Annotated in this window: 45 protein-coding genes and 3 tRNA genes; 21 read left to right on the top strand and 27 right to left on the bottom strand. The window is 63.7% G+C overall.

What is annotated here, in order from left to right; genetic code table 11:
- Nucleotides 1–70 precede the first annotated feature (70 nt).
- Nucleotides 71–760 carry a hypothetical protein gene (locus AC6UAL_RS04755; RefSeq protein ID WP_500682221.1) on the bottom strand — a complete coding sequence of 230 codons (690 nt, stop codon included), beginning with the start codon at nt 758–760 and terminating at the stop codon, nt 71–73.
- Nucleotides 761–930: 170 nt separating this feature from the next.
- Between AC6UAL_RS04755 and AC6UAL_RS04750 the strand changes: the two genes are divergently transcribed.
- The gene (locus tag AC6UAL_RS04750) at nt 931–1,983 is read left to right on the top strand and encodes an ankyrin repeat domain-containing protein (RefSeq protein ID WP_500682220.1); all 1,053 of its coding nucleotides are present in this window, start codon (nt 931–933) and stop codon (nt 1,981–1,983) included.
- 247 nt (nt 1,984–2,230) lie between these two features.
- Here AC6UAL_RS04750 and AC6UAL_RS04745 read toward each other — a convergent pair whose 3' ends face one another.
- Both AC6UAL_RS04745 and AC6UAL_RS04740 read right to left on the bottom strand, forming a co-directional pair.
- Nucleotides 2,231–3,709, bottom strand: coding sequence for a hypothetical protein (locus tag AC6UAL_RS04745; protein ID WP_500682219.1), 1,479 nt, complete (start codon nt 3,707–3,709; stop codon nt 2,231–2,233).
- Nucleotides 3,696–4,763, bottom strand: a complete 1,068-nt coding sequence (locus AC6UAL_RS04740; protein WP_500682218.1) for an ABC transporter ATP-binding protein — start codon at nt 4,761–4,763, stop codon at nt 3,696–3,698. The genes AC6UAL_RS04745 and AC6UAL_RS04740 overlap by 14 nt, the downstream gene beginning before the upstream one ends.
- Nucleotides 4,764–5,117: 354 nt before the next feature.
- Here AC6UAL_RS04740 and AC6UAL_RS04735 point away from each other — a divergent pair, with 354 nt between their 5' ends.
- From AC6UAL_RS04735 to AC6UAL_RS04715, 5 genes are all read left to right on the top strand, one after another.
- Nucleotides 5,118–5,843, top strand: coding sequence for an acyl-[acyl-carrier-protein] thioesterase (locus tag AC6UAL_RS04735; protein WP_500682217.1), 726 nt, complete (start codon nt 5,118–5,120; stop codon nt 5,841–5,843).
- Nucleotides 5,844–5,894: 51 nt separating this feature from the next.
- A complete protein-coding gene (locus AC6UAL_RS04730) occupies nt 5,895–6,947 on the top strand; it encodes a chorismate-binding protein (RefSeq protein ID WP_500682216.1) in 1,053 nt (350 codons plus the stop codon).
- 302 nt (nt 6,948–7,249) lie between these two features.
- Nucleotides 7,250–7,813, top strand: a complete 564-nt coding sequence (locus AC6UAL_RS04725) for a TlpA family protein disulfide reductase (protein ID WP_500682215.1) — start codon at nt 7,250–7,252, stop codon at nt 7,811–7,813.
- Between the two features lie 156 nt (nt 7,814–7,969).
- Nucleotides 7,970–8,473 carry a TlpA disulfide reductase family protein gene (locus tag AC6UAL_RS04720; RefSeq protein ID WP_500682214.1) on the top strand — a complete coding sequence of 168 codons (504 nt, stop codon included), beginning with the start codon at nt 7,970–7,972 and terminating at the stop codon, nt 8,471–8,473.
- A gap of 207 nt (nt 8,474–8,680) precedes the next feature.
- Nucleotides 8,681–9,202, top strand: coding sequence for a nitroreductase (locus AC6UAL_RS04715; protein WP_500682213.1), 522 nt, complete (start codon nt 8,681–8,683; stop codon nt 9,200–9,202).
- Between the two features lie 154 nt (nt 9,203–9,356).
- Here the strand turns inward: AC6UAL_RS04715 and AC6UAL_RS04710 are convergent, their stop codons facing one another.
- The 3 genes from AC6UAL_RS04710 to panC form a co-directional block, all read right to left on the bottom strand.
- Nucleotides 9,357–11,114: a chloride channel protein gene (locus AC6UAL_RS04710; RefSeq protein ID WP_500682212.1), complete on the bottom strand. Its 1,758-nt coding sequence runs from the start codon at nt 11,112–11,114 to the stop codon at nt 9,357–9,359.
- Between the two features lie 146 nt (nt 11,115–11,260).
- A complete protein-coding gene (locus AC6UAL_RS04705; protein ID WP_500682211.1) occupies nt 11,261–11,920 on the bottom strand; it encodes an ABC transporter ATP-binding protein in 660 nt (219 codons plus the stop codon).
- Nucleotides 11,917–12,765, bottom strand: coding sequence for a pantoate--beta-alanine ligase (gene panC / locus AC6UAL_RS04700; RefSeq protein WP_500682210.1), 849 nt, complete (start codon nt 12,763–12,765; stop codon nt 11,917–11,919). Before panC ends, AC6UAL_RS04705 begins: the two co-directional genes overlap by 4 nt.
- 245 nt (nt 12,766–13,010) lie before the next feature.
- Between panC and AC6UAL_RS04695 the strand changes: the two genes are divergently transcribed.
- From AC6UAL_RS04695 to AC6UAL_RS04665, 7 genes are all read left to right on the top strand, one after another.
- On the top strand, nt 13,011–14,753 hold the full coding sequence (locus tag AC6UAL_RS04695) for a hypothetical protein (protein WP_500682209.1): 1,743 nt from the start codon (nt 13,011–13,013) through the stop codon (nt 14,751–14,753).
- 10 nt (nt 14,754–14,763) lie between these two features.
- The gene (locus AC6UAL_RS04690; RefSeq protein ID WP_500682208.1) at nt 14,764–16,839 is read left to right on the top strand and encodes a GAP1-N2 domain-containing protein; all 2,076 of its coding nucleotides are present in this window, start codon (nt 14,764–14,766) and stop codon (nt 16,837–16,839) included.
- A complete protein-coding gene (locus tag AC6UAL_RS04685; protein ID WP_500682207.1) occupies nt 16,839–19,028 on the top strand; it encodes a hypothetical protein in 2,190 nt (729 codons plus the stop codon). The genes AC6UAL_RS04690 and AC6UAL_RS04685 overlap by 1 nt, the downstream gene beginning before the upstream one ends.
- Before the next feature lie 385 nt (nt 19,029–19,413).
- Nucleotides 19,414–19,905, top strand: a complete 492-nt coding sequence (locus AC6UAL_RS04680; RefSeq protein ID WP_500682206.1) for a metallophosphoesterase family protein — start codon at nt 19,414–19,416, stop codon at nt 19,903–19,905.
- A gap of 89 nt (nt 19,906–19,994) precedes the next feature.
- The gene (locus AC6UAL_RS04675; protein WP_500682205.1) at nt 19,995–20,597 is read left to right on the top strand and encodes a 4'-phosphopantetheinyl transferase family protein; all 603 of its coding nucleotides are present in this window, start codon (nt 19,995–19,997) and stop codon (nt 20,595–20,597) included.
- Nucleotides 20,598–20,782: 185 nt separating this feature from the next.
- The gene (locus AC6UAL_RS04670) at nt 20,783–22,024 is read left to right on the top strand and encodes a DUF1015 domain-containing protein (RefSeq protein WP_500682204.1); all 1,242 of its coding nucleotides are present in this window, start codon (nt 20,783–20,785) and stop codon (nt 22,022–22,024) included.
- 39 nt (nt 22,025–22,063) lie between these two features.
- The gene (locus AC6UAL_RS04665) at nt 22,064–23,632 is read left to right on the top strand and encodes a 3-phosphoglycerate dehydrogenase family protein (RefSeq protein ID WP_500682203.1); all 1,569 of its coding nucleotides are present in this window, start codon (nt 22,064–22,066) and stop codon (nt 23,630–23,632) included.
- Between the two features lie 252 nt (nt 23,633–23,884).
- Here the strand turns inward: AC6UAL_RS04665 and AC6UAL_RS04660 are convergent, their stop codons facing one another.
- Nucleotides 23,885–25,198 (bottom strand): malic enzyme-like NAD(P)-binding protein, encoded by a 1,314-nt coding sequence (locus AC6UAL_RS04660; RefSeq protein WP_500682202.1) that lies wholly within the window; start codon nt 25,196–25,198, stop codon nt 23,885–23,887.
- A gap of 230 nt (nt 25,199–25,428) precedes the next feature.
- Here AC6UAL_RS04660 and AC6UAL_RS04655 point away from each other — a divergent pair, with 230 nt between their 5' ends.
- Nucleotides 25,429–25,887, top strand: coding sequence for a putative sulfate exporter family transporter (locus AC6UAL_RS04655; RefSeq protein ID WP_500682201.1), 459 nt, complete (start codon nt 25,429–25,431; stop codon nt 25,885–25,887).
- A 230-nt stretch (nt 25,888–26,117) separates the two neighbouring features.
- Here AC6UAL_RS04655 and AC6UAL_RS04650 read toward each other — a convergent pair whose 3' ends face one another.
- Nucleotides 26,118–26,837, bottom strand: a complete 720-nt coding sequence (locus AC6UAL_RS04650) for an SWIM zinc finger family protein (protein ID WP_500682200.1) — start codon at nt 26,835–26,837, stop codon at nt 26,118–26,120.
- A gap of 132 nt (nt 26,838–26,969) precedes the next feature.
- Nucleotides 26,970–27,893 carry an NAD-dependent epimerase/dehydratase family protein gene (locus AC6UAL_RS04645; RefSeq protein ID WP_500682199.1) on the bottom strand — a complete coding sequence of 308 codons (924 nt, stop codon included), beginning with the start codon at nt 27,891–27,893 and terminating at the stop codon, nt 26,970–26,972.
- Between the two features lie 170 nt (nt 27,894–28,063).
- Between AC6UAL_RS04645 and AC6UAL_RS04640 the strand changes: the two genes are divergently transcribed.
- Nucleotides 28,064–31,336, top strand: coding sequence for a DUF3427 domain-containing protein (locus AC6UAL_RS04640; protein WP_500682198.1), 3,273 nt, complete (start codon nt 28,064–28,066; stop codon nt 31,334–31,336).
- Between the two features lie 240 nt (nt 31,337–31,576).
- Here the strand turns inward: AC6UAL_RS04640 and AC6UAL_RS04635 are convergent, their stop codons facing one another.
- Nucleotides 31,577–32,968: a tetratricopeptide repeat protein gene (locus tag AC6UAL_RS04635; RefSeq protein ID WP_500682197.1), complete on the bottom strand. Its 1,392-nt coding sequence runs from the start codon at nt 32,966–32,968 to the stop codon at nt 31,577–31,579.
- Between the two features lie 178 nt (nt 32,969–33,146).
- Between AC6UAL_RS04635 and AC6UAL_RS04630 the strand changes: the two genes are divergently transcribed.
- Nucleotides 33,147–34,703 carry an MATE family efflux transporter gene (locus AC6UAL_RS04630; protein ID WP_500682196.1) on the top strand — a complete coding sequence of 519 codons (1,557 nt, stop codon included), beginning with the start codon at nt 33,147–33,149 and terminating at the stop codon, nt 34,701–34,703.
- 242 nt (nt 34,704–34,945) lie between these two features.
- On the opposite strand, the gene AC6UAL_RS04625 is transcribed toward AC6UAL_RS04630, so the two are convergent.
- The 3 genes from AC6UAL_RS04625 to AC6UAL_RS04615 form a co-directional block, all read right to left on the bottom strand.
- Nucleotides 34,946–37,048, bottom strand: a complete 2,103-nt coding sequence (locus tag AC6UAL_RS04625; RefSeq protein WP_500682195.1) for an acyltransferase family protein — start codon at nt 37,046–37,048, stop codon at nt 34,946–34,948.
- An 85-nt stretch (nt 37,049–37,133) separates the two neighbouring features.
- Entirely contained in the window at nt 37,134–38,288 is a 1,155-nt protein-coding gene (locus AC6UAL_RS04620) for a UDP-galactopyranose/dTDP-fucopyranose mutase family protein (protein WP_500682194.1), read from the bottom strand.
- 142 nt (nt 38,289–38,430) lie between these two features.
- Nucleotides 38,431–38,964, bottom strand: coding sequence for a gamma carbonic anhydrase family protein (locus AC6UAL_RS04615; RefSeq protein ID WP_500682193.1), 534 nt, complete (start codon nt 38,962–38,964; stop codon nt 38,431–38,433).
- A gap of 136 nt (nt 38,965–39,100) precedes the next feature.
- On the opposite strand from AC6UAL_RS04615, the gene AC6UAL_RS04610 reads away from it, so the two are divergent.
- Together AC6UAL_RS04610 and AC6UAL_RS04605 are read left to right on the top strand one after the other, a co-directional pair.
- Nucleotides 39,101–41,317, top strand: a complete 2,217-nt coding sequence (locus AC6UAL_RS04610) for an inorganic phosphate transporter (RefSeq protein WP_500682192.1) — start codon at nt 39,101–39,103, stop codon at nt 41,315–41,317.
- A gap of 295 nt (nt 41,318–41,612) precedes the next feature.
- Nucleotides 41,613–42,818 carry a sensor histidine kinase gene (locus AC6UAL_RS04605; RefSeq protein ID WP_500682191.1) on the top strand — a complete coding sequence of 402 codons (1,206 nt, stop codon included), beginning with the start codon at nt 41,613–41,615 and terminating at the stop codon, nt 42,816–42,818.
- Between the two features lie 118 nt (nt 42,819–42,936).
- Here AC6UAL_RS04605 and AC6UAL_RS04600 read toward each other — a convergent pair whose 3' ends face one another.
- The 6 genes from AC6UAL_RS04600 to AC6UAL_RS04575 form a co-directional block, all read right to left on the bottom strand.
- On the bottom strand, nt 42,937–44,175 hold the full coding sequence (locus tag AC6UAL_RS04600) for an acetylornithine transaminase (protein WP_500682190.1): 1,239 nt from the start codon (nt 44,173–44,175) through the stop codon (nt 42,937–42,939).
- Nucleotides 44,176–44,565: 390 nt separating this feature from the next.
- Nucleotides 44,566–46,452, bottom strand: a complete 1,887-nt coding sequence (gene murJ / locus AC6UAL_RS04595) for a murein biosynthesis integral membrane protein MurJ (protein ID WP_500682189.1) — start codon at nt 46,450–46,452, stop codon at nt 44,566–44,568.
- Between the two features lie 229 nt (nt 46,453–46,681).
- Nucleotides 46,682–48,328 carry a hypothetical protein gene (locus AC6UAL_RS04590; protein WP_500682188.1) on the bottom strand — a complete coding sequence of 549 codons (1,647 nt, stop codon included), beginning with the start codon at nt 48,326–48,328 and terminating at the stop codon, nt 46,682–46,684.
- Nucleotides 48,329–48,406: 78 nt separating this feature from the next.
- Nucleotides 48,407–50,101 carry a tetratricopeptide repeat protein gene (locus AC6UAL_RS04585; protein WP_500682187.1) on the bottom strand — a complete coding sequence of 565 codons (1,695 nt, stop codon included), beginning with the start codon at nt 50,099–50,101 and terminating at the stop codon, nt 48,407–48,409.
- 40 nt (nt 50,102–50,141) lie between these two features.
- On the bottom strand, nt 50,142–51,371 hold the full coding sequence (locus tag AC6UAL_RS04580; protein WP_500682186.1) for an aspartate kinase: 1,230 nt from the start codon (nt 51,369–51,371) through the stop codon (nt 50,142–50,144).
- Nucleotides 51,372–51,389: 18 nt separating this feature from the next.
- Nucleotides 51,390–52,709, bottom strand: a complete 1,320-nt coding sequence (locus tag AC6UAL_RS04575) for a homoserine dehydrogenase (protein ID WP_500682185.1) — start codon at nt 52,707–52,709, stop codon at nt 51,390–51,392.
- Nucleotides 52,710–53,054: 345 nt separating this feature from the next.
- Here AC6UAL_RS04575 and AC6UAL_RS04570 point away from each other — a divergent pair.
- The 3 genes from AC6UAL_RS04570 (at nt 53,055) to AC6UAL_RS04560 (ending at nt 53,347) form a co-directional block, all read left to right on the top strand.
- Nucleotides 53,055–53,126: transfer RNA gene (locus tag AC6UAL_RS04570), tRNA-Gly, on the top strand.
- A 39-nt stretch (nt 53,127–53,165) separates the two neighbouring features.
- Nucleotides 53,166–53,237 (top strand) — tRNA-Gly (locus AC6UAL_RS04565).
- A gap of 38 nt (nt 53,238–53,275) precedes the next feature.
- Nucleotides 53,276–53,347 (top strand) — tRNA-Gly (locus AC6UAL_RS04560).
- A 205-nt stretch (nt 53,348–53,552) separates the two neighbouring features.
- Here AC6UAL_RS04560 and AC6UAL_RS04555 read toward each other — a convergent pair.
- From AC6UAL_RS04555 to AC6UAL_RS04520, 8 genes are all read right to left on the bottom strand, one after another.
- On the bottom strand, nt 53,553–53,975 hold the full coding sequence (locus AC6UAL_RS04555; protein WP_500682184.1) for an ExbD/TolR family protein: 423 nt from the start codon (nt 53,973–53,975) through the stop codon (nt 53,553–53,555).
- 5 nt (nt 53,976–53,980) lie between these two features.
- Nucleotides 53,981–54,580 (bottom strand): MotA/TolQ/ExbB proton channel family protein, encoded by a 600-nt coding sequence (locus AC6UAL_RS04550; protein WP_500682183.1) that lies wholly within the window; start codon nt 54,578–54,580, stop codon nt 53,981–53,983.
- A 62-nt stretch (nt 54,581–54,642) separates the two neighbouring features.
- Complete coding sequence (locus tag AC6UAL_RS04545; RefSeq protein ID WP_500682182.1) at nt 54,643–55,920, bottom strand: hypothetical protein; 1,278 nt, start codon at nt 55,918–55,920, stop codon at nt 54,643–54,645.
- Between the two features lie 143 nt (nt 55,921–56,063).
- Entirely contained in the window at nt 56,064–56,657 is a 594-nt protein-coding gene (locus AC6UAL_RS04540; RefSeq protein WP_500682181.1) for a M15 family metallopeptidase domain-containing protein, read from the bottom strand.
- Entirely contained in the window at nt 56,650–56,940 is a 291-nt protein-coding gene (locus AC6UAL_RS04535) for a hypothetical protein (protein WP_500682180.1), read from the bottom strand. The genes AC6UAL_RS04540 and AC6UAL_RS04535 overlap by 8 nt, the downstream gene beginning before the upstream one ends.
- Nucleotides 56,937–57,185, bottom strand: a complete 249-nt coding sequence (locus AC6UAL_RS04530) for a hypothetical protein (protein ID WP_500682179.1) — start codon at nt 57,183–57,185, stop codon at nt 56,937–56,939. Before AC6UAL_RS04530 ends, AC6UAL_RS04535 begins: the two co-directional genes overlap by 4 nt.
- Before the next feature lie 14 nt (nt 57,186–57,199).
- Nucleotides 57,200–57,487: a hypothetical protein gene (locus AC6UAL_RS04525; RefSeq protein WP_500682178.1), complete on the bottom strand. Its 288-nt coding sequence runs from the start codon at nt 57,485–57,487 to the stop codon at nt 57,200–57,202.
- 2 nt (nt 57,488–57,489) lie between these two features.
- Nucleotides 57,490–57,671, bottom strand: a 182-nt coding sequence (locus tag AC6UAL_RS04520; RefSeq protein ID WP_500682177.1) for a hypothetical protein, incomplete at its 5' end; no start/stop codon positions are given.

The raw sequence follows: 57,671 nt of genomic DNA, 5'->3' as shown, positions 1-57,671 counted from the left end.
AGGGTGCACAAGGGCCGAACGACGGCGCGATTCGGTGCGACACGGCACCTGCGTTTCTCCCGCGAGCTTCTCAGCGCACCCACTGCCCCGCGCCTTCAGGCATCTTGCCCTGCGTGATGGGGTAGTAGAGGGTGGATTCGGTGTTCCCCATGAGCGGGATACCGAAGGCGGCCTTCCATTTCCGGCTCATGCTCTTGCCGGTGTAGCAGCCGTAGCTGCGGCAGTCGGCGTTGGGGGCGAAGATGTCCCGACGCACGGATTTGGCGAGGTCGTCTTCGTGAATCCACTGTTTCGAGGCGGCCATGATCGAGTTGCTGTAGTCGAGCATGAAGGCAAAACGGTTAGAGTGGCCGAAGTAGGTGAAGCTGGTGACTTTATCCCGCCCCTGCGGCGCGGCGTTGAGGGCTTTAATTGCCTGAGCGGCGGTATCGACCCACACGATGCGAACGCTGCGCTTAGAGGCTTCGGCGCTGATTTGGGATACGTAGTCCTGTCCGTCCTCGCGGCCGCGTGCGATGTAGGCGGGGCGGTAGACGATCCAGATGATGCGTGCGCGGGGGTTGGCGGCTTTGAGGTCGTCGATGCGGTTGGTGGCGGAGCGGATAAAGTTGGCCCACCATTTGTCGTGCTGAGAGGAGCCGCGAAGGTGTTCCCACGAGGTCAGAGCCACTCCTCCCGAGAGGACGACGTCCACGGCCTCTGCCAGCGAGCTGCAGAGTACCGCCATGCCACAGATCCATGCACAAAGCCGGCGTTTCATCGCGGCGCATTGTAACACAGGCATTCTGAGGCTGTCAAGCGCCGATCCGCGGGGCTAGAATGCGCTCCGGCGCCGCCCGTGGCGCCAAAAGGAGTCTCTTGTCTCACGGGCGGCTTGACGCGGGCGGCTTTTTCGTATAGTTTACCAAGCGAGTGTTACCCTTCTGCACGATGTCGATTTCTCCCTCTCTCCGCTCTGTCGTTCTTTCGCTATCGCTTTGTGGCCCGATTGTTTGTCCTGCGGATATTGCTGCCGCGACGGGCCCTACCCCTTTCCCTACCCCTTCCACGGCACTTTCTCCTGCCGCCGAGGCGCCTGCTTCGGCAAGGTCACTGGCGGAGGCTGCGGCGAGGGGTGATCTCGCCGAGCTGGAAGCTTGTCTCGCCGCAGGGGCCGACGCGAATGCGACGGATGACGACGGGTTCCGAGCCCTGCACCGCGCAGCCAATGCGGGGCAGAGGCAGGCGATGGCGCTTCTGCTGAAGGCGGGGGCAGACCCGAATCCGCGGGCGGACGACGGGACGACGCCGCTGCTGATGGCGGCTTTCCGCAACGATCTGCCGAGTGTCGAGCTTTTGCTGGCAGCGGGAGCGGATGCCCGACTCGCCAACCAACTCGGCAGCACGCCTCTGCATCAGGCCGCCGTGAAGGGCGATACGGCGATGATAGCGGCTTTGCTGGCGCGGGGTGCCGATCCGAAGGCTCGCGATGCGACGCGGCGCACGCCCCTGCACTTTGCCTGCACGTGGAATCACCCCGAGGCGGTCGATGCGCTGCTGGCGGCGGGAGCTGATCTCGATGCGGCGGGAGCCGACGGGAGCACGCCGCTGCACGAGGCGATTGTCTGGGGGCACAAGGAGCTGGCTCTGCATCTGCTGGACGGCGGTGCACCTGTGTCGAATGAGCGCTCGGCGGCGGGGACGCCGCTTCACCTCGCGACGTCCTGTATGTGGCCCGAGGTCGTTGAGCGTTTGATATGCCGAGGGGCTGATGTGAACGCGCGCGATGCCTACGGCCACACGCCGCTGCATATGGCGGCGGCGCTCGGCAGTGTCGAGATGGTCAAGCTGCTGCTTGAAAAGGGGGCTGATGCGAGTATCCGCGATGACAAGGGGGTCGGGGTGTCGGACGCGGCCGGCAGCCGCTGCCCCCTACCCGATGAGGAGAAGCAGCGGCGCGTGCGCGAGATTCGTCGGCTCATTCGCGAGGCTGAGGCGCGCTGAAGCGCACGGAGGGCGCTCTCGGGCAAGGTTGCGGCCGGGGCAACAGCCTCGGAGCTTGCCCCCGCAGCTCATGCACTCGGCACGCCTCTCTGCAGAAGCCCCGGGCTCCGGCATCGGCGGGCGTTTCCCGTCCTCCTGCATCGGCGGGCGCTCGGCTCAAGGCCGAGGGCGATTTGTGCGCCGCGGCTTGCGAGCTTCCGGCCCGGCGCCGATACGCGCTTCTCTGCCGCCCGCGCGGCGCGGCAGCTCAGTTGCGCGAGTGGGGCGGGCGGGCGTATGCCGCAACGAGGGCTAAGGCGGAAACCACGGCGCCGATGAGGATGAACTGCAGGTTTCGCGACTGACAGGCATCGAGCGCACGCGATAGCTCCGCATTCTGTGCGACTTCGGCTCCGCTTGCGCCCATGCTTAAATGCAAGGCAAGGAGGTACTGAGTATCATAGGAGTGCGGCCCAAAGGCGGATTCGAGGAAGAAGCCGTAGGGCAGTCCGGGTGCGTCGCTGACGACGGCGAACAGGAAGAGGCCCAACGCCGCGATGGCGAAAGCGACGGGTCTGTTGGGGTTGCCGCGGCGCACGAAGAGGTCGACCAACAAGACGGTCACCAGCAGCGAGTAGAGAGTCAGCAGACCGAAACGCAGCAAAATCAGCAGGGGCAGGTGCCAGTCGTCGAGGATGGCGATTTGAGCTCGGAGCGTGTCGCAATAACCGCCTTCGAGCGGGTGCCGGACGTAGAGCCACGTGACGGCGATTCCCAGGGCTGCGACGAGCACCATGTAAAGGCAGGAGGGGAAAAGCCCGGGCAGCTGGATGATTTTCGGCAGCAGCGGCAGGCAGCGCTTCTTGTGCACGGGCAGGCTCCAGCAGGGCAGCATGGCGTCGGCTACAGCCGCCAGCACCATGAAGCCGAGGGCCATGAGAAGCTGATTCTCGGTCAGCGACACATCGACGCCCAGTCCCCACATGGCCAGAAAGATGAGCAGGGGCAGCAGGCCGATGAGGCGCACGGATACGGAGCAATTTTCGGCAGGCGGGGCATAGCTGCGGCGAGCCAGTTCAAGGAAGAGGACGACGAGCAGGATAGCCCAGCTGCCCTGAAGTATCAGGGTGCCCGCCGAAGCCAGTTCATAACTGCCGTTCATGCCCGCGAAGGCGGTGAAGGACATGCTGCCGAAAGCGGCAAGCAAGCATCCGCCGTAGAGGCAGTAGCGGAAGACCGGGGCCAAGCCGGAGCAGAACATAAAAAAGGCGCTCAGCACGAGTCCGGCCTCCGCGGTGTGCAAGAGTGTCTGCAGGTGCCATCCCCGTGCATTGACGGCAACGGTGACGATCTTGTCGCCGTCGACGTAGCTCTCATAAACGACGGCGCCGCTCTCGGGCATGACGAGCAAGGAGAGGATGGCGGTCGTCAGGGCAATTTGCAGGAAGACGGAAAGCCAGATGCCCCAGACGATGCGGCGGGAGCTCAGGGGGGTGAGGCGCATGAAGTTGGTCCCTCGGATGCGCGTGTCGGCGCTGACGGCCTGTGCCGCGCGCAGGGGGATGACGATCATGAGCAGGAGCGGAGCCAGGCTGCTGACGGAGTCCAGGCCTCCGTCCATCGAGCGCAGCCAGATGTAGAGAAGGATCAGCGCGTAGCTGATGAGGAAGAAAGGGCTGCGGTAGGTTTGCCGCAGGTCTCTGATCAGAGCGGCGGGCAGGTAATCCGAGAAGTTACGCTGATTCATGGCGGCGGGCAAGGATGTTAACGAAGGTTTCTTCGAGGGTGTGCTGATGGGGTCTGAAGGAGATCAGGCTGTAGCTTGCGGCGAGGCGCCGGAGTTCGGCAGAGAGCTGAACTTCCGAGGAGGCCGGCGCGGCTTCGCCTTCGCGGGCGGGCGCCGGCACGAAGAGGGCCGTGACGCAGCTGAGGCTCGAGCCCGGGCGCGGCGGCAGGGCGGCGGCGGACTTCCAGAGGGGGGAGGCGCTGAGGTCGGCGACGAGGGCAGCGGGGTCGTCGAGCAGTTCGATGTGTATCTGCTGCCCGACGGTCTCGCTCGCGGCGGCGTTTTCGAGCTCTTGCCGGGAGCCGCGCCCGATGATGCGGCCTTCGTCCATGAAGATCATGCTGTCGCACATCTCGGAGAGTTCCGAGAGGATGTGGGAGCTGATGAGGAGAGTCTTGCCCTGTGATTTGAGCTGCTGCACCAGCTGTTTGAACTCGATGCGCGCCTGCGGGTCGAGGCCGGCGGCGGGCTCGTCCATGACCAGCAGGTCGGGGTTGCCGATGAGGGTTCGCGCGAGGCAGAGCCGCTGCTTCTGCCCCTTGGAGAGGCGGTTGATGCGCCGGTCCTCCAAGTCGCTGAGCCCGCAGAAGGCGATGACGCGATCCACTTCGCTGATGCGCTGCCGGCCGACGAGTCCGTAGCTGCGGGCGTAGTAGTCGATGAAGTCGCGGATGGTCGTGTGGGGGACGGTCTCAAAGTCATCGGGCATCCAGCCGATGCGCGCGATGACTTTTTCGGGTTCGGACAAGAGGTCGATGCCGTCGATCTCGACCGAGCCGGAGTCGGGGAGGTCTTGCGTGGTGATGATGCGCATGGCCGTGGTCTTGCCGGCGCCGTTGGCGCCGATGAGGCCGACGGAGCAAGCGCGAGGCAGTTCGAAGCTGATGTCGTCCACGGCCTTTACGGCGTCGAAGTGGCGCACGAGGTGGCTGACGCGAAGCAGGGGCGGCTGTTGCGGAGGGGCCGAGAGCGGGGCGCCTGGGCTCGCCGAAGGGGGTGTGTCGGGGCTCGTCATGATGGTGTCGCTGGTGGTGTCGCCGGAAAAGGGGGCTGTCTGTCAGGGCTTATGATAGGGAGAACCGCGCGGGCTTGTCAAGCCTTATGCGTGACTTCACAAGGCGGTGCGCGAGAAAGTGCGGCATCGCTTGCGGGCCCGCTCCGGCAACGTGTACAGGCTTGCTCCGGCAACGGGCCCGGCGTTCGGTCATGCGGGCGCGGCGGGATCCGCGAATGCCCTGCCTCGGCGCGGCGGAGGGGCGCGGGGAAGCGGGCGCGAATCGGTGAAATTCGGGCTCGGCGGTATTCGCGTCGCGCTGCGGGTGCATCCCGGCCTTGACTTTGAGGGCGCGGGGTGGTAGAAACTGAGGCTATGGACGATCTTATTCTCGATCACCGCATCGCCAGCTACGAGTGCGGTGCCGATATGCTGCTGAAGCCCTCCGGCTTTCTGCATTTCTGCCAAGAGGTGGCTGAGATGCACGCGGATCGCCATGGTCTCGGCTTTGAGTGGGGCTTGTCACACGGGCTCATCTGGGTGGAGGTTCAGGGCGATTTCGAGTTTCTGCGCCGCCCGCGCTGGAAGGAGCGCGTGACGCTGCGCACGAACACGGGCAAGGCGTCCCCCCTTCAGGCGCGGCGCTTCGTCGAGATGTGCGATGAGGCGGGGCAGACGCTGGCGCGGGCGGATCTCATGTGGGTGCTCATTGATGTGAAGTCTCGCCGCCCGACGCCCTTCCGCAAAGCTGAGCTTGAGCTGCCCGACTCCCCGGCACCGATTTGTTCGCCGCCGGATGCGGAAGCGGCGGCTCTTGCCGCAGCGGCCAAGCCGCAGTGTTGTTCGCTGGTGGCTACGCAGAGGGATGTCGATTTCAACGGGCATATTAACAACGCCTCTTACCTCATCTGGGTGCTCGATACGCTGCCGGGCGACCTGCGGCCGGACGGCGAGCTGCGGCGCGTGCACGTTGCGTTCCGCCACGAGACGATGGCGGGCACGCCTCTCGATATCACCCACCGCGTTGCGGGCAAGGCCGGGCATCACGAGATCAGCGGCGAGGGCCGCTTGCGTGCCGCGCTCGACTTGCTGTGGCTCTGAGTCTCGCAGTGCGGCTTGCGGAAGGGGACGAAGTATGATATCCTTGCGGAGATGAAGGATTTGAGTTTCGACGAACGTATCGACGCGCTTTGCGAGCGGCAGTGCGCCTTCGCTCTCTACCGCCTGCCGGGCGGGCAGCACGATCATTTCTGCATGCAGGAGGACGGGCGCTGCGGCGACGCGCGCGCGACGCTCGATTGCCTGAGCGGGGAGACGGGGCCGGCCTTCGTCATCAGCCCCTTTGTCGGCGAGCCGCTCTGCCTGCGCTGCGAGCTCTCTGAGCCCCCGCGCACCGGGCGCTTCCGCCGCTCGGAGCTGCGCGAGCTGCCGCCGCCCACGACGCGCGAGGCCTACCGCGAGCTGTTTGAGGCCTGCCGTCGGCAGCTGCACCGCGAGGGCGAGTCGGGGCTTCGCAAGTTGGTGCTGGCGCGCTGCTGCGATGAGCCGAGGCCGGAGGGCTTCAGCCCCGCCGCGGCTTTCCGCCGTCTCTGCGAGGAGGCGCCCCGCAGCTTCCGCGCGCTGATGCACACGCCGCAGACGGGCACGTGGCTCTGCGCGACGCCGGAGCTGCTGCTCAGCGGCAGTGCCGACAGCTGGGAGACGATGGCGCTGGCGGGGACGCGCCGATGCAGCGCGGAGCCGTGGGATGCGAAGAATGCCGAGGAGCAGGCTCTCGTCGCGCTTCATGTGCGCGCCGCCGTCGCAGGCGTCACGGAGCGCCTTGAGGAGCAGCCGGCCGAGTCGCTGCCGGCCGGGGAGATTGAGCATCTCTGCTCGCGCATGACTTTCCGCATGAGTCGCCGCTACCTGCCGCAGTTGATTGACGAGCTGCAACCCACGCCGGCGGTCAGCGGGTACCCCGTGCGGCTCGCTATGGAGTATCTGCGCCGGCATCCCGATACGGAGCGCGGCTGCTACGCCGGCTTCCTCGGCCCGGTCGATGCCTGCAGTGCGCGTTTCTTTGTGATGCTCCGCTGTATGCAGGTCTTGCCCGATCGCTGCCGTCTCTACGCCGGGGGCGGCATCATGCCGGATTCGTGCGAGGAGGACGAGTGGCTTGAGACGGAGGCGAAGATGGAGCCGATGCGCCGCCTGCTGCGCTGAGGCCTCCCCCGCTCGGGGTTTCCCCTGCCCCTCGGTGTTTCCCCTGCCCCTCGGTGTTTCCCCCTGCCCCTCGGTGTTTTCCCCCTCCCCCTCTGTGTTTTCCCCCCTGCCGCAGGTGTTGCCCGTGCCGCGGCATCGGTGGCGGCGCGTCGCCGTCGGGCAGCGGGCGGCGGGGCGAGACCGGATGAGCTGCGTCATTTTGGGGATGCGGGCGCGTTTTTTGATTGACGAGCCATGAGGCGCCGAGTAGTATGAGGACAGTGAGAGCGTTCGGCTCCCCCTTCTTCATGTTCCCTTGCACGATGAAACGAATCGTCCTCTACGCCTGCCTGACCGGCATGGTCTCCGCCGCGGCTCTCGCCGATGAGGCGGGCTCCGTCCAAGCGCCTGCAAACGCTCCGTCTCCCGAGGCTCGGGAGGTATCGAAGGAGCTGCTCTCGCCCGTCGCGAGTGCGCTCTCGAAGCTGACCTACGTCAGCGAGGCCAAGCCCCGCCTCGATGCGAAGTATTATGTCTTTCTGCACACGGCCAGCTGGTGTGCGTCCTGCCGCGTTTCGATGCCCAAGGTGATTCAGGCCATCGAGGAGATGGAGGCGGAGAAGGCGCCGATCGAGGTGGTGCTCGTCAGCTACGACCACACGGCGACCGAGGGGCTGCGCTACGCGCAGTCTTCCGGCCATGACTTTCCCGTCGTGATGGACGGCGCACAGGGCATCTACAGCGTTCCCGGCAACAAGAGAGCCGGGGGGATTCCGGACATTCGCATTGTCACGGCGGACGGCGAGCTCGTGTACTCGGGTCTCGCGAAGTATCTGCTGGACTGGAAGGAGCATATCAGCAAGTTTGAACGGGAACGGAGCCGATAATCCCCGCTTTCCCCCCTTTCCCCGCCTTCCCCCGCCTTCCCCGCTTTCTGCCCGCGCCTTGCGTACGATTTCACGCCATTTTTCCCAACTCACCCGCCCATTCTCGGCTCTGACGAGCCGGAAACACCCCACCCGCAACCACACCATACGAAACACATGAATATCAAAAAGCTGTTTGCCTGCACGCTCGTGCTGGCTGCCGTCGCCGCAACCCCGCTGAGCTTCGCCGATGGCGAAGCCGCCGAGACGCCGACCGTTCGCTCTGCCGTCAAGTCCGTCAAGAGCTTCAACGGCAAAATCAACAAGAAGGCCAAGTATTACATCTACCTGCAGTCCGCCAGCTGGTGCGGCCCCTGCAATGCCGAGATGCCCGAGCTGGCCAAGATGTATCCCAAGATGAAGAGGGCGGGTGTGGAGCTCATTCTCGTGAGCGCCGACCGCGATGAAGAGACTGCCAAGGCCTTCCTCAAGAAGTACAAGGCGGGGTTCCCCGGCGTGATGCCCGCTGAGGCGGCGGATTTCCCGGGCTTCCAGCCGGCTTCCGGCATTCCGAATGCGATTATCGTCGACTACAAGGGCAATGTGCTGAAGTCCGGCCACGGCAGCATCATCAAGCAGTGGAAGGAAATCTGCAAGCCTGACAAGAAGGACGACAAGTAAGACGCCCGCTGCGCGCAGCGGCACGAGCTGCGGCACGCGCCGCTGCCGCCGTTACACCTCCGTCTTCGCAGCCCCGCCCGTCGGTCACAACCGGCGAGCGGGGCTGTTGTGCAGGGGGCGCGGCGAGGGCATCGGCGAAAAAAGCCGGGAGGGGCAGGCAAAATCCGATTGACGAAGGGCGGCGCTTCGCGCTACAATGAGGCCGCTATGAAAGAAACACTCGAGGATCTCAAGTCCCGCCGCAGCTGCCGCAAGTACAAGCCGCAGCAGATCAGCCAGGAGGAGCTCAACACCGTGCTGGAGGTCGGCCGCTTCGCTCCCACGGGGCACGGCCAGCAGTCGCCGCAGATGGTTGTGGTGCAGGATCCTGAGCTTGTCAGCAAGCTTTCCCGCCTGAATGCGGAGGTGATGGGCACGACGCGCGACCCGTTCTACGGGGCGCCCACGCTCGTAATTGTGTTCGCGGATGCGACTTCTCGCACGGGTATTCAGGACGCCTGCTGCGTGATGGTCACGCTGCTCAATGCTGCGCACGCCGTCGGTCTGGGCTCCTGCTGGATCAATAGAGCCAAGGAGATGTTTGAGCTGCCCGAGGGTTTTGAGCTCATGCAGCAGTGGGGCATCAAAGACAATTACGAAGGGCTGACCATCTGCATTCTCGGCTACGAGGATGAGGGGGGAGTCATGCCGCCCAAGCCTCGCCGCGAGGGCTATGTCATGTACGTGTGAGGGCTGAGCCCCATCCCGATTTCTCACGCTTTCGATGTAACGAGACCCCGGCGAAGTCGCTTCGCCGGGGTCTTTTCGTAGCGGGTGTGTGCCGCAGAGCCGCAGAGCCGCAGAGCCGCAGGGTCACAGAGCCGCATCGAGCGGGGCGGACGCGTCATTCGCGCATGGCCAGCTCGCGGCGCATCATGAGAGCAACGGTCGAATAGAGTTCACGGCGGGAGAGGGAACCGACCAAGCGCCGCTCGGCGCCCTCGGTGACGGGCAGGGCGCGGCAGTCGCTGTGTTGAAAAATCTCGAGCGCCGTCGGCAGGCTCAGATCAGCATCGAGCAAGGGGACGCTTGCATCAATCAGGTCTCCGGCGCAAGACGAGGGCGGCAGCGGGCGGTCGAGCACGGCGGCGCGGCGCACGACGCCGAGGCAGCAGCCTTGGGCATCCTGAACGGGGACGTTCGCCCCGGGGTGCCGCAGCATGAGGCGCATCACGCGCTCGAGAGGCGTTCGGGGTCCGACGCGCAGGGGGAGCGGGCGGCAGAGGTCGCGGACGCGCAGGTCTCGCAGGGGGGCGTCGAAGGCAGAGGGAGGCCCGGATCGCACGGAGGCATCGTAGAGCGAGCGACCGGGCAGCAGGCGGCCCAGCGAGTAGGCAAAGCCCACCGCGAGCATGAGGGGGAAAATGAGCCGGGCGCTCATCGACAGCTCGATGACGAGCAGCAGAGCCGTCACGGGGGTGCGACCGGCGACGGCGAAAAAGCCCGCCATGCCGATGAAGGCGTAGGCGAGGGCATGCCCCGGCCGGGCGATGCCTGCGGCCTCAGCCCCGCAGCCGAAGAGGTAGCCGACAAAGGCGCCGAGCATGAGCGTAGGCGTCAGCACTCCGCCCATCGTGCCGACGCCGAAGACGACGGCCACCATGAGAGCCTTGAGCAGCAGCAGGGAGGCTGCTTGCTCAAGACTGAATTCGCCGAAGCGAAGGGCGCTTATTGCCTCATAACCGTTGCCGACGATGTAAGGCTCGCTCATCGCGATGCAACCTACGGCCAGTCCCGCCAACATCATGCGAGGCACCAGCCAGAGTAAAGAGCCCGATAGCAGTCGGCGCATCAGGTTGAGCCAAGCGACCCAGAGCTTGCCGAGCACCGCTGCCGCCAAGCCCAACACGAGGCAACCGCCGAGCTCGGCTGAGGTGCCGAAGGAGGCCGGCAGTTCAAAAAGGGCCCCTGCCCCGCCCATCATCCACAGCAAGGAACAGGCCGCGCAGGAAGCGAGCAGGAGGGGAGCGAGCGTGCCGATGCTGAAGGTGCCGACGACGACTTCGCAGACAAACAGGCAGGCGGACAGAGGGGTGTGAAAGGCAACCGTCATGCCCGCCGCAGCGCCGCAGCCCGTCATGAGCCGCAGCCGCGACGGTGAGACATACAGCCGGCGCCCGATGCCCGAGGCCGCCACGGCGGATATCTGGATGAGGGCGCCTTCTTTGCCGATGGCGGCCCCGGTTCCCAAGCTCAGCACGGCGGAGAGGCTCCGCAGCAGCCCGCGGCGACAAGGCAGGCGCCCGTTGCCCAGCGAAAAGGCCTCCATGTATTCGGGCTGGGGATGCTTGGCGTTTCGCAGGGCGCAGAGAAGCACGAGCCCCGCGGGCAAAGCCCCGAGCGCGGGCAATACCAAGCGCATGGCGCCGGGCAGAGACGCAAAGCAGGCGACGCGATCAAGCTCGAGTTGCCCGGTGAAGAGGTACTGCACCAGCCGTGTCGCCTCCTCAAACAGAAGGGCGGCCGCGGCGCCCGCCAATCCCATCAGCAGAGCCTGCACAACGATGGCCTGCCACTCGCCGATGTGCAGCAGACGCATGAGGCGCAGCAGGCGGAGCAGGCCGGAGTAGCGCCGGTGCAGCGATCCGTGGTGAACAGGCATGGCGGCAAATCAGCAGAAACGGGCGGCGCGGGGAGGAGGGGACGGCGGGCTTTGCGGAGCCCCCCGCGTCGCAGCGCCTCAGGCAGCCGAGCCGACGTGGGGGAAGGCGGTGCGGGAGGGCGCGTGCACGCCGCGAGCGGGAGCGGTCAGGCGTCGGTGGCCACGCCGTCGCGAATCATCAGAACGCGGTCGCCGCGCGAGGCAATCTGGCGGTCGTGGGTGACGATCACCAGCGTTTTGTTGCCCTCTTCCGCCAGCCCGAAGAGCAGGTCGAGAATCTGGGCACCGATGCGGGAGTCGAGGTTGCCGGTGGGTTCGTCGGCAAAAATGATGTCGGGATCGTTGGCGAGGGCGCGGGCGATGGCCACGCGCTGCTGCTCACCGCCGGAGAGCTCGTTGGGGAGGTGATCCATGCGGTCGGAGAGCCCGACGCGCTCGAGCAGCATGCGCACGCGCTCCGTTGCTTCGCGCCCCGCGACGGCCGTCGCCAGCGATGCGTTTTCGATGGCCGTCAGCTCGGGCATGAGCATGTAGTTCTGGAAGATGAAGCCCATCATGCGGTTGCGGAAGAGGGCGCGCTTGCGCAGCGAGAGCGCGTATATGTTTTGCCCGTCCACGATCACCTCGCCCTGCTGCGGAGGCTCGAGCCCGGCCAGCGTGTACATCAGGGTCGTTTTGCCCGCGCCGCTCGGGCCGCAGAGGAAGACGCGCTCGCCGCGCTTCACATGCAGCGACAGCCCGTGGAGCACCTCAACCTGCTTTTTGCCGATGCTGTAACTGCGGTGCAGATCCGTTCCGCGTATCATGAGCGTGCCAGTTCGATGTTGTCAATCAGGCGCACATCGCCGAACCAAGCGGCCACCGCCAGCAGGGCCGGGCGGCTCTCGTCCGTCAGTTCGTGAAGTGTCTCGGCATCCGTCAGTTCGACGTAATCGGCGCGGACGCCCGGCAGAGCCTCGAGTTCTGCCCGCACGCGGTTGCAAATCGCCGTCGGGGATTCTCCGGCCGAGTAGGCCTCGCGGGCTTTCAGCAGGCTGCGGCGTATCGTCGGAGCCGCAGCCCGGTGCTCGGGCGTGAGGCGCACGTTGCGGCTGGAAAGAGCCAAGCCGTCCGGCTCGCGCACGATCTCGGCACCGTGCAGCGTCACGGGAATGTCGAGGTCGCGCACCATGCGGCGCAGGATCGCCAGCTGCTGGTAGTCCTTCTTGCCGAAGACGGCATCCGTCGGCTGCACCAAGTTGAAAAGCTTGTTGACCACGAGGCAGACGCCGGCGAAATGGCCGGGGCGCTTCGCGCCGCAGAGGACGGTTGACAGGTGAGTCTCCTCCAGACGAATCGAGCGATCCGGGCAATACATGATCTCCGGCGTCGGCATAAAGACCAGATCAACCCCGCAGGACTCACAGACGGCCAGATCATCCGCGGGAGTCTGCGGATAGGTGGCCAGATCCGAGGCGTTGTCAAACTGAACGGGGTTGAGAAACACGCTGGCCACCACGAAGCCGTCGCAGCCGGCGAGCTCGCGGGCCATGCGCAGCAGCGAGGCATGCCCCTCATGCAGGGCTCCCATGGTGGGCACCAGCACCACGCGACGCCCGCGCACCGGTGCGAGTGCAGCGCGCAGCTCCTCTTTGGTTCGTGAAATCTGCATGGGGGGATTGTATCACTGATCCGCCCCGCGTTCAAGGCCGATCTCCGTCCTCCCCTCTTTCCCCGCCGTCCTCTCATGGCCCGCCGTCCGCTCATGCCCCACCTTCCCCCGACGCGACCCGACGCAAGCTGCCGAAACGACGCTTCGCCGAAGAGGGGGAATAACTGCAAATCCCTGACACCGCAGCACCGATCGCAGCTTGACTCGCCACCGTCGCCATGCTATATTCTGCCCAAGCTTACGCAATGAATAACCAGCTCTACATCTACGATTGCCTCACCGGAAAACTGCGTGTTTCAGACGGCAGCATGATGCCCGTCGGCGCAGGGAAACGCAACACCTTCCGCGTCGAAATGGATCGCGAAAACGGCGGCTCCTTCGTGCAGCGCGACGAGGTTTGCCGCTTCTTTCCGCACGGCAACATCGAGAGCTACTCGCTCAACGGCATCAGACTGAAAGGCGATTGCGTCATCAAGCCCAACAACCTCTACCTCATGGTGCTCGCCGGCGGCTGCATCATCTGCTGGTACGGAGACCCGGCCAAACGGCCGAACTTCAGCGGCTACGACCCCGGGACCTGGTACGTCTACGATCGCGAGGCCAGCAGCTGGCACGGTCCGTATGCCCTGCCCGAGCTCAAGGCCATTGCCGCCAAACTGCCGGAGAGCGCCTTGGCCACCTTCAGGGGCCTCGAGCACTGCGCCTTTTACCTCAGAGATCTGACGGAGGTCATCCGGCATCTCGAACGCGGCTCGGCGGTTCCCGCCACCGAGGCTCAGGTCGAGCAGGCCGAGTTGCCGACGGAGCTGCGCTGCCCGTCCTGCTGGGAAAGCTTCAAACGCCGCGAAGCTCTGGCCATTGCGACGCACCCCGACCTGACCTCCGACTCCATTCTCGGCGAGGATGCCATGCAGCGCTTCCTGCCCACGCAACTCAACAGCCACGGCCTGCCCCTCGATGACCGCGGCTCGCCCTGCAGCGAATACGCCTGCCCGCACTGCCACTGCAAGCTGCCGCCCTTCTTCGACAGCACGCGCCAGCACATTTTCTCGCTCATCGGCGTGCCGGCCTCGGGCAAGTCCTACTACCTCGCCTCGATGCTCCACGAGCTCGAGCACGAACTGGCGCGCGAGTTCGGCATGCCCTTCCGCGATGCCGACCCGGCGTCCAACGCTCCGCTCAACGACATGCGCATGCGCCTCTTCTCCGGCGGCTCGGAGAAGGAGACCTACATCGGCAAAACGCGGCTGCAGAGCAGCCTCTACCACCGCGTGTGGCGGCACAATCATTTCTACTCGATGCCCTGCCCCTTCATCTACCGCCTCAACAAGGGCAGTGAAGCCTATTCGCTGGTGTTTTACGACAACGCCGGCGAAAACTTCAACCCCGGGGTACCGGCGGACCAGGCCATCGCCGCCGAACACCTCAACGTCGCCTCCGGGCTCTTCTTCCTCTTCGACCCCACGGCCAATCCCGAGTTCCGCAGTCTGCTCAAGGACAACAAAGACCCGCAGTTGCGCACCGACAACAACATGGCCGGTCGCCAATCCATGCTGCTGGCCGAAACCGAGATGCGCCTGCGCACACAACTCAACCTGCCGCCGAACAAAAAGCTCGACGTACCCCTCGCCTTCATCATCGGCAAGAGCGATACCTGGAGCCATCTTCTGGGTCCCGAGCCGCTGCTGCCGCTGGTGCGCTCCGGCATGTTCATGCCCGAGCACGTCAACGCCAACTCGGCGCGTCTGAGGCAGTTTCTCTTCAATGTCACGCCGCATCTCTGCATGAATGCCGAATCCATTTCGAACAACGTGCGCTACTTCATGGTCTCATCACTGGGCGAGTCTCCGGTGGAGTTCACGGACGACCAAGGGCAGACCCTGCTGGCGCCGCGCTCGGGCATGGTGCATCCCTTCCGCGTGACCGATCCCGTTCTCTGGGCTCTGAGCTGTGCCGAGCCGGCACTCCTGCCCAGCTCACAACACTGAGCGAACAGCCATGTCGTACCAGCTTGTCTTTACCAGCGCAGCGCGGCTTCTCGACGTCACGGCGGCACCGGGTTACGGCGTCGTAGCGCGCACGGCGGGCATGTCCAAGGCGCTCTCCGACAAGCTGATTACCATCAGCGGTTTCAAAGAGAGAGGCGTCAGCGGCATCGTCGGCCCGCAGTACAGCTATCGGCGCATCGAGCATCGCGGCAACGCCTGCCACGTCCTCACGGTGGCGCAATCGGCGGGCAGCGACTACAGCGGCCGCAGTTGTTACATTGCACACCATCTGGTGCTCACCGCCGATGAGGTCGCCGCAATGCGGCACAATTCCAAACGCCCCACGCCCGCCGGCATCATCCATGCGCTGGAGCAAAGCGGCTTCTGGATGAAAACGTGGGAGGGTGAGCCCCGCGAGCTGAGCGGAGACCCCAAACTCTCCGCCGCCCTGCTGCCCGATGCGACCGTGCAGGCGACGTGGAAGGCCCTCACCGGGCACAAAAGCAATGCACGTGCCTTCTTCACCCCGCCCTACGAAGGCGAATGCCTCTGTCTGGTGCCCGAGGGTATCCTCTCAGAACAACTGCTCCTGCTGATCAACGAAAGCGACTGGCTCTCCTCGTCCCGAGGCTGGGGGCGCACCTTCACCACCCACGGCAACGAGACAGACAGCTTCTCGACCACCCAGCGCATCTTCGCCAACGAGGGCAGCTCGCTGCAAGAGCGCGCCTACCGCTCGCAGCGCCCCATTCTGCGCATCCTGCCCGATCTCATCCTGCCGGTACCGGATCCCACCGCCGAGGGGCCCGGTCGGCGTCCGGCGCAGGACTCCGACTCACCCCTCTCGAGCATCAACGTCCCCCCCTCTACCACGAGCATGGCGGGCTGGCCCTACCGCTACTGCGAATCGGACGACAGCGAAACCTACGACTTTCCGCCCAAGCGACTCAACTGGCTGCGTCTCTGCGGACTGCTGCTCGGCATTGCCGTCCTCGCCTCCGGGCTCTCCATCCTCGTCGAGCATCACTACGCGCGCACGGCGGCGGCGGCCAGCGCCTCTGCCTCGCCCTCCCAACGCGGCAACGGAAGCCGGAGCAGCCACCGACGCCCCAAGAGCTCGCTGCCGGAAAATGCGCTCGACAGCGGAACCGTCGTCGGAGCCAAACTCACGCAGCAGGATATCGTTGCCAGACTGCGCGACCTCAGCCGAGAGCCCTACAGCCACAACAACACGCAGCTCGTGCTCGACAAGCTTGAAAAGGGAGCTCTCGAGCTCGAAGCGACCGACGACGCAGAGCTGCAACAGCTCATCAACTGCCTGCGAGCTCTCAACCGCGCCTCCGCCATCACGACGGGCTTCGCCGATGATCTGTCGATCATGATGGACTTCATCGAAAGCTACAACCGCCAAGCCGAAGAAGCCGAGCGGCTCGATGCCCAGTCCCTGTGCTCGCTCTACATGAACGAGGCGACCTACGGCCGCATTCCCGACCACAGGTGGCACCGCGCCCTGCTCGACGACCTCCGGAGCTGGAGGGCTCTGCTGGACAAATATCCGCTGCTGCGCATCTGGTTGAGATCCAACAGTGCCTACATGGGCATTCTGCTGAGCCGCTGCGCGTCCGCAGACGACGAAGGGCTTCAGACTTCGCCCTCCGTTCCGCGCTTCCGCCCGGAGCCCGCCGTCGACGGCCGCCCGGCCGACAGCGGCAGACGAAACACCTACCCCTCCCCTCGCCCGAACAAGCTCCGGCCTCTTCCCCTTCCGTCCGCCGAGAGGCCGGAAGGAGCGGACAATGCGGCCCCCGCTCAACCCTCGAGCCAACCCGCGCCTCAACCCGGGGTTCAACCCTCGAGCCAACCCGCGAGACAACTCGAGCCGCAACCCGCGAACCAACTCGGCGCAAACGGCAGCGCCCTGCGGCAGCAAGCGGCGCGTCCAGCAACCTACGTCGGCACTCCGCAGCCCGTGAGCACCCCTCCGGATACGGCTCCGGCAGTCGGGGCACCTGTTGATCCCACACTCGGCCGCCCTGCCCAGTCACCTTCGCCCCGGGCGGAAGAACGCCCTGCCCATGAAGCATAATGGCCGGAGCCCCCTCCCCAGAACAGCTGCGTGAACGCCACCTTCGGCAGCTGAGACGCTACGCGCTGGAAGGCAACAACGAGCGCCTCGAAGAGCTGCTCGCGTCCATGATTGCTCAAGACCCGACGGACCACTTTGCCGCCGAAGAACTCGAGCGCCTGCACCGAGGCGAGCGCCTCTGCATCCTCGAAAGCAGCCGCGAGCGACGGGAGCGCCTGCACCGAGAGAAAGTCAGCCGCCTCATCGAGCTGTGCAACGACTACACCACGCGGCGCCGCGAATGGGTCGACCTGCCCTCGCGGCAACTGAGGGAATACCGAGACCTCGTCAGCCGCGCCGTTCCGCCGCAGCAAGCCTCGGGCTTTCTGCGCGAGCTCGACCATCTGCTCAACAGGCGCCGGAGTTCCCTCATCCGCCGCGGGGTGCTGGCCGCCGCGGGGCTGAGCCTAGCTCTCGTCATCGTCCTAGGCGTCAAAGTCTGCAACGAACAGGCCCTCGCCCTTGACGAAAACCTGCGCGTTGCTCTTCTCAACGACGATTGGACCCGCGTCGAACAACAGCTTGCCGAAGCCGACTCCTTCACCCTGCGGCTCTGCAGCCAGCAACTGCGCCAGCGCATCGACCTCGCCGAAAAATGGCAGCAGCAGCAACGCGCCGAATACGCCCGCCTCCGCGACAGACTCGTCGCCTGGCAAAACAACCCGGCCGAGCTCGCCGCTCTCGGCGAAGCCTACCACCGCCGCTACGCATCCGAACTCAGCAAACTCGCCGTACCCCACAGCGACCTGAGCCGCCGCTGGCACGAGCTAGAGACCAGCCTTCGGCAAGAGCAATACCACCGCATCACCCGACTGGGCGACCAACTACGCGCCCCGCTCCCGCCCCTTCCCGCCATGACGGGCGATACGCAGGCCGACACCGCCGCCATCGCCGCCCATCGCCGACTCATCGAGCAGCGGCGCGACGCCTTCCGACAAGCCCCGCCCGACTACGGCTTCAGCCCGGACATCATCGAGCACCTGAGCCCCCGAGAAAAGCAGCTCGACGCCCTCGAGCAAGACATCGCCGGCCTGCAACGCCTCATCCGCGACCTGTCGCAAGCCGACAACTACCGGAGCTACACGAGTATCCTCAAGGGCTACGCTCCTCAGGCATACGGCCCCGCGCTCGCCCTCGTGAACGGCGTGCGGGATTTGCCGCATGAAGGGGACCTGCTCGAACACGTGCGCAACAGCGGCGTCGGCGTCCCGCACGACATCCTGGACAAAGCCCTGCGCAGAGGCGGCAGCTCCTTCCCCGCCGCCGTTCCGGCCACACATGAACAGACCGGGCTGGCCGAGCAAATCTTCGTATCCGTGCCGCTCAACCGCGTCTTCTACCGCTACCGCAACGCAGAAGGCGCCACCGCCCTCTGCGAGGAAAAAGCCGTCGCCATCCGCGATGTCCGCAGCTACGTCGACGTGCGCATCACCCGCTCCGTTTTCGACCCGAACTACAAAGTCGACGGCGAGAACACCTTTGTGTGGCCCTACGCGGAATCCGTGACGGAAACCGTCATCGATGCCACCCCGCTGCTCGAAGCCGCCGGCCTCGAACGCCCCCTCTTTTACGGCGGCAACCTGCCGCACATGCTCGAAAGCGTCATCAACGGAGAGGCCCCGCACTGTCCCCCGCTCGCCCGCGCCTACCTCTACGACCTGCTGCGCCGCATCACGCTCGGACACAGCAGCCGAGAAGTCAGCGGCCTGAGCTTCTCGCCCTCGATGCGCGCCGACTTCCGCTCCTTCGAAAAGCTTTGCCGTGAATGCCGCCTCAACTTCGAAGACGGCATGTGGCTGCGCGAAAGCCCCCGCCATACGCGCCTCAACGAAATCTTTGCCGCTTGGTTCCGCCTGCGTCAAGGCCGCCATTATAGCCGGGAAATTGCTGATAACTTCTCGGAAATCGCCGACATACGCCCCCACTACGCGGGCTTCATCGGCCCGGACGGGCAACTGATCCTCAGCCCGAAGCAAGCGGGAAAACTGCCGCAGGGCAGTCGCCTCTGGTACCTGAGTCGCCGCAGCGACAACAACCGCGCCGCAGCCGGCGCGAGCGGCGCTGACGGGGAGCCCGCCCTCTCCGTCGGCCATTGCGGAGAAGCTCTCGATGACCCCATCCCCCTCAGCCCCGTCTTCACCGTCAAATAAGCCGAGCGCGACGCGCCGCCGCGAAGACCGTCGCTCGCCGCAGCGCTGTCTCGACCGACAGAACCCGCTGTAACTCAAGGCGCATAGGGGGCTGCCGCGAGCTCGCCCGGCGGAGCCTGTGAAGAGGCGATGTGCGGTCGGAGACTCGGCCGCGCATCGCCTCGGCTATAGCCGCGAAGCCCGACGAGCGGGCAGCATTCTCATCCTCCGCCGTTGCCGCCTCCCTTCCCCCGCCGATTCAACCGTCCCGTCGAAAAATCAGCATAACAGGAAGTCGAAATGACTTGACGGCGCCCATTTGCCCTGCTAGTATGATACGGTCTTGTCGGCTTTGCCGATAAACTACACATCGTCGAATTTTGCAATCATCAACCACTATTTCACCATGCTCATCGCCCTTATTTCCGACATCCACGACCATGAGATGCACCTGATCGAAGCCCTCCGCGAAGCAGATAAGTGCGGTTGCCGACACCTGCTCTGCATGGGTGATCTGAGCGGACTGAATACCCTGCGCCTGCTGCGCGACATATGGCCGCACCCCATTGACCTCGTCTTCGGCAACAATGAGGACGACCGCAAGTCGCACCTCAGCCTCGCCTCGGGCATGCGCGACCTGCACCACCACGGCACCGAAGGCGATCTGAGCCTCGGCGGGCGGCGCATCTTCATCACCCACCACATGGAGGACGCCGCGCGCGCCGTCGAAAAGCAGCTCTACGATGCCGTCTTCTTCGGGCACACACACGTGCAGGAGCAACTGATGATTCGTCGAACACTCGTCGCCAACCCCGGTGAAATCTGCGGCAACCGATGCCCGGCCGGATTCGCCGTCTACAACACCGACACCAACGAAGTGGCCATGCGGCGGCTCTGAAGCCGCCGTCAAGCCCGCCGCCAAACTCGCCGTCGAGTCCCGTCGCCCATCCGCCAAGCCCCGCCTCCCTTCGCTCCCCGCTTTCCGCCGTGGATTACCTCGTTGTCAGACTCAGCGAACTGCCGAGCCGCCTCGCGGATCCGGCTCTGCTCAGTGCTGACGAACGCCGCGAAGCTGAGCGCCGAGGCGAGCCCTACCTCTTGGTGCGCAGCCTGCTGCGCCGAGAGTTAGGGCGGCGTCTGGGGCAGCCCCCCGCGCAGCTGAGGCTGCGCCGCAATGAACACGGCAAGCCCGAGCTCGACGCAGCTCCCGGCGAAGACATTCCCCTGCACTTCAACATCAGCCACAGCGGCGAATTGCTGTGTCTGGCTTTTGCCCACAGCCCCATCGGCGTTGATATCGAGAAACACCGCGCACGGCCCTTTGACAAATTGGCGAAGCGCTTCATGGGCGAAGCGCAACTCGAAGCCTTCCGCGCCCGAGGTTGCCCCGCTGATTTGTTTTTCGACTGCTGGTGCACCATGGAGGCTCTCATCAAGCGCGACGGCCTGAGCCTCTGGCAGGCACGCCGCTACCCCTTCACCTGCGAGCAGGGGCGCATCCGCCTGTTGCAGGGCGAGCCGCCTCGCTGCCTGAGACTCTTCACCCCGGCACCGGGCTACAGCGGCGCCGTCGCCTGCGACGACAGCTGAACCGCACGCCCTTCCCTCGGGCAAGAGCCGCACGCCTGCCATGCCACGCCCGCTCCAGCCCCGCCCGGACTCTCTCCTGCCCCGCCCGGACGACACGCTCGGCTCGGAGAAGAAGCTGCGCCGGAGAAATCTTGACATCAGACATCTTTCTGCTAGGATAGGGGCAAGCAAAACCTTATACTACCATGGCCACCATCCGCCCCTTTGCCGCCCTGCGTCCCCCGAAACACTGCGTCGAACAAGTCTCCTGCCTTCCCTACGACGTCATGAACCACGATGAAGCCTGCGCCATGGCGGCCGGCAATCCCTCCTCCTTCCTGCACATCTGCCGCGCGGACATCGACACGAGCGACGAGGCCATTCACGACGACGTCACCTATGAGAAGAGCCGCGAGAATCTCGCCGACTTCATCCGCCGCGGCTTTCTGGTGCGCGACGCGACGCCCTGCTACTACATCTATCGCCAAATCATGTGGGGACGCGTGCAAACCGGCATCGTCGGCTGCGCCTCCGTCGATGAATACCGAGACAACACCATCCTGAAGCACGAGCTCACCCGCAAGGAGAAGGAGCTGGACCGCATCCGCCACTTCGACGCCTGCTCCGCGCAGACGGAGCCCGTCTTCCTCGCCTACCGCAAGCACGAGGGCATCGCCGCCGAGATCCGCGAGTGGATCAAGTTTCACAAACCCGAATACGACTTCACAAGCAGCGACGGCGTCACGCACCTGCTCTGGCCCGTCGATGCTCCCGCCGTCATCGAGTCGATCCGCCGAGGCTTTGAAGAAGTGCCCCACCTCTACATCGCCGACGGCCACCACCGCACGGCCTCGAGTGCCGCCGTCTCGGATCTGCGCCGCCGCCAACACCCCGACTACAGCGGAGCGGAAGAGTTCAACTATCTCATGGCCGTCACCTTCTGTGATGAAGACCTCTTCATCATGGACTACAATCGCATCGTCGCCGATCTCAACGGCCTCAGCCCCGAAGCCTTCCTCGCGAAGGTCGGCGAGACCTTCACCGTGGAGCCCGCCGCACCCGGCGCACCGCACGCGCCGCACACCAAGCACGAGTTCGGCATGTGCCTCGGCGGCAAGTGGTACGTGTTGAGAGCTAAAGCCGGCAGCTACGACGAAGGGCACCCCATTGAAAGTCTCGACTGCGCGATTCTGCAGCGCAACCTGCTCGCTCCCATCTTGGGCATTGACGACCCGCGCACCAGCCCGCGCATCGACTTCGTCGGCGGCATCCGAGGACTCGGCGAGCTTGAGGCACGCTGCGGCAAGGGCGTCGCCTTCTCCCTCTGCCCGGTCACCATGGCCGACCTCTTCCGCGTGGCTGACAGCGGAGCCATCATGCCGCCCAAGTCGACGTGGTTTGAACCGAAGCTGCGCTCCGGCCTCTTCGTGCACGAAATTGAACGCTGAGTCCTTCGTCTTTCACCCCCCACCATTCGTTTTTTCACCATGAAAATCCTCATTCCGACCAAGCTCGACAAAGCCGCTGCCGGCACCCTCGCCGCCGCCGGTTACGACGTCGTACAAAACGACAACGACCCGATTGAAGCCCTCGTAGCGGCCAACCCGGACGCCGACGGCCTCATCGTCCGCTCCGAAAAAGTCACCAAAGACATCATCGACGCGCTGCCCCGGCTCAAATGCGTCATCCGCGCCGGCGCCGGCTACGACAACATCGACTACGTCTACGCCCGCAGCAAAAACATCGACGTGATGAATACCCCGGGCGCCAACTCCAACGCCGTCGCCGAAGAAGTCATCGCCATGATTCTGGCCGCCTACCGCTACATCGTCCCCGGCGATGTCACCACGCGCGCCGGCGAGTGGAACAAGAAAAAGTACATGGGCCACGAGCTTACCCGCAAGACGGTCGGCATTCTCGGTCTGGGCAACATCGGCCGCATGCTGGTGAAGCGCCTCCAAGGCTTCGAGTGCACGGTGCTGGGCTACGATCACTTCCTGTCGCGCCAGCGAGCCATCAACATCGGGGCCACACCCGCCGAGCTCGATGAAATCTTCTCGACGGCCGACATCATCTCGATCCACGTACCCGGCGGCCCCTCCACGCGCGGCATGATCAACGCCGAGCTCATCGGCAAGATGAAGGACGGCGCCATGCTCATCAACTGCGCCCGCTACGGCGTCATTGACGAAGACGCCCTGCGCGCCGCCAAAAAAGCCGGCAAAAACATCATCTACTGCACCGACGTGCACCCGAAGGATGCCGCAGCCCAGCAGCCCAGCGCCGATATCGCCGATCTCATGCTGCCGCACCTCGGCGCCAACACCAAGGAAGCCAACAAGATGGCCGCCATGCGCGCCGCCTCGCAGATGGACGCCTACTTCAGCAAGGGCGATACCTCATGCGTCGTCAACGCCGAAAAGCCCTCCGACCTCAATCCGGCTCACCTGCAGCTCGCCGCCATGCTGGGCAAGCTCGCCTACCGAGCCGGCGGCAGCAAGCCCATTCGCCGCATTGAGTGCACCTTCTACAACAACCTGCGAGCCTACCGCAAGTGGTTCACGCCGTGGATTCTCGAGGGAGCCGTTCCCGGGGCGGAGCACGGGCTGATGCCCGCTGCGGCCGAGGCCTCGCTGCGCGAACACGGCATCGTCTTTGTCGCCCGCGAGCCCCTCGACGACAAGCTCTACGATGACGCCCTCACGCTCGATCTCTTCATGGAGGCAGACGGCGAGCAGCACAAGTCGAGCGTTCGCGGCATGCTCGTGGACGGCCAGCCGGTCATCTCGCGCCTCGGCGTCTTCGACCACCTCTATGCCGCCCTCTCCGGCAACACCCTAGTGCTGCGCTACAAAGATCGCCCCGGCGTCATCGCCGTGATCGGTCAGGCTCTCTCGCAGGCCGGCATCAACATCGACAACATCATCGCGCCCCGAGATCCCGCTTCCGGCGACGCCCTCGCCGTCATCAAAACCAACCTCCCCGTCAGCGAGGAGCAGGCTCTCGCCATCGCACAGGCCATTGAGGCGTCTCAGTACATTGCCCTGAGCATGTGAGGCTCCCTCCCGCTCTCGGCACGGCAGACACCCGAAAAAGCAATCGACAGGCACCGAACAACGGATGCGCAACCCGCCGCCGACTCCGCGTCAGCGGCGGGTTTTGTCATATTCCCTGCCCCGAAGCCAAAAAGCGAGCCACAGCCCCGTCTCGGGACTGTGGCTCGGCATGATAAACCTCTCGGCATCATCATCCTCTCGGCGCGACAAGCATCGCCGGAAGGCTCGCTCTCTCTGTCGGCGCTCGCGCTATCAGGCCTTATAGCTCTCCACCAAGGTCTTGGTGCGCTCGCGCACACGCGCGATGCGAGACTTCAGCTCCGCCTTATAGGCCTCCTTGTCGGGCATCGGGCGGCGCGCCACGCCGGAAATCACCGCCGCCTCCGCAATCGCGGGGCAGAGGTACTCGATCATGCGCGGATCAAAGGGCTTGGGAATCACGTAGTCACTGCCGAAGGTAAGCGGTTGACCGGCGTTGGCCGCCACCACCTCGGCGGGCACCTCCTCGCGAGCCAGATCCGCCAGAGCGCGAGCCGCAGCAATCTTCATCGCCTCGTTGATGCAGGTCGCCTGCATATCGAGAGCCGCGCGGAAAATGTACGGGAAGCAACTCACGTTATTCACCTGATTCGGCCAGTCGCTGCGGCCGGAGCCCATAATGCAGTCGGGGCGTGCGGCCTTGGCATCCTCGTACGTAATCTCGGGATCGGGATTCGCGCAGGCGAAAATAATCGGATGGAGAGCCATACTCTTCACCATCTCGGGCTTCAGCAAGCCCTTCTTCGAAAGCCCGAGGAAGATATCCGCCCCCTGCAACGCCACCTCGAGCGTGCAATCCTCACTCTGAGCGAAAATCGCCTTCGTCGGGTGCAAATCCAAACGCCCGGTATGAATCAGGCCCTTGGAGTCAAACATAAAAATATTCTCGCGGCGCACGCCGAGAGCCATGTAAAACTTCGCGCAGGCAATACCCGCCGCACCGGCGCCGCACACCACGCACTTCATATCCTGCAACAGGCGCCCCGTCAGGTGAGCCGCATTCAGCAGAGCCGCACCGGAAATCACCGCCGTACCGTGCTGGTCGTCGTGAAAAACGGGAATATTCATTTCCTCGCGCAAACGCTGCTCCACGATGAAGCACTCCGGAGCCTTGATATCCTCCAGATTGATCGCACCGAAGGTCGGCTCCATCGTCTTGATCACCTCGATCAGCGTCTCGGGCTTCTTGATATCAAGCTCGATATCAAAAACATCGACATCTGCATAAACCTTAAAGAGCAGACCCTTGCCCTCCATCACCGGCTTGGCGGCCTGAGCCCCGATATTGCCGAGGCCGAGCACGGCCGTACCGTTGCTGATCACGCCGACCAAATTACTCTTGCCCGTGTACTTCGACGCCAGCGTCGCATCGCGCGCAATCTCAAGACATGGCTCCGCCACGCCCGGAGAATAGGCCAGAGTCAGGTCATCAATCGTAAAACAGGACTTGCAGGGGAGCACCTCCAACTTACCGGGTCGGGGTTGCTCGTGATATGTCAGGGCATTATCAGCCAGATCGTTGCTCATGAAACTCGCGTATGGTTTGAGGGAACATTATATCGCCTTTTTCCCGATTGGCAAGTCAAGTTTTTCACAAGGGACACATCTTCTTGCCCGTCAATGAGCTGTACAGCAAAAAACTTCCGCTGCCGCCGCAGCCGTAACCATCGGCCCAAAGCGAAGCCCCGACGAAAAAAACGCCCCCAACCCGCAATTCAGCCTTGCCAGACCCGCCTCATCCTCTATCATGTCGCGCCATGACAACCGGTAACAAGGCATCATTCTCCTCCGGCATCCTCCTCATCGTGCTCTTCTCCTGCACGGCCTGCTACCTCGCAGACTTCAGCTGGATCAAGCAACTTCGCTTCAGCCCGCTCATCGTCGGCATCATCGTCGGCATGCTCTTCGCCAACACCCTGCGGCGACAAGTACCCGCCGAATGGAACCCCGGCATCAGCTTCTGCTCCAAACAAATCCTGCGCACCGGCATCGTCCTCAACTCCTTCAATCTCATCCCCGCCGAAGGCCTGAAAGTCATCGAGCAGATCGACACCTTCCTGCTCACCATGGCCATGACGGCCCTCGGCGTTGAAACCGGCTTCGACAAGTTCATGAAGGCCGGGCCCAAGCCCTTCCTGCTTGCCCTCATCCTCTTCGTCCGGCTCGTCTTCGGCGGCTACTGGCTCGTCAAAGGCAGCTGTGCGCTGCTGAGCTGACGGCGCAGAGCCCGGCCGCATCCGCATGCCGAGCTGCGTCAGTGCTCGGCGGTGTTAGCGCCCGGCGGCGTCAGTGCCTGGCTGCGTTAGCGCCCGGCTGCGTCAGTGCTCGGTTGCGTCAGTTGCGCCCGGCTGCCTCGGCCGCATCGGCTGCCCTCCGGCTGAGTCGCACTGCCATTTTTCCGTCCGCCACCGCCGCGAAAGCAGCGGTGGCGTTTTGCCGGATGGGCCTACAACTCAATCTTGATGCCGAACGCCGACGCCAGCGCGTCGAGCTCCGACGGCGCCGCAAGACCATCCGGAGACGCAGCGGCCAAAGCCTCCTCCGGCGCACTCATCAGCTGCTCCGGCCGCAGCGAACGCAGCGTGAAAAGCAGCGACGGATCCTCGTCAATCAAAACACCGGCAGCATAAATCGCCGCCGCCGCATGCGGACAGGGCTCCACCCAGTCGGGGCAGCTGCAGCGCATGCGCCAATCCTCCGGGCCGGGCAACAGCCCGGTCTCCGGGTCGCAAAGCCGCTCCAGCAGCGGAGCATCGAGCTTGCCCTCCAGCAGCGAAACGCAAGACGCGATGTGCCCGCAACACGCCGCACGCAGCGCCTCCAAACGCTCGCCATCGAGAGGCGCCAAGCGCAACTCCACCTCATAAAGCACATCCGCACTCACCAGAGCCTCCATGCGCCCCTCGGCAATACGCAAATCGAGCACGCAACCGTGGCGCAGCAAACGGCGCCCGGGCGCCAAACAAAGCCCTCCCTCCTCGCCATCGGCCAGCCGACGCATCCAAGCGCTCCCCCAGAAGTGGTCGGCGAGACGGCGCCCCTTCCCGACAACGGGATGAAGCTCACGCCCCTCCTCGCGCAGCTCGCGCAAACGCTGCGAAGCCAGACGCGCCAAATCAGCCGTCCTCAGACGCGGCGCACCATCATCCGAATCGCAACAACACATCGCCGAACACCCGAAAAGAGATATAAAAAAACAAAAGCCGTGAAAAGAAAAGGTGCGGGAGGGGCGCTCCCGCACCGAAAAAACTCCCCTCACCGCCTCATCAGCGGCAAGAGAACGCGCCGCATAGCGCACTTACTTCGTCACACTCTTGAAATACTCAAGCGTCGTCTTGAGCCCCTCCTCGAGCGAGAACTGCGGCTTCCAGCCGGCAGCCATGAGCTTATCGGCGCAGGCGCGGGAATGCTTGACATCGCCGGGACGCTCCGGCAGGTGCACAATCTTCGACGACGAACCCGCCGCCTCAATGATAATCTCCGCGAGCTTGTTGATCGTCATCTGACCACCGTAGCCCACATTGTTCACCCCGGTCACCTCGGGATGCTCAGCGACGTAAGTCAGAGCGCCGACAATATCCTTAACGTAGATGAAATCGCGCGTCTGCTCACCGTCGCCGAAGACCGTAATATCCTCGCCCTTGATCGCCTTCTCCATGAAAATCGGCACGGCGGCGGCATAGGCACCCTTGGGATCCTGACGCGGGCCAAACACATTGAAGAAGCGGCAGCAGCCCGTGTTAACCTGCCCCGTCGTGCGGAACATCTCCATGTAATACTCACCGTCAAGCTTCGTAATACCGTAGGGGCTCTTCGGCTCGGGGTACATCGTCTCGACCTTCGGCACCACGGGATTATCGCCGTAAATAGCCGCGGACGAAGCCAGCACAACCTTCTTGACACCCGCCTTGGAAGCCTCCTCGAGCACCGTCAGCAGACCATTGACATTGAGATCAATGCACTCGCGAATCTTCGTCATCGACTCGGGCACCGAGACCAGAGCCGCCATATGGAAAATGTAATCAATACCCTCAACCGCCTTAGCGACAAGCTCGCGATCCGTAATAGACCCCTCCATGAAGGTCACGTTGAGACCGTCGAGGTTTTTCTTGTAGCCGGTACGAAGGTTATCGAGCACGCGGATCTCCTCTGCGATACCCTGATAATGCTCTGCGATATGCGAACCGATGAAACCGGCGCCGCCGGTAATGAGAATCTTCATGTTGTGAGAGTGGGGGATGTTAACGCCGAGAGTATAGCCCCGAACGCACTTTTTGGCAAGGAAAAAGCCTGAGCTGCGGCAACGCAACTTTCAGGCGGCGGACGGTCAGCTCGTCTTTTGCCTCTCTGAGCGTTGACTTTCGGCCGCATCCTGGTATCCTGGAGAGCGTGATGGACGACGCATCCTTTCTACACGAGGGGTTTTACGATTTGCTGCTGACGGAGGCTCGGAAGGCAGCGCTGGAACGGTTGGATACAAGCCGGTGGCGGGCAGTTTATGATAGCGCGCCGGAGGGGGAGGGTCTGCTGCTCGCGCTCTCATCTCACCTCAGTGTGGAGATTCTCAACTTTCTTCGCGCTCGCTGCGGGGATGTGCCGCCGGATCGTTGGCTGCCGCAGCTGCGTGCGGTGCTCTGCGATGAGTCGTTTCGCTCGATGCTGCACGGGCTGCTTTTGCCGGCGCCGATCGAGAGCAAGGACGGCGCTCAGGGGAAGGGCGAGCCGAAGGCGAAGCGTCTGATGGCGATTCGCCGACGCGGCCTGAGGCTCGCTAAGGAGGAGAGTTTTGAGAGTCTCAAAGCTCTGCTGCCGACAACACCGCTGGGGGGCTCGGCTCTTCTGACGGGGGCTGAGGGTTCGCCTTCTCTGCTCGCCGAGCTGACACGCGAGCTGAGGAGCTGCGACCGCGCGGATTGGCTGGTGTCGTTTATCCGCCTTTCGGGTCTGTCGGCGCTGATGCCGACGCTGGAGAATTTTACGGCGACGCCGGCGCCGGACGGCGGGCCTCGCCTGCGGGTGGCGACGACGACGTACATCGGCGCGACGGACTCAAAAGCAATCGAACGGCTCTGCGAGCTGCCGAATACCGAGGTACGGATCTGCTATGATACGAGTGCGACGCGCATGCACGCGAAGAGTTATATTTTTCACCGTGCAACGGGATTCGGTTCGGCCTATGTGGGCTCGTCGAATGTGTCGAAGTACGCGCTCGATCAGGGCTTGGAATGGAATGTGAAGATCAGCCAGCGGGAGCTGCGGCATCTGTGGGAGGCGGTGACGGCGTCTTTCGAATCGCACTGGGAGGATAGGCGCCATTTTCGCTCGTTCGATGTATCGCAGCTGTCGCAGTTGCGCGCTGCGCTGGAGAGGGAGAAGCACCCGCACGAGGCCGGGGCGGCCGGGGCGGCGGCGGACAATGCTCCGGTTTCGGTTTTTTACGATTTGCAGCCGCGCACGCATCAGCTGGAGGCTCTGGAGGCGATTGCGCGTGAGCGACGGGCCGGTATCAATCGTCACTTGATTGTGGCGGCAACGGGGACGGGCAAGACGATGGTGGCAGCGTTTGATTTCGCGCGCTTCCGCCGCGAACACCGCGGGGCCCGCCTGCTTTTTCTGGCGCACCGGGTGGAGATTCTCCGCCAGGCGCTGGTGAGTTTTCGGCAGGTGCTGCGCGACGGTGATTTCGGTGTTCCGGTGGACGGCACGCACCCACCGAAGCCCGGAGATGAAAGCCGGAGCTGGTTCTGCACGGTGGATAGTCTGAATGTCCGTCTGGAGGGGATGAGTCCTCGGGCCTTCGATTACGTGGTGATTGATGAGGCTCACCACAGCGCGGCATCGAGTTATCTCAAGTCGCTCGAGTGGCTTGAGCCGCTCTGCTTGTTGGGGTTGACGGCGACGCCCGAGCGCATGGACGGCGTGAATATCTTGCCGCTTTTCGGCGGGCGTTTCACGCATGAGTTGCGCTTGGCGGATGCCATTGGCGCGGGGCTCTTGAGCCCATTCATCTACTTCGGTCTTGCGGATGAGCCCGAGCTGGATTTCTCGCGGCTGGATTGGCGCGCGGGCAGATATGACACGAAGGAGCTGGGGGCTTTGCTGGAGCACAATGAACAGCGCGCCGGCTGGGTGCTGGCTCAGCTGGATCGCCGCGTGGAGAATTTGCGCGGCATGCGGGCTCTCGGGTTCTGCGTGACGGTGCGCCATGCGGAGTTTATGGCGGATTTCTGCAATCGCCGCGGGCTGCCGGCTCTTGCTCTGACGGGCAAAAGCGATGGTGAGCTGCGGCGGCAGGCGCGCCGCATGCTGGAGAGCTGTGAGGTGAATGTGATTTTTACGGTTGATCTCTTCAACGAGGGTGTTGACCTGCCCTTCGTGGATACGCTGCTGTTTTTGCGACCGACGGAGAGTCTGACGGTGTTTCTTCAGCAGCTGGGGCGCGGGCTGCGCGTCGACCGCGATAAGGCGCATCTGACGGTTTTTGATTTCATCGCAGCGCAGCACGGTTCGTTCAACTATGCGCGCCGCTTCGAGGCGCTTTGCTGCCGCCCCTGCGGTCTCAAGCGTATGGAGGGGCAGCTCAAATCAGGCTTTACGGACTTGCCGACGGGCTGCATGGTGTCGCTGGAGGAGACGGCGATGGAGAGTGTTTTGGCGAATGTCCGCGCGCATCTGAAGCGCCTGAGTTCGCGAAGCGGTATTTGTGCGGAGCTTCATAAGGAGAGGCAGAGACGTGGCGGAGCCGTTTTGCCGCTGGGGGATATGATGGAGTTGCTGGGCTGCGACAGCCCGGATGATATTTATGCGCGTGGGCTCCCCTGCATCCTTCAGGGCCGGCCGGAGGAGGAGCTGCTCGAGGCCGCGGAGGAGGAGAAGGATGTGGCCGTGCTTTATGAAACGCCGCTGGCGAAGGGGATGCGCCGTCTGCTGCTTCAGACGGACGCTGAGCTGCTGCGCGAGGCGGCTCAGGGGCTGCAGACCTCCGAGCTGCCCGCAGGTAGCGACGGGACGTCGCCGGCAAGTTTGTTTTATTCGGTGCTCTGGAGTCAGGATATGGCGGCACAATACGGTCTGGAAAAGCTGCATGCTGCCTGCTGTGACTCGCCGGGGCTGAAGCGCGATCTTCAGGAGTTGGCGAGCTGGCGCCTGCGCCACGGGGCGCATCCGGCGGGAGAGTTCGTTGAGGGGATGGGGGCGCTTCGCCTGCATGCGGCCTACACGCGCGAGCAGGTGATGCTGGCGCTCGGGGTGTCGCGTTTCGAGAGTCGGACGCTCTTTCAGGAGGGGGTGTACTTCCTGAAGGAGCGCAACATTTATCTTTTCCTGGCGGATATTGAGAAGGATGAGCGCTTGTTCTCGCCGACGACGATGTACGAGGACTACGCCATCAGCGAGACGCTCTTTCACTGGCAGAGTCAGTCAAAGACGGCGGATAAGAGCCCGACAGGGCAGAATTTCATTCACCACGAGGAGAGGGGGATTCGCCCGATGCTGTTTCTGCGGCGCTGCCGCCGCAATGCGCAGGGGCTGACCGAGCCTTACGTCTTTTTGGGACCGCTGCACTACGTGAGTCACGAAGGCAGCCGGCCGATGAGCATTCGCTGGCGTCTGGAGAGGCCGATGCCGGCGGAGGTGCTGCGGTGGGCGCAGCGCGTGCTCATCTGAGGGGGACGAGCCTGAGGGGACGAGCTCACGACGAGGGCTGAGGGGACGAGCGCACGACGGGGGCGGCTGAGGGGCAGATCGGCTTCCGAGGGAGCCCGTCGGCCGCCTTCGCGCGACGCCGCCTCGGTCTGAGGGCCGAGGTCAGCGGGTCTCGGTCGGCGAACCTTAGTCTGTAAACCTCGGTCTGCGGGCCTTATCGGTAGGGCTGCGGCTGCTGCGGCTCTGTCTGCCGGGTTGAGCTCAGTCCGTGGAGATGCCGTGTCGGCGCAGGAGGGCGCGGGCGTCGTCGCTGCCGTTGGCGGCGGCGCGGCGCAGCCAAAGCAGGCAACGGGATTCTGACTGCGGCACGCCTTCGCCTCTCGCGTAGAGGATGGCCAAGGTGAACTGGGCGCCGGGGTGGTTCTGTTCGGCGGCCTTGAGCATCCAGTCGGCGGCTTCTTTGGGGGAGGCTTTGAGACCCCGTCCTTCAAGGTAGCAAAGGCTCAGGATGTACTGAGATTCGGCATAGCCCTGCTCGGCGGCGGCGCGAAGCAGGCGGACGCCTTCTTCAGGGGAGGCGGGCACGCCGCGACCTTCGAGGTAGCAGGCGGCAAGGGCGTGCTGCGCGTCAGCAAAGCCTTGATCAGCGGCTTTGCGATACCACGCGACGGCCTCTTGCTGCGAGGCGGGGAGTCCGCGGCCTGTTTCGGTGCAGACGCCGAGGTTGTACTGCGCGACGGGGTCGCCCTGCTCGGCGGCTTTGCGGTACCAGAGGACGGCTTGCTCGGCCGAGGCTTCGACGCCCAGGCCTTGGATGTAGCAGTCGCCCATGAGGACTTGGGCCGCGGCAAAGTTTTGGTCGGCGGCTTTGCGGTACCATGCGACGGCTTGTTGCGGGGATGCCGGCTGGCCTTCGCCCGCGAGGTAGTAGCTGCCGATGACGCATTGGGCAACGGGGTTGCCCTGATCAGCGGCTTTGCGGTACCAGAGGAGGGCTTGGTCGAGCGAGGTCTCGACGCCGAGCCCGGCGGCATAGCAATCGCCGAGGGCGCACTGGGCTTCCGCTAGGTTTTGCTCGGCGGCCAAGCGGTAGAGTTCGGCGGCTTTCTCGGGCGAGGCGGGCACGCCGCGGCCTTCGGCATAGCAGCGGGCCAGTGAGAACCGGGACTGGGCATCGCCCTGCTCCGCCGCCCGGGCAAACCATTTCGCGGCTTCTTCCGGCGAGGCGGGCACCCCGCGGCCGGCCTCGCAGCAGACGCCCATGTTGTACTGGGCCTCGACGACGTTTTGTTCGGCGGCCAGGCGGTACCAACGTGCGGCTTCTTCGTCCGACTGCGGGAGGCCGCCGCTGCCTTCCGCGTAGAGGGCTCCGAGGTTGTACTGGGCCATGCGCTGGCCCTGTTCGGCGGCTCGGCGCAGCCATTGGGCGGCTTCTTCGAGCGATGCTTCCACGCCGCCCTGCCCCATTGCATAGCAGACGGCCAGGTTGTACTGGCTGACGGGGTCACCCTGCTCGGCGGCGGCGCGGAGTTCGTCGGCGTCGAGGGTCACGACGATGCGCGTGGGGCTATCCTCCTCTTCTTCGGCCAAGAGGGGGGTGCAGACGGCACTGAGAATCAGCAGGGCGTGGGCGGACGGGCGAATCAGTTTCATGGCGAAGGGGTGGAGGAGCTTGTTGTTGATTCTGCCAGAGACGGCCGAGATGTCAAGCGCATTAGTGACGCGGGAGCTGAACGAGTGAGGCAGGCGCGGTGCGGTCATGCACGGAATCGCTGCGGGCTTCACTTTCTGCTGGGCAAAGTTAGCCGGCTGTGATTAAATAAACTCAGCCATGAGTATCGGAGACGGACGCGACGGCAGGGTGCGAGCCGGGATGGTGAAGGGTCAGCTCGGCGGCAAGTTGGCGGGCAAGAGTTTGCCCGCGCAAATCGTATCCATCGCTTTCTGGCCGCTGATGGAGAATACGCTGAGTTTCATCTGCTCGATTACGTCGCTCTTTTTGGCTACGCACCTCGGCACGCCCGAGGAGATGACCAAGCAGATTGCCGCCGGCATGGGCGTGGTGAGCCAGATTATGCTTCTGGGCTTTTTGATGCAGGGGGCGGTGGGCATGGGGGCGACGGCCATCGTGAGCCGCATGACGGGAGCGCGTCGCTTCGGCAGTGCCAATTATACGACGAATCAGGCGGCGGTGCTGGGTTTTCTCGCGGGCTTGCTTTCGTCGCTGCTGATGTTCGCAACGGCGGATTTTTTCATCAAGGATGTGGTGTTGCTGCGCGATTATGCGGCGGAGGTGGCTCTGACGTACATGCACATTGCCTGCTGGGTGGCCGTGCTTTCGGGCGTTGTGTTTGCCGTCAATGCAGCTATGCGCGGCGCGGGCGATACGCGTACGCCTTTCATCATCATGCTGCTGGTCGACGGGTTGAATATTCTCTTCAGCCTCGTTTTTGTGTATGTCTTTGATCTGGGCATCGCGGGTTTGGCTTACGGCCTGCTCGGGGGTATGGGGGTGGCTGTCACGGTGCTTCTCTCGATTCTGGTGCGGCGCACGCTGCGCATCCATCGGGCCATGCGCGCAGCCGCCGAGGGGGCAAGCCCTGCCGAGGGGGCGAGCCCTGCCGAGGGGGCAAGCCCTGCCGAGGGGGCGGATTTGGATGCGTTTTGTGAGCGCAAGGGCAGCAGCTATGTGCCGCCGCTCTATCTGAATCGCCGTTCGCTGCGCCCGGACTTCGGCGAGATGTGGCGCATTGTGTCCATCGGGCTTCCGCAGGCGCTCGAGGTGGGCGGCATCTGGTGCATTCAAATCTACGTTCTGCGCGTGATTGCCGGGCTGGGTGATGCGGCGATCGGGGCGCACAATATTGCGGTGCGCATTGAGTCCATGAGCTTTCTGCCGGGCTTTGCCATCGGTCTGGCCGGGGCGACGCTGGTGGGGCAGTATTTGGGGACGGGCAGTGCGCGGCTCGCGCTCGAGACGGTGAAGCGCTGCGCGCGCTACGCGGTGATGTTCATGGGGCTGATGGGTCTTCTCTTTTTCTTTTTCCCGGAGATGTTCGTGAGTATTCTGGCCTCGAATTCGCGCGAGCTGGTTGAGGCGGCGACGCCGGTGATCCGCTTTTTCCTGATTGCCGAGCCGATTTTCGCCGCCATGATGGTCATTAAGATGAGTCTGCGAGGGGCGGGCGACACGCGCCGGGTGATGTTTGTTTCGTACGGCTGTCTGGGCTTCTTCCGCCTCGTGGTGCTGGTGCTCTGGAATCACTTCTGGCCGGAGAGTATCACGCTGCTGGGCATCTGGGTGCTCTTCACGCTCGATATGCTCGCGGAGTTCGTCATTCTGCGCCGCATGCTCAACGGGCTCAAGTGGGCGCGCCGCAAGGTGTGAAGTCCTTTGCGGAAGCGTTCGGCGCAGGGCCGAGGCCCCGGCCTCGGCCGCCTCTGCGGTGACGGTGGCGCGCGTCGCCCGGCCCTGCTCCGAACGCGGCTCCGTCGATGCATGCCGAACGCAGCTCCGTCGGCACATGCCGAATGCGGCTCCGCTCCGAACGCGGCTCCGGCTGAACGCGGCTCCGGCTGAGCGCGGCTCCGCCTCCGATGTCAAGGGAGGAGCCGCCGCAGGCAGGCGACTTAGGGAGCCGCCTGCGGCGACGGCCTTGTTGAGCTTTCATCGAGTTCGGGCTGCTCCGCTTCCTGCTTCGGAGCTGTTTCTCCTCCGAGGATGGCGTCGATGCGCTCGGCTAGGCCCTCAACGAGTTTGGTTGCGCCGTAGACGGTCAGGTGGCCGGCTCCGTCGTAAATCAGGTAGTGACGATCAGGCGTGATGGGCTCAAATACGCCGTCGGGCATCAGGACGGGCACCGGATCCAGCAGGATGCACAGCCCTTCCGACTCGAGACGTCGGAGAGCCTCGCAAATGGCGCCGTTGCGTTCTTCGTAGGCGCCTGCATCGCTCGACAAGTCTATATCGCTGTACGGGTCCGATGCAAAGATGGATCGTCGGCTGATGACCGAATCGATTCGCAGCGACGAGTCGAAGCTTGCTTCAGGCTGAGGCATGATAAAAATGAGCGTTTTACCGCTCTGTTTAACTTGGCGGCAGAATTCCCGCAGGCAGGCGACGGTGGTCTCGAAGGGCTCGTCCTTCTTTCTGCTGTTTTCATTAGCGAATCGGATATGCCACCTCTGGTTGACCACGACGTATTGCAGCTCAGGATGCCGCGAGAGCCACTTCATCAGTGCTGCCGTACCCGCATCACCGAGGGCAGGAGGCCGGGTGTTGACGCCTCCGATGAAGGGTTGAAGGTAGATGGGCATGTAGAGACCCGACCAATGCCGCGCTCTCCCGACGAGGTCCAGCCCCGGGAAGACGGAGTGAGCATAGCTGTCCCCCAAGAGGATGAAGTTCGGTGTTCGGCTGCGGTCTCCGACGGACAAGAAGCCTCGAGCCGTTGCCGCGCCTTGGCTGAGGAATCGCGTTCTGTCAAAGTCGCGGTGCGGCTGCAAAACGTCGGGGAAGTCGTCTATGGTCGGGCTGCGCTCGGCTTCCTGCCATGCTCGATATTCGTTGTTGTCGTAGAGGGGGAAGGCGTCTGCTTCGGGATGCAGCATTCCTCTCAAGCCTTGGGTTTTGTTGATGGTGAATGTCAGTCCTAGCAGTGCGCCCCAGCAGACGAGAGTGGTTGAGATCGCGAAACGGCGTTTCTCGACGCAGCGGTACATCGCGTAGCTCAGCACCATAATCAGAATGGTGACGGCGATGAACTCCCACGAGCGAAAGTCTCGCACGGCGATGTAGCGCCAGAGGGCCAGAACGGGCCAATGGACGAGGTAGAGAGAGAAGGATATGCTGCCGATCCCCATCAGGACGCGGTTTCGGAAGAAGCGGTCCAGCGGGGTTCCGTCGCCGCAGCGAATGATGAGCATCGCCCCGAACACCACGGCAGGCGGGGTACCCAAGCTGACGCAGGGCAGGAAGGAGGGGACGATAATCAGCCCAAGGCCTACTAGCAAGATGAGGCTGCGCGCCGTGCGCGAGTTGCTTGTCGGCAGCAACGGGACAAAGGCTCCGGCAAGCACTTCCCATAGGCGTGCGGCCGTCATGTAATACACGGTGCCCAGTCTCCCTCCGTCACGGATGAGCGAGGGAAAATTTTCCGCGACCGTTGCCGGCAGGGCCTGCTGAAAACTAATCAACAACGAGATAAGAGTCAATGTACCGAGGGTGGCGAGCCGAAGGCTACGGCTTGAGAATCGGGCCAGAAGCCAACACAGAACAGGCGCGGCTATCAGGAGCTGGATGAGAACGGACAAGTACCAGGTGTGCAGAAAAAGACTTTCTCGCAAAGAGGGTGAGAAGTAGTCGAAGGTGTGGCGAGCGTAGAGGACATTGCTCACGCCGCATTCGACCCAGAGGCCGACAAGGCTGTTGGTACACAGGTCCGCAGCCGGCATAACGACGGCGGCGGCCAGCAGAACGGCCAGCGTCATCGCAATGAGCATGGGCATGATGCGCAACAACTTGCCCTTGTAGTAGTCCGCCCACGAGAACCGCCCTGCGTCCATTTTCTCGAGCATCGGCGCGAAGAGGAAGTAGCCGGAGATGACGAAAAAGACATCGACGCCGTAGTAGCCGTTCGGGCAGTAGCGCTCGATAAGGTGGTAGAGAAAGACGAGCAGGATGGCAACGCCGCGCAGGGCGTTGACGTGGGTCAGAAAGGGTTTCTTTTCCATGAGTGCGGCGAGGAGAGGCAAATGAACAGGGAGTACGGAAACGTTTCAGAGACGAGGCAGCTTGCGACCGGGCTAAGCGAGGCACTCAAAGCGGGTTGACGGACATCTTGGGCAGTTCGGACAGCTCGTGGCGGCTGAGGGCGGCGAGGTAGCGGTCGGCGTAGTCGAGCGATGAGGCGATGACTTGGTGCATGTCGAGGTAGCGGTAGCAGCCGAGGCGGCCGATGAAGGAGATACGCTCGGTTTGGTCGACGAGTTTCAGGTAGTCGGCCAGTTTCCGCATGTCGCCGGCAAAGCGCTTGGGATAGTAGCCGTCGTCGCCGCGCGCGGCTTCTCTGCTGTATTCGTAGACGACGACGGAGTGTTCGTGCTGCTCCCAAGGCGAGAAGAATTTGTGTTCGTGGCCGCGGGTGAAGGTTTCGCTCATGTCGGTGTAGTTGAGGCAGCCGCAGCCTTGCAGGGTGCCGCGCCCGCGTTCGTAGCGAAAATCGAGGGTGCGGTAGCCGAGTTCGCCGGCGGCGTAGTCGAAGTAGGCGTCGATGGGGCCCGAGTAGAAGGTGTGGGCAAACTCGGCTTCCATGGCTTTGTCGAAGGGGGTTGCGGTTTTTACTTCGATGAGTTCGTGTTCGAGCATGCGCTGGACGAAGAGGGTGTAGCCGCCGACGGGGAAGCCTTGGTAGAGGTCGTTGTAGTAGTTTTCGCCGTAGTGGAAGCGGATGGGGATGCGTTTGATGATGTCGGCGGGCATTTCGCGGGGGCTGACGCCCCACTGCTTGGTGCTGTAGTCGCGGAAGAAGGTTTCGTAGATGTCGCGCCCGACGAAGCGAAGCAGTTGCTCTTCGGCGTTGGCCGGGTTGGTGATGCTTTTGTCTTGCTTGCTTTCGATGAAGCTGCGGGCTTGGGAGGGCGTGAGCCGAGTGCCGTAGAGCTGGTTGATGGTGTGCAGGTTGATGGGCAGGGAGAAGACGCCGCGGGCGTTGGTGGCCATGATGGTGTTGACCCATGAGACCCACGGCACGAAGCGCTGCACGAAGGTCCAGACTCGTTCGCTGTTGGTGTGGAAGATGTGGGGGCCGTAGCGATGGACGTCGACCCCTGTTTCTTCGTCGCGGGAGCTGTAGCAGAGGCCGGCTACATGGTCGCGGCGGTCGATGACGAGGGAGGGGACTCCGGCTTCCGCCAGCCGGCGGGCCAGGACGCTGCCGGCGAGGCCGGCGCCGATGATGAGGACGCGTTTCATGAACGATGGAGGGGGGCGTGCCGCGTGCGAGATCCGTCTCTCGAGGCGGCCTTTTGCCCGTGGTCGGGCAACGTTGGCTCCGGCGATGCTCGGGAGGGGGGAGCAGGCGATGCTCGGGAGGAAGGGGCGGAGCAGGCAGGGCTCAGTGATCACCTCTCGGCGAATCACATGAGGCGGCCGAGGCTCGCGCCAGTTCGATGTACTCCTGCGCGTGAGCGGCGTTGGCGGCTTCGGCGGAGGGGTCGAGCTGGCGGACGACTTTGGCGGGTGAGCCGAGCACGAGGCTGTGCGGCGGGATGTGTGTGTTTTTGGTGACGAGGGCGTGGGCGCCGACGACGGATCCGTGGCCGATGACGGCGCCGTCGAGCACGATGGCTCCCATGCCGATGAGGCAGCGGTCTTCGACGGTGCAGGCGTGCAGGGTGACGCTGTGGCCGATGGTGACTTCGGCTCCGATGCGACAGGGTTGGTCGCGTTCGACGTGGATGCAACTCAGATCCTGCACGTTGCTGCCGGGGCCTATGTCGATGGGGGCGATGTCTGCCCGCAGGACGGCTCCGTACCAGACGGAGCTGCCTTCGGCGAGGCGGACGGAGCCGATGAGGTCGGCGGAGGGGGCGACGAAGGCGGCTGGTTCGATTTCGGGTTGCTGCTGACGGAAGCGATGCACGGGCATGGCATGAGTATAGCCTGATGCGCTTCGGCGGTCAAGTGCGGGGCGCTCTGTGGCATAACCGCCACATGGGCTGTGGCGTCTTCTTCACGGTCGAAGGCGTGCACGCTTGCGTTTTTCGTGATAAAAGGGAGGCGCTATGAGTGAAATGTACATGGCTCTTTTGGGCATTCTGCTGTTGTTGGCGGTTTTTGACTTGATTGTAGGCGTATCGAATGATGCGGCGAACTTTCTCAATTCGGGGGTGGGGTGCCGCGTGGCGAAACGCAGCACGCTGCTGACCGTGGCGGCGGTGGGTATTGTTCTGGGTTCGAGTTTTTCGGGCGGGATGATGGAGATTGCCCGCAACGGTGTTTTCATTCCGGCGGAGTTTTCCTTCCACGAGGTGATGATTCTCTTCTTGGCGGTGATGCTCACGGATGTGATTCTGCTCGATCTCTTCAATACCTTCGGCATGCCGACGTCGACGACGGTGTCGCTGGTCTTTGAGTTGCTGGGGGCGGCTCTGGCAACGGCTCTTTTCGTGATGAGCCGGGATGAGGCGGCGGCGCAGTCGCTGGGCGCTTACATCAATTCGGGCAAGGCGCTGGGTATTATTTCGGGTATTTTCTGTTCGGTGGTGGTGGCTTTTTCCTGCGGTGTGGTGGTGATGTGGTTTTCCCGCCTGCTCTTCAGTTTCCGCTACCGGGCGGCTTACCGCTACATCGGGTCGCTCTGGAGTGCGCTGGCGCTGACGGCTATCACCTATTTCGCCGTTTTCAAGGGGCTCAAGAGCAGCACGGTCATCAGCAAGGAGACGCTCGCGCTGCTGGAAGCGCACCTTGCCGTGGCGACTTCGCTTTCCTTCGGCTTCTGGTTGGTGTTGTGCGCGGTGTTGCAGTATGTTTTCCGCGCGAATACGCTCAAGTTGACGGTGTTCGCGGGTACTTGCGCGCTGGCGCTGGCGTTTGCGGGCAATGATTTGGTGAACTTCATCGGTGTGTTCATGGCGGCGGAGTCGAGTTACCACATTGCGTCCGAGTATGTGGCGCAGGGGGGTGATTTGGCCTCGCTGAAGATGGGGGCGCTCGCGGAGCCGGTGCATGCCAATTTGTTTTATCTGCTCGGTGCGGGTCTGATTATGGTCGGTGCGCTCTTTTTCTCGAAGAAGGCTCGCACGGTGACGGAGACGGAGGTGAAGCTCGCCGGCCACAACAGCGGCAAGGAGCGCTTCGGCTCTTGCCTGCCGGCTCGCCTCGCCGTGCGCTACGCCATCAGGGCTTCGCGCTTTATCTGCCGGGTGACGCCGGCTCCGGTCGCGCGTTTTGTCGGTGAGCGTTTTCGCCCGCTGGATGAGGATGAGTCGGGAGCGGCTTTCGATTTGGTGCGCGCTTCGGTGAATCTGACGGTGTCGGCGCTGCTGATTTCTCTGGCCACGTCGCTGAAGTTGCCGCTTTCGACGACTTATGTGACCTTTATGGTGGCGATGGGTTCTTCGCTGGCGGATCGGGCCTGGGGGCGCGACAGCGCGGTCTACCGCATCACGGGTGTTTTCACGGTGATCGGCGGTTGGTTCATGACGGGTATCGGCGCCTGCACGGCGGCCTTCATCACGGCGAGTGTGATGATGTACGGCGGGATATGGGGTGTGGCTTTGATGATGGGTATCGCGGGTTTTGTGCTGGTGAAGTCGTCGATTCTGCACGGTCGCCGCAGCGATGAGACGGTGCAGGTTCTCGATCTGAGCCGTCAGGATACGCTGCGCGAAATCGGCGAGACGTCCGCGAATCGCCTCGGCCGCGAACTGGGCATTTACAAGGCGACGGTGCGCGCTCTGCTTCAGGAGGACCGCGAGGCGCTCAAGCGCCTGCGCCGCAAGGCTCGCGAGATTAACCGGGCGGTGGCGGCCGAGAAGGAGAACATGGTGCTGCCGAGTTTGCAGGGGCTGAGTGCCGATCTGGCGCCGCAGGGGCAGATTCTCTTCCGCATCCATGAGAGCAGTATTGCGATTGCCGAGAGTCTCCTCTCGATTGTCAAGGCGAGTTACAAGCATATCGACAACAACCACGTGGGGCTCAATGAGGCTCAGGCTGCCGATCTGCTGGAGATGGGGCGGCGCCTCGACGGGCTTTTCCCCGACCTCTGCCGCATGCTCCAAGAGAGCCGCTTTGATAATCTCGACCGCCTGATCCGGCAGGGGGATGACCTGAGCGCCGAGTTCGCGGAGTTCATCACGCGCCACCTAGTGCGGGCCAGCGATGATGAGACGCATACGCGCACGGCTATTCTTTATCTCAATTTGCTCAACGAGACGCGCGTGATGCTGCGCAAGTCGTTCACGCTTCTGAAGGAGCAGCGCGAACTCTTCGAGTCGTGACCGCCCGTTCGGTCCTGCCTCGCAGCTTTCACCCGCGCCCTCTTGCACGGGGCGCGGGGCACCTCTTCCGGGGCGGCTGTTGCAGGCCGCTCCCAGCCTGATGCTTCCGGGTCCGGCGGGCGGCTTGTCTGCCCGCCGGTTGGCAGCAGCGGCAGGAGGCGGGGAAAAGCGTGTCGCGGCGGCGCGGGGCGGGCTGTGCGGAGCGGGTTGTGCGTTTCGGCGGCAAGTTCGCCGCAGGGTGTGCGCGGGCTTGCATTGCTCCGGCCTTCTGCTATCATCTCTTTGTTTACCGACCATGATTTCTTGGAACGTTGCTCTCGGTCTGATCGTCATCGCGTTCATTCTGCCCTTCATCTTTCTGCGCTCGCAGCTGGAGAGTATGAGGCGGCACGCGCGCAACAATCACGCCGAGCTTGATCATCTTCGCCACCTGCTGCAGGATTTGGAGCTGCATGTGGCCAAGGATAAGTCGCTCTTTCTCGAGGCGCTCGGGGTGCCTTTTCTGCTGCTGCGCCGCTCCGGGCGTCTGGTGATGGCGAATCGCGCGGCGGGCGATTTGCTCGATATTGATGAGACCCGCAATATCAACCTGCTGCATGTGCTGACGCACGAGGGTGTTCTCCGGCTGATCCGCGAAGCGACGGAGGCGGATCGCCCGACTTTCTCTTCCGTGCAGATGGAGCTGCACGGCGAGATGCGCTACTACCGCACGCTGGCCACGCCGCTGCCCAATGAGGAGCGCCACGTCGGCCTTGTCTTTCACGATGTGACCGAGGAGCAGCGCACGCAGGTGATTCGGCGCGATTTCGTGGCCAACGCCTCGCACGAGCTGCGCACGCCGCTGACGATTGTGCGCGGCTATCTGGAGACGCTGCTCGAGGAGCCTGCGACGGCGGCCGATGAGAGGATGCGCACGCGGGCGCTGACGGTGATGAAGAAGCATACCGATCGCCTCGTGCGCTTGGTCGAGGATATGCTGACGGTTTCACGCTTGGAGAATTCGCAGTCCTACCTCAAGATGGAGGCCTTCGATCTGAACGAGGCCGTGGAGGAGACGGTGCAGCGCTTGGAGCCGCTCATGGAGTCGCAGCAGGCGGATTTCCGCGCGGAGCTCGATCCCTGCCCGCTGATGATGACGGGGGATAAGTTTTACTGGTCTCAGATTTTGTTTAACCTGATGGAGAACGCGCTCAAGAACAATCCGAAGCCGGGGCTGCGCCTCAGGCTGAGGGCCGCACGGAGTCAGGAGGGCTCTCTTTCGGTGCGGGTGGAGGACAACGGCGTCGGGATTGATGCCGATGCCCTGCCCTACGTTTTCAACCGCTTCTATCGCGCAGACAAGACGGGCAAGATCAAGGGGACGGGGCTCGGGCTCTCGATTGTGAAACACGCGGTGGAGGCTCACGGGGGGACGGTTCGCGCCGAGAGTCGGCCGGGCGAGTTGACGAGTTTTGTGATCGAGCTGCCGGCGACCCCTCCGGCCGCTCGCCCGGATGCCTGAGCGGCGACGCGATGCCTCAGGCCCGCTTCCGCGCCGCGACGGGCGGCAAGAAACCCGGCTCTGCGTCTCCGCGCAGAGCCGGGTTTTCGTGATTTTCGGGAGGGATGGGACGCCCCGTTTAGGCGAGCTGCGAGAGCACGCCGCGGAGGATATCAAGGCCCTCGGCAAGCACCTCTTCGGGGATGTTGAGGGCGGGGATGATGCGAAGCGTGTCGGTGCCGGCGGGGCAGCAGAGCAGCCCGGCCGCCATGCAGAGGCTGTTGACGTAGGCCGAGGGCGTGCTGCCCTCGGGCACGGAGAAGCTGCCGCGGCGAAGAGCCACACCGCGCAGCAGGCCGAGTCCGCGCACGCATTCGACGACGGGCAGCTGCCAGCCTTCGACGGTGCTCTTGATGATCTCGCCCATGCGCTTGGCGCGCTCACCGTAGTGCCCCTTCACCAGCTCGCTGACGACGGCGTAGGACGTGGCGCAGGCCAGCGGCGTGCCGCCGAAGGTCGAGCCGTGAGAGCCGGGCCCCATGATGGAGGCGAGCTCGGTGCCCTCGTCGTTGATGGCGCGGTTGCTGACCCAGAAGCAGCCCATGGGGAAGCCTCCGGCGATTCCCTTGGCGCAGGAGACGAGGTCGGGCTTGAGCTCGGGACAGACGCCCATCCAGCCCATCGGCGTGCCGCAGCGGTAGAAGCCGCACTGCACTTCGTCGATCATGAGCAGCAGGTCGTGCTCCTTGCAGAGCTCGGCCACGGCGCGGAGGAACTCGGGTTTGACGGGGTTGACGCCGCCTTCGCCCTGAATGGCCTCGAGCATGATGCCGCAGGTCTCTTTGCGGATGGCGGCGCGCAGGCCGTCGAGGTCGTTGAAGTCGACGTAGGTGAAGCCGATGAGCATCGGGTCGAACTCGATCTGAATCTTCTCCTGCCCGGTGGCGGCCATCGAGCCGAGGGTGCGGCCGTGGAAGCCCTTGCGGAAGGTGATGACTTCGTAGCGCGGGGAGCCGTCGGCGGCGGGACGGCGGTGGCCGAAGCGGCGGGCGACCTTGATGATGCCGTCGTTGGCTTCGGCGCCGGAGTTGCAGAAGAAGACGCGGCCGGGGATGCCGATGACGTCTTCGACGATGAGCTTGGCGAGTTTCTCCTGCTCGCCGATGGTGTAGAGGTTCGAGCAGTGCATCAGGCGGTGAGCCTGATCACAGAGGGCATTGACGACGATGGGATTGCAGTGCCCCAAGCAGCAGGTGGCTATGCCTGCACAGAAATCCACGTAACGTCGGCCGTCGGTATCAAACAGGTAAGAGCCCTCACCTTTCGCCATTGTCATGGGCGCGCGACCGTATGTCGGGAGTACGTATTGTGAATTCATAGCGGCTTTGACTCTACCGCTACTGCCTGTTCTTGTCAACGTTTTTCGCAGTTTTGGCGGCGAAAAGCAGCAAGTCGGCCAAGCTCTTCCTCGCGTCGATGCGGCAGGGCCTCGCCCTGCGCCGTCGGCAGTCCTAGAGAAACGACGTTTCGGGCGCCGCAGCGACGCTGCGCCCGGGCGCGGCAAGGGGGCTTCGCGCCTCGGCCGGAGTTACTTCCGGCGGCGTCAGGCGCAGCAGGCGACTCAGGCGCAGCAGGCAGCGGCAGGAGTAGCAGGGGCTCTTCGGGCAGCGGGGCCGGGGTTCAGAGCCGGAGGCTCAGGTGTAGCGGAAGCTCAGATGCGGCGGAGGCTCAGGCGCAGCGGAGGCTATTCGGGCGGTACAGCGGAGGCTCAGGCGCGGCGGCGGCGCAGGAATTTGCGGGCGAAGGCATCGAGTTCGGGCACGCGGAAGAGGAAAGCGGCCAGGGCGTAGATGACGCATCCGGCCATGCCGGCGAGCGCCATGGCGCCGACGCGGTGCATGAAGCTCCACGAGGTGAAGCCGTCGAGGAAGATGTCGCGAATCTGCCAACAGGCCAGGGCGAGGACGGTGCCCGCCAGCAGGATGCGCAGCAGCCCCGGCAGCAGCACGCCGCAGGCCATGTTGCCCATCAGGTGCCTCAGGTAGAAGAAGTAGAAGAAGAAGTTGAGCGTCGTGACGGCGGAGGTGGTCAGCGCCAGCCAAGGCGCATCAAAGTGCAGCACGTAGACGAAGAGGTAGTTGAGGCCGACGGAGAGGCAGAAGGCGACGATGGCGAGCCCGGCGGGAGCCCACGGCTTCTCGAGGGCGAGGAAGATGGGCTGCAGCACCTTCATGCCCGCGTAGCTGAGCAGGCCGAGCGAGTAGCAGGCCAGCACGTTGCCCGTGAGCACGGAGGCTTCGGCATCGAAGCGCCCGTGCTGGTAGAAGGTGCTCACGATGGACTCGCCCCAGACGCCGAGAAAGACGGTCGAGGGAACGGCAAAGAAGGCGACGAAGCGCATGGCACGGGCAAGGTGCTGCGGTATCTCGGTGTTGGCGCCGGAGGTGAGCGTCATGCGCGAGACGGACGGCAACACGACCATGCCCACGGCCACGCCGAAGAGAGCGACGGGCAGCTGCCAGAGGTGGAAAGCGGCACTGATGGCGGTGACGGAGCCGCCGGCCAAATCCATGGCGAAGGCGGTGTTGATGAAGATGTTGGACTGCGTGATACCGGCGGCGATGACGCCGGGAATGATGAGATACCAGACCTTGCGGACGACGGGGTCGGTGAAGCTGATGCGCCAGCCGCGCAGGGTGAGCGCGAGATTCCAGCGCGGGCGGAAGCCCTTTTGCCGCATCTTGGGCAGCTGCACAAGCACCTGCATGAGGCCGCCGATGACGACGGCAACGGCAAAGCCGTACAGAGCATCGGGGCCGAAGTTCGGGTCGATGAGCCAGCCGAGCGCGGTGCCGAGGCTGATGATGGTGAGGTTGAAGGCGGCGCTGGCGAGGTTCGGCAGACCGAAGATGCCGAAGACGTTGAGAGAACCCATGCACAGAGCACTCACGGAGGCAAACAGGATGAAGGGCCACATGATGCGGCAGAGATCCGTGGCCAGATCCATGAAGCCGCGGGGCTCCAACTTGAGGGTTGTCAGCCCCTCGGGTATGCTGCCGGCGGGCAGCGTCGCGGGCGAGCCCTCGGTGCCGGTGTAGAGGTAGAGTCGGCTGCCGGGGCGGAGCGAGCGCAGGGCGCCTTCTTTCAGGCAGCTTTCGTCGCTCAGGCCGATGAGAGGCGCCGCGCAGCGGAAGCTCGCCGTGGCCCTTCCGTCCGCGTCGCGCGTGACGCCCAGATACTCGGCGATGCAGCCGTGCTCGGGGGCGGCAGCGGCATCGGTGACGGCGCAGTGAACGAGCACCCGCTCGGGGTAGATCTGCTGCATGCAGAATCCGGCGACGAGGACGCCCGCGCTCACGAGGATGATCATCAGTGAGATGAGCTGCGTGAAGACCTTGTTGGCGAGCTCCCAGGCGGCTTTCGGGCCTTCCACCTTCTCCACCTTGCTCATGGCGCTGGTGAAGCTCTGCGAAAGCGCACCTTCGGCAAACATGTCGCGCAGCATGTTCGGCAGGCGGAAGGCCGCCAAGAAGGCGTCCATCACGCCGGTGGCTCCGAAGAGGCACTGGTAGGTGATTTCTCGGATGAGTCCGGTGAAGCGGCAGCAGAATATGGCAGCGGTCGCAATCAGGCTCTTCTTTTGCAGAGATGACATGGCGGGCTCTCGGTTCTCAGACTCTCGACTTTTGACTCTAGGCTCTAAGCTCTCGGCTCTAGGCTCTCAGGCTCTAGGCTCTCAGGCTCTAGGCTCTCAGGCTCTCAGGCTCTCAGGCTCTCAGGCTCTCAGGCTTTCGCTATCGGCGGGCGCATCCGCCCCGGGCGGCACGGGCCGATGGGGCGGCGTGTTGCAGCCGGGGCATCCGGCCGCACGGCGGCATCGCGCATCAGCGGCGTTTCTCGGGAAGCCCCTCCTTGATTTTCTTGACGGCCTGCTTCGCGTAGTAGCTCTCGCCGCGCAGCAGACAGGTGCGGGCGTACTCGCGAACGACGGTGCGATAGAGATCCTTGTCTGCGGCGTCGAGCTTTTCGCGGTCCTCTTCCGAAAGAGCCTCAATGTCAACCATGAGCTTCTTGAGCAGGCGGGCCGCCTGCGTATCGCAGGGACGCGTGTCCGCCTTGCGGTTGATCAGAGCGAGCTCGAGGCGCGCGCGGTAGGCCTTGCCGTCGGTCACGTCGGGGTGAGCCGCCGTGATGATGTCGGTCGTCGCAGAGACCCACTTGATGGCGTTGGGGTAATCCTCTTCGGTGCGGTAGTAGGCGGCGAGCTCGTTGGCGATGGAGGCTTTGAAGTCTGCGTTTTTACGCGCGAGGCTCTCGTCCTTCTCCATCATGTCCCAGCAACGCGTCAGCAGCTCGATCTTGTCCGCCCCCTGTGAGTTGGCCGCGAGGTACGAGAGGCAGCGCAGCACCTCTTCCTGATCGGTCTCATGCTCGACGAGGTAACGGCAGTCGGCCATGGCATCGGGCACTGCGCCGCGCGCCTCATCGGAGCGCGAGCGGGTGCGGCAAATCTGAAGTTTCAGTTCGGGCGTCATCTCGCCGTACCCGTCGGCGAAGGCTTCAGCCAGCGAGAGGGCCTGCGAGCAGCCTTCGTACTCGCCGAGGCGGTAGCGCAGCTCGCCGAGCATCATGTAGCAGCGGGGCAAGCGGTGCTCGCGATCGGGGTACTCGAGCATGGAGTCGCGGCAGCGCAGCAGCTTGGCCTCTATCTCGCGCAGGCTCGGCGCGGCGAGGTTCGGGTTGTCGCGCAGGGCGTTGGACACCTCTTCGATCATCAGGCTCGAAGTTGCCGGGCAGAGCGGCCACTTGCCCTTCTCTAAGATGTTGCGGACAATCTGAAGCACGGGCTCTTTGACGGTGCTCGCCTCCGCTCGCATCATCTGCAAGGCCGCAGCCTCCGCCGCCAGCTCGGGGGTTGAGATGCGGGCCATGACTCCGGGCTGGTCGAGCCGCGCGATCACCTTGACGGCCGCATCCGGGTTCTTCATAAGCAGGTAGGTCTCGGCACTGCGGCGCACGGAGCGCAGCAACATCGGTGTGCGCGCCGGATCATCGGTGATCTGATCGAGCAGGCGGCTGTCGAGGCGCAGCTGCAAGTCGTAATCCTGCCGCTCGCGGGCAGCGACGGCCAAGCGCTCCAGACCTTCGGTGGGCGCGAGGCTTTCGACTTCGGGCAGCAGTGCCTTGGCTTCCGTCCAGAGGCCGTTATCCACCAAGCGCGTCAGCAGGAACCAGAGGAAACGGCGGCGCGTATCATCGCTCTTGATCCAAGCGAGGCGGCTCTTGCGGTTGTTCACCAGATCCAGCAGCTTCGACTTGTCGCCCGAAAGCTCAGCGAGCAGGAGTTCCAAATTCTCGTTGGCCTCCTTGTTGTCGTAGACAAGATGAGTCTGCCCCTTGAAGTGATTGACGATATCATCACCCTTGATGTAAACCACCCCGAGAATCAGAGCGGTTATGGTCAGTCCGATGGCGGCCAGCGGTATTCTGTGGCCGGTATTCTTGCGGCGCGGTCGGTAGCGGCGTATCATGGTGAGCAGGGGGGAGAGGGAGAAATCCCGGTTGGTATGGGGTTAGGTTGCGAAAGTGTGTCAGGAGGCGAAAGGGGGTCAGGAGGCTGATGCCGTCTCATCGGGAGCCGCTTCGGCCTCATCGGTTGACGGGACGATGCCGAGCTTGCGTTCACAGATATTGAGCTGTTGCACGGCCTCGGTCTGCGCCTCCATCGTAATGCCCTCAATCTCGGTCATGGCCTGCCAAGCGGCGCGGCCCTTGGTCCAATCGCCGAGCTTCATGGCGATGTAGCCCATGCCGCGCAACAGGTCTTCCATGCGCGCGGGCGAAGGCTGTTCAAGAGTTCTCATCCGGCTCAGGCAGTTCTCATAGGCGGCCAGCGCCTCGGCGCCGTGCCCCAGCGACTCCTCACAGCAGGCCAGCAAGAACAGGATATCGGCCTTCACCTCGGCGGAGCCGACGGAGACGCGATCGCGCAGCTCGAAACTGCGGCGCAGCAAATCCGCCGCTTCGGCGAAGTTGCCCTGCGCCATCCGGCAGCGCCCCAGCCCCTCGAGCGGCTGAATGGTCTCTTCGGCCGACTGAGCCAGCTTGAGGCATTGGGCGAAATCCTGCGCGGCCTCATCGTAGCGACCATCGAGATAGGAGGCCCACCCGCGCTGATCCCCGAGGCTGATCCAGAAGCTGTCGCTGAGCGGCAGTCGGCCTTCGGCGGCTCCGTGCGCCCGGTTCAGCAAAGCGGTCGCGCGAGCGTAGCGGCCGGCATTCGCCTCGATTTGCGCCAGCGAGCGCAGCGCCCTGAGGCGATAGGGCAAATCGGCGGGGTCTGCCCCCAAGTCCGGCAGCGCCTTCTCCAACAGCTCCGTCGCCTCATCAGCCCGCCCCCATTCAACGAGAGCCTCGCCGTAGCTGACGGCAAGCGTCGGGCTCATGCGCCGCGCATCGGGAGTCGAGCCGCTGAGCACCGATCGGAAACACTGCAAAGCACTGTCCTCATCGCCGCTGCGCCGCAGGAGCACCCCTCGAAAAACCAGCAAATCCGCCAGCAAAGGCTGCCCGGCTTCACCCAGTTCGGCAGCTTCGGCCTGCAACTCATCCAGACCGGCCATCATCGTCTCGGGCGGGCAAGTCACCGCCCCGAGCAAATCGAGGCGGCGGTAACAGCCTAGGAGCTCTTCGCGCGCCATGCCCAGCTTGCGATAGCGCGAGCAGGCCATGCGTTCGCAGTCCAGAGCCCGCTGCAACGCGCCCCCCTGCCGCAGCAGCTCGGCGGCCATCTGAGCGCGCCGCGCCCAGAGGACCTCCTCCGGCGCCGTATGCAGCGTCTTGCCGAGCAGAGGCTGCGCCTCCTTCAGGAAACCGCGCTGCAACAAAGCATAAGCCACCTGCCAGCAAGCCTCCTGCAACACCGCCGGTTCGCGTATCCACGCGAGATTCGACGTCGCCTCTGCGGCGTAGTTCAGCAGCGTGCGGTCGTCCATGGCCTCGACGCGCATGATGGCCAGCAGATTCCGAACGGCCAAGTCGTTGAGCTGAGCCGAAACGCGCCCGGACCGGAGCGCTTCCTCATAGCCCGCGGCATGTCCGCCGACATGACCGACGGCCTCACCGTGGCGGCAGCCGAGTTCATAAATCAGCCAACCGGTTGCAGCACAGCCCAGCAGCAGCAGCGCATACCCCGCTCGGCACAGAGCCGGGCGCAGCACGAGGCGCTCTTGCGGGGGCACCATAAGATCGGCAGCCTCCGAATCATCCGGGTTCGGAGGAATCACTTGTCGGGAATCAGGCAAAACGGCAGAGAGGAAAGGCGCTCGGAAGCACCGTCAACAATCAGGCGGAAACGCGGTCGAGGCGGAAGGCGGCGTGCACCACGCGGGCAGCCTTCTCAATATCAACGGTATCGACCGTCGTCGAGATGCGAATCTCAGACGTTGCGATCATGCCCGTGCAGATGCCGGCATCGGCCAGAGACTGGAAGACCGTTGCCGCCACGCCCGAATTCGAGCGCATGCCCACACCCACGACCGAGAGCTTGGCGAGCCCGGACTCCGTCTCGAGGCGAGCCTTGTCGCCGAGCTGAGGCAGAACCTTCTGCAGAGCGGCCTGCGCGGCGCCAAGGTCATTCATATTCATCGTAAACGACTGGCGGGCGACGCCGTCGTGAGCGACGTTGGCCACGATCATGTCAATGTTGATTTCAGCCTTGGCCAGAGCCGAAAGAATAATGGCCGTGTAAGCCACGGGAGCCGTAATGCCCGACACGGTGACGCGGGCCTGATTGCGTTCGATGGAAACGCCGCGCACTGCGAGCGACTCCATGGCGGGATTTTCTTCTTGCACGATGGTACCGGAGTTGTTGTTCATGGAATTGCGGACTTCAAAAACGACGCCAAACTTTTTGGCGAATTCAACGGAGCGAGCCTGCATGACCTTCGAACCGCTCGAGGCCATTTCAAGCATCTCTTCGTAGCAGAGGACGGGAATCTTGCGGGCCTCCTTCACCACGCGCGGATCGCAGGTGTAGACGCCGTCGACATCCGTATAAATCTGGCAGAGATCAGCCTTCACCGCCGCCGCCATCGCAATGGCCGACAGATCCGACCCGCCGCGACCGAGCGTGTGAATGCGGCCGCCGTCGTGCGAAACGCCCTGAAAGCCGGCGCAGACCACGATATTACCCTCGTCGAGCGCGCGCAGCACGCCGGAGGGCTCTATATTCATGATGCGCCCGCGCGTGTGGCTGCCGTAGGTTGAAATACCGGCCTGAGCACCGGTGAAGCTCATGGCCTTGTAGCCCATATCGTCAATCGCCATGCAGAGCAGAGCGACGGACTGCTGCTCGCCCGTAGCCAGCAGCACGTCGAGCTCGGCATCGGACGGGTGCTCCGTCATCTCGTGGGCCAGCCCGATAAGCTTGTCCGTCACACCGCTCATGGCTGAAATCACGGCCACCACGCGGTTGCCGTTCTGCTGCGTCTCAATGAGGCGGCGCGCCACATTGCGAATGCGGTCGATAGAGCCCACGGAGGAGCCACCGTATTTCTGTACAATCAATGCCATAATCTGTCAGTCGGTCAATCAGTCGTTAAAAGTCTCGATGCGGAAGACGACGGGGTGGCGGTCGATATTGTCGATCTCGCCGATCTCGCGCAGGGCATACTTGAGGCGCACCCACTTGCAGGCATGCACCATGAACACGAGATTGCACCAGGGATTGCCGTTGCGATCGCAACCGCAGAACGTCGAGCTGGTGCCCGAAATACCCACATCGTATTTCGCAAAGATGGAAGCCGCCGCCGCGATCACACCGGGGCGATCCTGCACGTGGAAGCGCACATAGTAGGGCGTCACCGTCTCGCCGAGCGGCAGCAGCGACAGCTCCTTGGTGTAGGGGCGGAAACCCGTGTGGAAATCCGGGTGGCGCCTCTCGCGCATGGCCAGCACCACATCGCCGATCACCGCACTGGCCGTCGGATTCTTGCCGGCACCCCTGCCGTAAAAGATCGTCTCACCGACGATATCCCCCTTCACCGCAATGGCATTGAACACCCCGTCGACCTTCGAAAGCAGGTGAGTAAGCGGCACGAAACTCGGCTGCACGCGCAGCTCCAGCTGATCCGTCTCCGCATGGTGCTTGATGACCACCAGCAACTTGATGGTGTAGCCCAGGCGCTCGGCAAAGCTCAAATCCACACTCTCGACGCGCTCGATGCCGTAGACGGAAATCTTGTCGGGCGTCACCGGCGTACCATAGGCGAGCATGGCGAGAATCAGCGCCTTGTGGGCAGCATCCCAGCCATTGATATCAAAGCTCGGATCCGCTTCCGCAAAACCGAGCTGCTGGGCATGCTCCAGCGCCTCGTGAAGAGGCATCCCCTTCTCGAGCATCGAGGTGAGGATGTAGTTGCTCGTGCCGTTGATAATGCCGATAATGCTCTGCACGTTGTTGCAGATAAGCGAATTCTGAAGGCTCTGAACGATGGGGATGCCGCCGCCGCACGAAGCCTCAAAGTAGAGAGGCACCCCCTTCTCCGCCGACAGGCGGAAGAGCTCACTGCCGTACTCGGCCAACACGGCTTTGTTGCCCGTCACGACGGGCTTGCCGGCCTCAATCGCAGCGCGGATGAGCTTGTAGGCCTCATTCGTGCCGCCGATGAGCTCGATAATAATGTCGATGAGCGGATCTGCGACCAAATCGCGCCAGTCATCCGTGAGCAGCGAGGCGTCTATCTGCACCTCGCGCGGGCGCTTCAGGTCGCGGACGGCCACGCGGCGCACCTCGAAGGAAATCTGAGCACGCGCCTCAAGCAGGTCATGGTTGCGGCAAAGCGTCTCATAGACACCTGTCCCTACCGTGCCGAGGCCGGCGAGGCCGAGCTGAAGAGTCTTAACTGTCATGCGCGCGGGAATTGTACAGCTGCGAAGCTGAAATGACAAGTCTATAATCTGCCCTGATGCAGCGACCTCGACGCGCTCCGCCCCGGAGCCGCCCTCATCAGAGGACGAACATTGACCCGGCCCAAACGGCGCGGTCGCGCCGTGCGTTCACACAATCAGCTGACGTTCAACTTTATGCAAATCTCCTCCGGACATTTACCCACCCTCGGGCTCGCCTGCGGCTGCAAAAAATCGCGTTCATCTCAAAAAAAGTCTTGCCAAGTGCGCGCGAGAGAGTATAATGGCCGCACCTTCACAGCGCAACTCGAGCGAATCAAGGAAGCGCGGTGAGGGTGACACAGCAAAGCGGATGTAGCTCAGTGGTAGAGCGCAACCTTGCCAAGGTTGATGTCGTGGGTTCGAGTCCCATCATCCGCTCTCCTTCAGCCCTCACGGGATGAAGAAGCGCGAAACATCGCGGATGTAGCTCAGTGGTAGAGCGCAACCTTGCCAAGGTTGATGTCGTGGGTTCGAGTCCCATCATCCGCTCTCCTTCGCCCTCACGGGTGAAGATCCGGGGAAACTCCGCGGATGTAGCTCAGTGGTAGAGCGCAACCTTGCCAAGGTTGATGTCGTGGGTTCGAGTCCCATCATCCGCTCGCATGAAAGCCCGCCTCACTGAGGCGGGCTTTTTTGATGGGTTGAGCGCAGGCGGGGTCAAAGGGTCAAGCGCAAAGTGTGGGGTCAAGCGCAAAGAGGGGTCAGGGTCAAGCGCCGAGTTGCGCAGAAGGCGCATGTTGAGTCTCCGATTAGCCGAAGAACCAGCAACCGCGCGGCCGCTCCTTCACTCCGCAGGCCGGGTGTTCACTCGCCGGGTCGATAGTCGATGCGCACGGGCACTTGGTCGATTTCGATTCCCGTGGAGGTGAGGATGTCCATGATTCTGATGAAAAGCCCCATGGATGAGCCCTCCGCCGCCGAGACCTGAAGCTTGATGTCGGGATGGGCGCGGCGCAGCTCTGCAAGGGCGACGGGCAGTTCTTCAGGGCTGATGAGTTTGCCGCCCAGAGCGATGCGCCCAAGCTCGTCGATTTCCAGCAGCAGCGAGTCCGCATCGCCGCGCACGCCGCTGAGGTGCTGCGTCTGCGGCAGGGTGAGCGGCAGGACTTGGTTCTGCCGCTTGAACTCGGTGTGCACGATGAAGAAGATGAGCAGAATCGTCAGGATGTCGAGCATCGGGACGATGGGCACGGAGTTCCACGACGTTTTGCGCGTGTAGATGTTCATGACTCTCAGAGGCGGTTGCGGTAGGCGAGCAGCTCGGTGAAGAATTCGGCGATGCGAGCCGAGCGGCGCTCAAGCGAACGCTCGAAGCAGGTCAGGGCAATCACGCCGGGCACGGCGATGGCCAGGCCGAAGATGGTGGTGTAGAGAGCTTTGGAGATGCCCTGAGAGATCCCTTGCTGTGCCGCGTCGGTGCCGAAGACGCTGAAGATGTCCACCAAGCCCCAAGCTGTGCCGAGAATGCCGAGCATGGGGGCGATGGTGGTGATGACGCTGATGAGCGACATGCCGGCGCGCTGCCCGTCGATGAGCAGGCGGAGGCGCGCTTCGATGATTTTCTCGATGTCGGGTTCGTAGCGATGCTCAACGCAGTAGATGACCTCGCGCGCCAGAGGGGACTTAGAGCAGAGGGCCGATTCGAGCAGCACTTGCGCCGAGTTCTGCATCTTGGCGACGTCGAGCTTCTGCCGGAGGCGCCGATACGCGCGCCGCTCGCCCGTGAACAATAGGTGATACAGAATGGCGGCCAGCATGATGACGGAGCAGGCCAGCAGCGGATAACCGAAGGGATGGCAGGCTTCGAGGAATTGTTGTATGGTTTCAGTCATGGGATGTGCGATGGTGTGGGGTTCTGAAAGCGATCGGTGGGGTAAGTCTCAAGGATGGGGAATTAGTCGAAGTGAAAGATGATGACGATTTCGAGCAGATTGTCGCCGAGTTCTCGCTTGACGGCTTCGGGCATGGGCGGCAGCGATGCCTCGCGGATGGATCTGAAGGTGAAGGACTGCTGAAGCACGCTGGCCCCGCGGCGCCCGAGCAGCTGCAGGTTGTTGATGAGTCCGCGCGAGTCAATGCACACGCTCACGGCCAAGCTCCCGAGCAGGATGTCGCCGCGGTGCTCATCGCAGTGGAAGTACCAAGAGCGGGCGATGCGTCGGTAGACCTGCGCTTCGTAGGCGCCGCGCGGCGTGGCCGCGACGTTGAGCGAGGGGTTTCTGCCGCAGATGAAGGTGCCGCTGCTCCGGCTGCGCCTCTCCGCCGTGCGGAAGCCGGGCTGGGACGACGCCGGCAGGCTCGGATCGTAGACGGGCCGACTGCGCAGAGCCGGAGTCGGCAAGGTCGGGTCGAGCATGGAGAGGGACTCGTCGGGCAAGCCGGCGCGGACGGCGAGATCATCGGGCTTTTGACTCGCCACGATGCTCACCGTTTCGGGCAGGACGGGCTTGCCTTCGGGAGATTCTTCTTCGGTCAGAGGCTCGGGACGCGTCAAGGGCGAGGTGACGTTCGATACGAACTCTTCTCCCTGCTTGGCGCTGCCCGAAGCATCGGGCTTGCCAGCGGAAGGTGTCTGCGGTTCCGGGGGCTGAGGGCGCTCGCTGTCAGTTTCTCGGACGAGCTCTTCGACGACCGCTTGCTGTCCGTCCGACGGCGGAAGGGACGACGGCGCCGCCGGGTCGACGGCAAGTTGAGCCTGCGACGGAGACGAGTCGGGCTGCTGCACGGAATCGGGCGTTTCGCTCGGCTGCCCGGCGAGGGCTTCGCTGAACAGGTCGCCATCCTGCCGCTCGCGCGAGAGGGTGTTGAGCTCCTCTTGCTCACGCCCCTCCATCGAGGGCGCCAGAGCATCGCTGTCGGGGGGGCGCTCGCCGGCGGCCGTGGCGCTGCGCGCCCCGACGTGATCTGCCTCAAGGGGGGTCTGTTCCGCTTGGTCGGGATCGGTCTTGGCAAAGGGACGTCTCTGCTGCTGCGGTGTTTCTTGAGGCTTCGACTCGCGCCTTACTTGGACATGAACTTGGCGCACCGGGGTGCGCGCTGCCGTTTGCCGGCCCTGATGGCCGGAAATATTCTGCAGCAGAAGGAGGACGAGCAAGAGGTGCAGCAACAGTGAAAGCAGGACGCAGAAAAGCAGCGGCCACGGGCGCATCCCATTCTGTTCCCTCGTGCTCACGGGCGCATTGTAACAAGCCCTACACGCCAGCGCAAGAAAACTCTGTGTCACCGCGTCGCGTCAAAGCACGACAGACGCAAAAAGCCCCCTTCCGCCCATGCGGAAGGGGGCCGGGCATACTCTAGCGGCACAGCTTTTCGCCCTCAGCCCAATGTGGCAAACTGCAGGTGCATCCAGTCCACATCGCGCTCGCGGCCGAGCGAGACGGCGCCCTGCTCCTCCCAGATGCGCCACCAGGCGTCGTACTCCGCTCCGCTGAAACGGGCCTTGGGCTTCTTCATCGCGTAGCTGTTGTGCTCGGCGTCGAAGTCGAGCGCGATGCCCCAAGCGTGCATCGACAGCGAGCTGCCCGTGCTCGTGCTGCGGTAGTTGTAGCTGCCGCTGTACACATCGAGCCCGAGGCGGCTGATGGCCTCTTGCCCGTAGTGCTCCAACACCGCTCGCAAAGCCGCTTCAACCCGCCCAGCAATCAGACGGTGCACGCGGATGGTCTTCACCGCCTTGCCCTCGTAGTAGAGGGTGTAGGGCGGTACGATGTTCACCAGCTCATCCTCGCAGCCCGCGCGCCCGAAGATGCTCGTGCCGGCGCGCACCTGCGCCTGCGTCGGCAGCGTCGTTGCCTCGGACAGCGACACCTCGAGCGCCGCCGCCAGCGCCGCCAGCGTCTTGTCGCCGATGATGCCGTCGGGCGTCGTGCCCACCTTCTTCTGTATCGCTTTTACCAGTTCTTTATTCATCTCTGTCGTCCGTACTCTCAATCATCAACTCACGGGCTCGCTTGGCCAGCGCGCAGTTCTCGCACTGCTGCGCCATCTTGCGGTTGGCATCATCCAGTCGCGCTTCAAGCTTCTCGTTTTTCTTGACCTCGCGCCACAGAAAGATGCCCATGATGGCCGCGACTGAAGCGCCGCTCTGCACGGCCTCCAGAAACTGGGCCAACCCGAACTCCGCCGTCGCCATCCCGCAGAAGGGCACCAGCGTCGCCAGGCAGAGCGTCCCGTTGATCAGATTGTTCGTCATTTCTCCTCTCCGTCAAGCTCGCGAATGACGGGCGCCACCACCTCGCCGCTGTACGTCCATGACCCGTCGGCACCCTGCGACGCCGTGGCCGTGCACGAGCCCTGCGCCATCACCAGCACCGCCGCAACGGCGCCGACAATGGCCGCCGCGATATACTGAGCCCAAGACTCCTTGATGCCCCACCCCGTCAGCAGGCTCGTGAGCCAGCCGACGGCCTTTTCTTTCTTCTCTTCGTCCGTGTTCATTGTTGTGATCGGTTTCAAGATTCCGCCGCTTCCGCCGCCTCTGCCGTCAACTCAGAGGCTGGTTCAGCTGCCTCCGTCTCCGGCGGCAGCGGGTCGTAAGTCAGCCCTTTCATCGCCGCGGCCTCGGCGGCCGTCGTTGCCTGCGGGCAACCGAAATTGAGCCCTTGAGGCGTGTGAAAAGCCTGCCCCGCGTTGGCGGCATAGCGCCGCCCGTTTTCATCCGTCCACTCGCCTTTTTCGTCCGTCGTGAAAAAGTAATGGAGCAGCTTCGTTTCCGTCGTTTCTTGCGTTGTTTCGCTCATGTTTATACCTCCGTATAAGTCCATCCCTTGGCCGTCAGCGTAGCCTTCTGCGCCTCCGTCAGTTTGCCCGCCGGCAGCTGGAGCAGAGCCGAGACTCCCGCGCTCGAGCTCCAATCCGTGACTGTATCCACGATGTGCTGCACGGATTCGGCCGTCAAGGCTGTGTTGTAATCGTAAAACTTGA

It is taken from the genome of Candidatus Parakkermansia intestinigallinarum, from assembly GCF_944389695.1.
Classification (GTDB): domain Bacteria; phylum Verrucomicrobiota; class Verrucomicrobiia; order Verrucomicrobiales; family Akkermansiaceae; genus Akkermansia; species Akkermansia intestinigallinarum.
Note: the sequence above shows the minus strand (reverse complement) of the source record. Positions and strands in the feature narration are given on the sequence as shown.

Coding starts and splice junctions, on each gene's coding strand:
- AC6UAL_RS04715 (WP_500682213.1), top strand. CDS start 8,681: ATGAAAGAAACACTCGAGGATCTCAAGTCCCGCCGCAGCTGCCGCAAG.
- AC6UAL_RS04725 (WP_500682215.1), top strand. CDS start 7,250: ATGAAACGAATCGTCCTCTACGCCTGCCTGACCGGCATGGTCTCCGCC.
- AC6UAL_RS04615 (WP_500682193.1), bottom strand. CDS start 38,964: ATGCCCGTGCATCGCTTCCGTCAGCAGCAACCCGAAATCGAACCAGCC.
- AC6UAL_RS04680 (WP_500682206.1), top strand. CDS start 19,414: ATGCTCATCGCCCTTATTTCCGACATCCACGACCATGAGATGCACCTG.
- AC6UAL_RS04750 (WP_500682220.1), top strand. CDS start 931: ATGTCGATTTCTCCCTCTCTCCGCTCTGTCGTTCTTTCGCTATCGCTT.
- AC6UAL_RS04650 (WP_500682200.1), bottom strand. CDS start 26,837: ATGTGTTGTTGCGATTCGGATGATGGTGCGCCGCGTCTGAGGACGGCT.
- AC6UAL_RS04610 (WP_500682192.1), top strand. CDS start 39,101: ATGAGTGAAATGTACATGGCTCTTTTGGGCATTCTGCTGTTGTTGGCG.
- AC6UAL_RS04630 (WP_500682196.1), top strand. CDS start 33,147: ATGAGTATCGGAGACGGACGCGACGGCAGGGTGCGAGCCGGGATGGTG.
- AC6UAL_RS04730 (WP_500682216.1), top strand. CDS start 5,895: ATGAAGGATTTGAGTTTCGACGAACGTATCGACGCGCTTTGCGAGCGG.
- AC6UAL_RS04735 (WP_500682217.1), top strand. CDS start 5,118: ATGGACGATCTTATTCTCGATCACCGCATCGCCAGCTACGAGTGCGGT.
- AC6UAL_RS04600 (WP_500682190.1), bottom strand. CDS start 44,175: ATGAATTCACAATACGTACTCCCGACATACGGTCGCGCGCCCATGACA.
- AC6UAL_RS04645 (WP_500682199.1), bottom strand. CDS start 27,893: ATGAAGATTCTCATTACCGGCGGCGCCGGTTTCATCGGTTCGCATATC.
- AC6UAL_RS04670 (WP_500682204.1), top strand. CDS start 20,783: ATGGCCACCATCCGCCCCTTTGCCGCCCTGCGTCCCCCGAAACACTGC.
- AC6UAL_RS04575 (WP_500682185.1), bottom strand. CDS start 52,709: ATGACAGTTAAGACTCTTCAGCTCGGCCTCGCCGGCCTCGGCACGGTA.
- AC6UAL_RS04685 (WP_500682207.1), top strand. CDS start 16,839: ATGGCCGGAGCCCCCTCCCCAGAACAGCTGCGTGAACGCCACCTTCGG.
- AC6UAL_RS04655 (WP_500682201.1), top strand. CDS start 25,429: ATGACAACCGGTAACAAGGCATCATTCTCCTCCGGCATCCTCCTCATC.
- AC6UAL_RS04580 (WP_500682186.1), bottom strand. CDS start 51,371: ATGGCATTGATTGTACAGAAATACGGTGGCTCCTCCGTGGGCTCTATC.
- AC6UAL_RS04665 (WP_500682203.1), top strand. CDS start 22,064: ATGAAAATCCTCATTCCGACCAAGCTCGACAAAGCCGCTGCCGGCACC.
- AC6UAL_RS04710 (WP_500682212.1), bottom strand. CDS start 11,114: ATGCCTGTTCACCACGGATCGCTGCACCGGCGCTACTCCGGCCTGCTC.
- AC6UAL_RS04635 (WP_500682197.1), bottom strand. CDS start 32,968: ATGAAACTGATTCGCCCGTCCGCCCACGCCCTGCTGATTCTCAGTGCC.
- AC6UAL_RS04535 (WP_500682180.1), bottom strand. CDS start 56,940: ATGACGAACAATCTGATCAACGGGACGCTCTGCCTGGCGACGCTGGTG.
- AC6UAL_RS04705 (WP_500682211.1), bottom strand. CDS start 11,920: ATGATACGCGGAACGGATCTGCACCGCAGTTACAGCATCGGCAAAAAG.
- AC6UAL_RS04660 (WP_500682202.1), bottom strand. CDS start 25,198: ATGAGCAACGATCTGGCTGATAATGCCCTGACATATCACGAGCAACCC.
- AC6UAL_RS04530 (WP_500682179.1), bottom strand. CDS start 57,185: ATGAACACGGACGAAGAGAAGAAAGAAAAGGCCGTCGGCTGGCTCACG.
- panC (WP_500682210.1), bottom strand. CDS start 12,765: ATGCAGATTTCACGAACCAAAGAGGAGCTGCGCGCTGCACTCGCACCG.
- AC6UAL_RS04590 (WP_500682188.1), bottom strand. CDS start 48,328: ATGATACGCCGCTACCGACCGCGCCGCAAGAATACCGGCCACAGAATA.
- AC6UAL_RS04695 (WP_500682209.1), top strand. CDS start 13,011: ATGAATAACCAGCTCTACATCTACGATTGCCTCACCGGAAAACTGCGT.
- AC6UAL_RS04525 (WP_500682178.1), bottom strand. CDS start 57,487: ATGAGCGAAACAACGCAAGAAACGACGGAAACGAAGCTGCTCCATTAC.
- AC6UAL_RS04620 (WP_500682194.1), bottom strand. CDS start 38,288: ATGAAACGCGTCCTCATCATCGGCGCCGGCCTCGCCGGCAGCGTCCTG.
- AC6UAL_RS04625 (WP_500682195.1), bottom strand. CDS start 37,048: ATGGAAAAGAAACCCTTTCTGACCCACGTCAACGCCCTGCGCGGCGTT.
- AC6UAL_RS04755 (WP_500682221.1), bottom strand. CDS start 760: ATGAAACGCCGGCTTTGTGCATGGATCTGTGGCATGGCGGTACTCTGC.
- AC6UAL_RS04640 (WP_500682198.1), top strand. CDS start 28,064: ATGGACGACGCATCCTTTCTACACGAGGGGTTTTACGATTTGCTGCTG.
- AC6UAL_RS04605 (WP_500682191.1), top strand. CDS start 41,613: ATGATTTCTTGGAACGTTGCTCTCGGTCTGATCGTCATCGCGTTCATT.
- AC6UAL_RS04745 (WP_500682219.1), bottom strand. CDS start 3,709: ATGAATCAGCGTAACTTCTCGGATTACCTGCCCGCCGCTCTGATCAGA.
- AC6UAL_RS04550 (WP_500682183.1), bottom strand. CDS start 54,580: ATGACTGAAACCATACAACAATTCCTCGAAGCCTGCCATCCCTTCGGT.
- AC6UAL_RS04740 (WP_500682218.1), bottom strand. CDS start 4,763: ATGACGAGCCCCGACACACCCCCTTCGGCGAGCCCAGGCGCCCCGCTC.
- AC6UAL_RS04555 (WP_500682184.1), bottom strand. CDS start 53,975: ATGAACATCTACACGCGCAAAACGTCGTGGAACTCCGTGCCCATCGTC.
- AC6UAL_RS04690 (WP_500682208.1), top strand. CDS start 14,764: ATGTCGTACCAGCTTGTCTTTACCAGCGCAGCGCGGCTTCTCGACGTC.
- murJ (WP_500682189.1), bottom strand. CDS start 46,452: ATGTCATCTCTGCAAAAGAAGAGCCTGATTGCGACCGCTGCCATATTC.
- AC6UAL_RS04720 (WP_500682214.1), top strand. CDS start 7,970: ATGAATATCAAAAAGCTGTTTGCCTGCACGCTCGTGCTGGCTGCCGTC.
- AC6UAL_RS04540 (WP_500682181.1), bottom strand. CDS start 56,657: ATGAATAAAGAACTGGTAAAAGCGATACAGAAGAAGGTGGGCACGACG.